This is a genomic window from Pseudomonas sp. 8209 (assembly GCF_028682105.1).
Classification (GTDB): Bacteria; Pseudomonadota; Gammaproteobacteria; order Pseudomonadales; family Pseudomonadaceae; genus Aquipseudomonas; species Aquipseudomonas palmensis.
This window is the reverse complement of sequence record NZ_JANIAH010000003.1, coordinates 398,358-454,568: the sequence shown is the minus strand read 5'-3', so window position 1 is coordinate 454,568 and position 56,211 is coordinate 398,358. Positions and strand designations below refer to the sequence as shown.

Below are 56,211 nucleotides of genomic sequence, written 5' to 3'. Positions count from 1 at the left end.
CCGGGTCGCACAGCAAGCCCAGCGCTGCCAGCCCGGCCAGTGCCAGCTCGGCGTCGGTGGCGGCAAGATTGGGCAGCAGCAGGCTTTGCCAGGGCGTCATGCGCAGGCTGGCGTCGCCCAGGCTGCTGGCCAGGTGCGCGGCGCCACGCAACTGCGCGGCGCTCAGGCGCCCCAGCGGTGCGGCGGCGCCCACCGCGACCCTGCCCGTCTGGCGCTGTGGGTAGACACCCAGATGGCGGGCCTGGTCACGTCGCGGCCGGCGCCAGCCCAGCACCGCGTGGTCGCGGCGCAGCGCCACGCCAAGGCCCTGCACGAACGCCTCGCTGCCGCATTCGGCCAGCAACTGGCGCATGCGCGCCTGCTGCGCAGTGGCCAGGTCGAGAAACCGCTGCAACACCGCCAGCACCAGCGCGTGCCCATCGGCCAGCGGCACCGCGCCCAGCGCACCCTCCTCGGCCGGGCAGCCGGCCAGGCCAAAGGCCAGCCACACCTCGCCGTCCAGGCGCAGTGCCGACAGCCACAGGTCGTGGGGGTGGGTGAGCATGGCCAGGTCTTCGCCAGCGTCCAGTTGTACGGCGAACTTGGCAGACAACTGATGAAAGCGCTCGCAGGTCTGCAGCGATTCGAGGATCTGCCCCGCCAGCGCCCGGCTGTCGAACAGCATGGCCGGGTCGAGACCGGCCGCCGGGCTGAGCATCAGGTTGCGCACATCGTCGCCCGCCGCCTGGCGCGGGCCCAGGCCGGAGTCGAGCAGGCATGCCACCAGCCCGGCGTGGTCGGCACCGATGCCGCGAATCTGCAGGTTGCTGCGGTTGGTTACCTCGATCACGCCGCCGGCAAAGCGCTCGGCGGCGTCGGCCACTGCGTGTGCCTGGGCCGCGCTCAGGGTGCCGGCGTCGAGCTTGATGCGTGAAATGCCGCCGTCCAGCGCCTGCACGATACGCCACAACCCCGGGCAGGCCGAGGGGCGAAGAGCTGGAGTGGGCAGGGGTTGCGGCAAGGGATCACCCGGCAATCGTCAAAAGGCGCTGGTAGCACAAAGGCGCGGTATTATGCCTGCTTTGTCCGTCGGCAGGCTAAGCCAGCCGGTCGGATAGGCAAGCGAAGAGGAACGGCATGGCGCCCTGGTTGACGGTAGTAGGTATTGGCGAAGACGGCTTCACGGGCCTGGGCAAACAGGCTCGGCATGCCCTGCTGCGAGCCACCAAGGTGTTCGGCAGCCCGCGCCAGCTGGCCCTGCTGCCCCACTGCTCGCGCGCCGAACGGGTTGCCTGGCCCAGCCCGTTTTCCCTGGCGCCGCTGCTGGCCGAACGTGGCGAGCCGGTGTGCGTGCTGGCCAGCGGCGACCCGATGCTCTACGGCGTAGGCGCCAGCCTGGCGCGCCAGCTGCCGGCCGAGGCCATGCGGGTGCTGCCTGCACCGTCCTCCTACTCGCTGGCCGCCGCCCGTCTGGGCTGGCCCCTGCAGGATGTGGTCACGCTGTCGGTAGTAGCACGCCCGGTCGCCGCCGTGGCCGCCCACCTGTACAGCGGCCAGCGCCTGCTGGTGCTGAGCAATGACCGCAGCAGCCCCGCCGCCCTGGCCGCCCTGTTGCGCGAGCGCGGCTTCGGCCCCAGCCACCTGAGCGTGCTGGAGCACCTGGGCGGCGCCGACGAACGGCGCATCGATGCCCGTGCCGATGGCTGGCAGGACGCCGACTTCGCCGACCTCAACCTGGTGGCCATCGACTGCCGGGCCGGCGCCGATGCACCGCGCCTGTCGCCGCTGGCCGGCCTGCCCGATTCGGCCTTCGCGCACGACGGGCAGATCACCAAGCGCGACGTGCGCGCCATCACCCTCGCCCGCCTGGCCCCGCAGCCGGGCGAGCTGCTGTGGGACGTGGGCGCCGGCAGCGGCTCGATCGGCATCGAATGGATGCGCGCCCACCCCAGTTGCCGGGCACTGGCCATCGAGGCCGACGCCGGCCGCCAGCAACTGATCGAACACAACCGCGACGCCCTGGGCGTGCCTGGCCTGCAACTGGTGCGCGGGCGCGCCCCGCAGGCGTTGCAGGGCCTGGAGCGGCCCCACGCGATCTTCATCGGTGGCGGCGTGACCCGCGAGGGCGTGCTGGACGAATGCTGGGCGCACCTGCGCCCCGGTGGCCGGCTGGTGGCCAATGCCGTGACCCTGCAGAGCGAGACCCTGCTGATGAGCTGGCGCGAACGTCATGGCGGCGAGCTCACCCGTATCCATGTGGCCCAGGCGCAGCCGCTGGGCGAGTTCGACACCTGGCGCCAGGCGCTGCCGATCACCCTGCTTGATGTGGTAAAGCCCCTCGATGCGTGACGAAACCGCAGAACAGCCGGCGCCGCTGCGCAGCGGCCTGACCACGGGCAGCTGCGCCACTGCCACCAGCCTGGCGGCGGCGCGCCTGCTGTTGAGCGGGCAATGCGACGACGCGGTGCAGATCACCCTGCCCAAGGGCAGACAGGTGCAGATGCGCCTGGAGTTCTGCCGGCTGGCCGGGCCAGGCGCCGAAGCCGGCACCCTCAAGGATGCCGGCGACGACCCCGACGTGACCCATGGCGCGCTGCTCTACAGCCAGGTGCGGCTGCTGGCCGAGCCGGGCGTGCGCTTTGTCGCCGGCATCGGCGTGGGCACCGTGACCCGCCCCGGGCTGGTGCTGGGGGTGGGCGAGCCGGCGATCAACCCGGTGCCGCGGCGCATGATGACCGAGCACCTGCAGCGTCTGGCGCTGGAGTGCGATTACGCGGGGGGCTTCGAGGTCACCGTGAACGTGCAGGACGGCGACAGCCTGGCCCTCAAGACCATGAACCCGCGCCTGGGCATCCTCGGCGGGCTGTCGATTCTGGGCACCAGTGGCATCGTGCGGCCGTTTTCCTGCGCGGCCTACATTGCCTCGATCCACCAGGGCATCGACGTGGCCAAGACCAATGGCTACGAACACATTGCCGCGTGTACCGGCAATGCCAGCGAAGACACCATGCGCCGGGTCTACGGCATTCCCGACATCGCCCTGATCGAGATGGGCGATTTTGTCGGCGCGGTGCTCAAGCACCTGCGCAAGGTGCCGGTTGGCAAGCTGAGCATCTGCGGCGGCTTCGGCAAGATCAGCAAACTGGCGGCCGGGCACATGGACCTGCACAGCCGGCATTCGAGCATCGACCTGCCGCAACTGGCTGGCTGGGCGGCGGCGGTGGGTGCCGACGCCGCGTTGCAGGCGGCGATCATCGGCGCCAACACCAGCCAGCAGGCGTTGGCCCTGGCCAGTGCGGCGGGGGTCGGGCTGGGGGATGCGGTGTGCGAGCACGCGCTGGCTTTCGCCCGCAGCGTGGTGCCGGCGCAGGTACAGGTGGAGGTGTTCGCCATCGACCGCCAGGGCGGCATCGTCGGCCGGGCGGGTGTTCGATGAGCCGGCGCATCCTGTTGCTGGGCGGCGTGACCGAGGCGCTGTTGATAGCCCGTCAGCTGGGCCCGCAGCACGTCTACAGCCTGGCCGGTATCGGCCGGGTGCCCAGCGACCTGGCGTGCCAGGTGCGGGTGGGCGGCTATGGTGGGGCCGAGGGCCTGGCCGCTTACCTGCGGGCCGAAGGCATCGGTCTGGTGATCGACGCGACCCACCCGTATGCGGCGCAGATCAGCCGCAATGCGGCGCAGGCAGCGCGCCTGGCCGGGGTTGAATGCTGGGCGTTGCGGCGCCCGGCGTGGCAGGCGCAGGCCGGTGACGACTGGCGGGAAGTGGCGGACTGGACGCAGTTGATCGAGGCATTGAAACCGTTTCGCCGGCCCCTGTTCACCCTGGGGCGCGAGCCGTTGCAGCACCTGCACGAGATACCCGCGCAGCAGTTCTGGACCTTGCGCGCGCTGGAGGCGTGCGAGGGGAATGCGCGATGCGAAGTGATCGGCGCGCGGGGGCCGTTTCGCCTGGAGGATGAACGGGCGTTGTTCGAGCGTTGCCGGGTGGACGTGCTGATCAGCAAGAACAGTGGCAGCGCCGCGACCGAGCCCAAGCTCGAAGTGGCGCGCGAGCGGGGTGTGCCGGTACTGATCCTGAAGCGGCCGGCGCTGGCGGGGGTGGATCGGGAGTTCGTGGGCGTCGCCGATGTGCTGGCGGCGCTTTGACGGGTGCACACAGCTCCAGAGTCGATCAAAAAAGGCTGACACAAGGTCAGGGGAAGGATAGATGCGCTGTCGACGCAGTTACCCCACCTGCGACACTCCATCACACCCCGGCTTTTTTACATATACTTCGACATCTGGCTAAATAGCCCCACTCGATTCCTGACCGGATCTCCCCATGCCCGCACACCGGCTCGCCTACGCCTGGATCGCCTGCTTCGCAGTGCTGTTCAATCTGCTGGCCATGCCGTTGTCCGCCGCCGCTGCAAAAGCCCAACCCGAACAACTGCTGTGGGGCACCTTCTGCTCCAGCGGCGTGACCAAGATGATCGCCATCTCGCTGAATGCCCCCGACGGCCAACAGCAGAACGACGACCACTCCACCATGCAGCACTGCTGGTGCTGCTCCGGCACTGCCCCGCTGCTGGCCCTGCCCGGCCACCCGCCACGGCTGGTGACGTCCGAGCACACCCTCAACACCCCGTCACCGCTACTCGCCAGCTACCACCCCACGCCACGCCAGCAATGGCCCGCGCTCAATCCCCGCGCCTCCCCCCAGGCCTGAGTTCACTACGCTACCAGTTGCGAACCTGACCCGAACGGAGATTGACCATGCTCAAGAACGCCCTGCTGCTGGCCGCCCTGCTGCTGCCCGCCACCTTTGCCAACGCCCATGAATACACCGTGGGCGACCTGCATATCGCCCACCCGTGGTCGCAGGAGCTGCCGCCCAACGCCCCCAACGTGGCCGCCTATTTCGTCGTGCACAACAACGGCAAGAGCGCCGACCGCCTGCTCGGCGTCGACAGCCCGATCACCGACAACGCCGAACTGCACGAGCATGTGCACAAGGACGGCCTGATGAAGATGCAGCAGGTGCAGGGTGTCGACATCCCCGCCGGTGCCGACCTGGTGTTCGCCCCCGGCGCCTACCACGTGATGCTGATGCAGCCCAAGGACCGCAGCCTGCTCAGCGACGGCAAGCGCTTCCCGCTGACCCTGCATTTCCAGAAGGCCGGCAACATCACGGTCGAAGTGGCCGTGCAGAAACAGGCCCCCGAGGGCACCGCCCACAGCCATTGATTCGCTGACGGCTGCACGCCATGCGCCTGCCCCGTGGCAGGCTCGCCCGCCCCGCTGACCTCCAACGAGCACGCGGCAGCTGGCTGAGCCTGTTCGCCATGTTGATGATCTTCATCGGCCCACTGGTCTCCCAGTCGATGCCGATGGATCACCGTGCCTCCATGCCCGGCATGGACATGGCCATGGACTGCCACTCAGGCAGCCACGCCAGCAGCCCGGCCGACAACCCGGCAGCACTGCACGTCATCTGGGAAAAGTGCGGCTACTGCAGCCTGTTCTTCCACTGCCCGGCGCTGCCGCAGACGCTCAGCCTGCTCGACACCGAGGCCGTCTCGCCCCACACCACCCTGCGCGCCCAGCCGCGCCAGGGCCATGCGCGCCAGGCCATCTTCCCCGGCGCCCGCAGCCGCGCGCCACCTGCCCACATCGTCGTCTGAACCCACTTTGCATGCGCCCCAGGGCCCGGCTTGCTGCCGAGGCTCTTGCGCACCCTCACGACCACACGATGTTGGAAATACTATGTCCGGCTCTACCGTTACCCTGCGCCTGTCGCTGCAAGGCACCATCGCCCTGCTGTGCGGCACCCTGTTCAGCCACGTGGCCCTGGCCGCCGACAGCGGCCACGAAGGCCACGACCACGCCGAACTGAGCCCCACGGTGATCACTGCCGTGGCGCCCAGCTCGCCGCTGACCATCGTCACCAACCCCAAGGACCCACGCCAGCCGGTACCGGCCAGCGACGGCGCCGACTACCTCAAGACCATCCCGGGCTTCTCGGCCATCCGTGCCGGTGGCACCAACGGCGACCCGGTGCTGCGCGGCATGTTCGGCTCGCGCCTGAACATCCTTACCAACGGCGGCGTGATGCTCGGCGCCTGCCCCAACCGCATGGACGCACCCACCTCGTACATCTCGCCGGAAACCTACGACCGCCTCACCGTGATCAAGGGCCCGCAGAGCGTGCAGTGGGGCCCCGGCGCCTCGGCCGGCACCATCCTCTTTGACCGCGAGCCCGAACAGTTCGGCGAGCTCGGCAGCCGCGTCAACGCAAGCCTGCTGGCCGGCTCCAACGGGCGCTTCGACAAGGTGCTGGATGCTGCGGCAGGCAACGCACAGGGCTATGCACGCTTTGTCGGCAACCAGTCGCGCTCCGACGACTACAAGGACGGCAACGGCGACACCGTGCCCTCGCGCTGGGACAAGTGGAACGGTGACGTGGCCCTGGGCTGGACCCCGGATGCCGACACCCTGCTCGAACTCACTGCCGGCAAGGGCGATGGAGAGGCGCGCTATGCCGGGCGCGGCATGGACGGTTCGCAGTTCAAGCGCGAAAGCCTGGGCCTGCGCTTTGAGAAATCCAACCTGGGCGGGGTGCTCGACAAGCTCGAAGCCCAGGTCTACTACAACTACGCCGACCACGTGATGGACAACTACAGCCTGCGCACCTCGCCCACCAGCGGCATGATGGCCGGGCCGATGGTCAGCAACGTCGACCGCCGCACCCTCGGCGGGCGGCTCAAGGCCACCTGGCGCTGGGAGGACGTGACCCTGGTCAGCGGTGTCGATGCGCAGACCAACGAACATCGCCAGCGCGGCGGCATGGGCGTGGATGCGCACAAGGCCGAGCCCTGGACCAAGGACGCGGACTTTCACAACTACGGCGTGTTCGGCGAGCTGACCTGGGAAACCTCCAGCCAGGACCGCCTGGTCAGCGGCGCGCGCCTGGACCGCGCCTCGGCCAAGGATTTTCGTGAAGCCAGCGCCACCCGCGGCAACACCCGCGCCGACACCCTGCCCAGCGGGTTCGTGCGCTACGAGCACGACCTGCTCGACCTCCCGGCCACCACCTATGTGGGCCTGGGCCATGCCCAGCGCTTCCCCGACTACTGGGAGCTGTTCTCGCCCAAGTCGGGCCCGGCCGGCTCGCTCAATGCGTTCGACTCGATCAAGCCGGAGAAGACCACCCAGCTGGACGTGGGCATCCAGTACAAGACCGAGCAGCTCGAAGCCTGGGCCTCGGGCTATGTCGGCCAGGTGCGCGACTACATCCTGTTCGACTATCGTCCCGGCATGATGGGCATGCTCAGCTCCCAGGCGCAGAACATCGATGCCCGTATCATGGGCGGCGAGCTGGGCGCGGCCTATCAGTTCGCGCCCAACTGGAAAGCCGACGCCACCCTGGCCTACGCCTGGGGCAAGAACAGCAGCGATGGCAAGGCGCTGCCGCAGATGCCGCCGCTGGAAAGCCGCCTGGGCCTGACCTACAGCCGCGACGCCTGGAGCGCCGGTGCGCTGTGGCGCCTGGTCTCGGCGCAGAACCGCATCGCCGAGGGTTCCGGCAACGTGGTGGGCAAGGACTACGAGAAAAGCGCAGGCTTCGGCGTGTTCTCGCTCAACGGCGCCTACCGCGTGAGCAAGAACATCAAGCTCAGTGCCGGCGTCGACAACCTGTTCGACAAGGCCTACGCCGAGCACCTGAACCTGGCGGGCAACGCCGGCTTCGGCTACCCGGCCAGTGATCCGCAGGCGATCAGCGAGCCAGGGCGTACCCTCTGGACCAAGGTCGACCTGAGCTTCTGATGCACCACACGGGCGCGGCCACTGGCCGCGCCCTCTGGCAGACCGTCGGCGCCAACCTGAGCCCTGCTCATGCAGCACATGAGCACGCTGCGCTACCGCCAATCGGCAAAATGTTACATTATACGCCCCGAAAAACACCCGCCTCGAACCCGGCGCACCGACGCGCCCGGGCCTTATGGACAAGCGATTCCCCTTCCGATGAACAAGTACCTGATCGGCTCCCTGAGCCTGCTGGCCGCGTGCGATTGCGCCCTGGCCAACACCCTGACCCTGCCAGCCGGCACCATCACCGCCACGGCCGACGCCGAACAGCGGGTCAGCCTCGATACCCCGACCAGCGCCGGTTCGCGCCTGAACCTGAACGCCCTGCAAACCCCGGGCAGCGTCGAGAGCCTGAGCGGCGAGCAGGTACGTGCACGTGGCGATCGCAGCGTGCAGGACGGCGTGTCGCGCAGCACCGGCATCAGCCGCACCGGCACCCCGGGCGATGGCGGCACCTCGCTGCAGGCCCGCGGCTTTACCGGGCAGAGCTCGGTGATGCAGCTGTTCGACGGCAACCGCATGTACACCGGCATGGGCACCGTGACCTTCCCGGTGGACACCTGGTCGGTGGAACGCATCGACGTTCTGCGCGGCCCGGCCTCGGTGCTGTATGGCGAAGGCGCCACCGGTGCGGTGGTCAACGTGGTGCCGAAAAAGCCCTTCGAGGGCGAGATCGTCAACCACCTGCGCCTGGGCTACGGCAGCCACGACAGCCAGCAGACCGCCCTCGACAGCGGCGGCTCGCTCACCGACAGCCTGACCTACCGCCTTAACATCAACCAGCTGCGCAGCAACGGCTGGATCGACCACGGCGACTCCAGCAGCACCGCCATCAGCGCGGCGCTGCGCTGGCAGGCCAATGACGACCTGGCCTTCACCCTGGCGCACGACTATGGCGACCAGAAGCCGATGAACTACTTCGGCACGCCGCTGATCAACGGCCACCTGCGCGAGAGCCTGCGCGACAAGAACTACAACATCAGCAACGACAAGCAGCACTACAACGACCAGTGGACGCGCCTGACCACCGAGTGGCAGATCAGCGACAGCGTCAGCTCCACCAACGAGCTGTACTACCTCAAGGCCAACCGCCGCTGGCAGAACGCCGAGAACTACACCTGGAATGCGGCCAGCCAGCAACTGCTGCGCAGTGGCAACTTCGGCATCAAGCACCAGCAGGAGCAGCTGGGTGATCGCCAGACCTTCACCTTCAGGCACAGCCTGTTCGGCCTCGACAGCCAGACCCTGGTGGGCGCCGACTACAACCGCATCCGCTTCCAGCTCAACAGCAACGCGCCGTTCAACGACAGCATCGTCGGCGGCGAGCCGATCGACCTGCACCACCCGCAGCGCAGCGGCTTTGCCAGCGATTCGGCCTATCGTCCGCAGTTCGACAGCCTGACCCACCAGTTCGCGCTGTTCGCCGAAAACCGCCTGCAGCTCACCGAGCGCCTGTCGCTGGTGACGGGCGTGCGCCGCGACGTGGTGCACCTGGACCGCAACGACCTGCGCAGCGAAGTGACCGGCAACACACGCAGCGACACCAGCCTGGACGGCAACAACTGGAAGGCCGGGCTGGTGTTCGCCCTCACCCCCGAAACGTCGCTGTATGCCCAGCACGCCACCAGCACCGATGGCGTTGGCGGCTTGATCTCGCTGAGCCCCGACCAGCAGCAGTACGGCCTGGCCAAGGCGCGCCAGACCGAGGTCGGGGTCAAGCAGCAGTTCTGGCAGCAGCGTGGCGAATGGACCCTGGCGGCATACCACATCGTCAAGAAGGACCTACTCACCGACGACCCGTCGCAGATCGGCACCGGCCGGCAACTGCAGGTGGGCAAGCAGTCGTCCGACGGCATCGAGGCCAGCCTGGACCTGCAGCTGCCGCACGACTGGCAGGTACAGGCCAACGCCGCGTTCGTGCGTGCACGCTATGACGAATTCGAGCAGGAGGTGAACGGCGTGATGGTATCGCGGGCCGGCAACCGCCCCACCGACGTACCGGGGCGCACCGCCAACCTGTGGCTGAGCAAGGGCCTGACCGACAGCCTGCGCGCCGGCGCCGGGGTGCGCTATGTGGACGGGCGCTATGCCGACATGGGCAACACTACCCGGCTGCCGAGCTACACGGTGGTGGATGCCTCGGTGGCGTGGCAGGTGCTCAGCGATACCACGCTGGGCCTGCAGTTGAACAACCTGTTCGACCGTCGGTACGCGCAAAGTCAGTACAATGACGGCCAGCAATGGATCCTGGGTGAGCCGCGCGCGTTCTTCGTGACGGCCGACTACACCTTCTGACCGCGTCGCCCCATTCGCCGGCAAGGCCGGCTCCTACACACCACACCGGTCCTGCAGGAGCCGGCCTTGCCGGCGAAGAGGCCCGAATAGACGACACATGACCACCCTGAATATCCACAACCTGCACTGGTCCCCCAAAGGCCACGGCCACTGCCACCACCAGTTCCAGCTGCGTGGCGTCGACCTGCAGGTGCGCCCCGGCGAATTCGTCGGCCTCATTGGCCCCAACGGCAGCGGCAAGACCAGCCTGCTGCGGTGCGCCTACCGCTTCAACGCGCCCGAACGCGGGCACATCACCCTCGACGACCACAACCTCTGGCAACAATCGCCGCGCTGGTGTGCCCAGCGCATCGCGGTGGTGCTGCAGGAGTTTCCCGACGCGTTTGGCCTGAGCGTGGCCGAAGTGGTCGCCATGGGGCGCATTCCGCACCAGGGCCTGTTCGACGGCGACAGCCGCCAAGACCGCCAGCGTGTGCAGCAGGCGCTGCTCGATGTCGGCCTGCACGGCTTCGACGACCACGCCTTCGCCACCCTCTCGGGCGGTGAAAAGCAGCGCGTGATCCTGGCCCGCGCCCTGGTGCAGCAACCGCGCGTACTGATCCTCGACGAACCGACCAACCACCTCGACCCGCGTTACCAACTGGCCCTGCTGCACCAGGTGCGCCAGCTGCGCATCGCCACCCTGGCCAGCATCCACGACCTGAACCTGGCCGCCGCCTTCTGCGACCGCCTGTACGTGCTCGACCACGGCCGCATCGTGGCCAGCGGCACACCGCACCAGGTCCTCACCGCCGAGCTGCTGCGCGAGGTGTTCGGCGTTCAGGCGCTGATCGACCGCCACCCGCTGGCCGACCATCCACGCATCACCTGGATAGCCCCCCAATGATTCGATCCGCCCTGCTTGCCGCGCTGCTGCTGGTCGCCGGCCCGGCCCTGGCCGAGGCCACGCGCTACCCGCTCACGGTGCACAGCTGCAACCGCGAGGTGACCTTCGCCAAGGCCCCCGAACGCGCCCTGAGCCACGACATCAACATGACCCAGATGATGCTCGCCCTGGGCCTGCGCACGAAGATGGTCGGCTACAGCGGCGTCAGCGGCTGGAAGGCAGTGACCCCGGCGCTGCGCAAGGAACTCGACGGCCTGCCGGAGCTGGCCAGCAAGTACCCTTCGGTGGAAACCCTGCTCAACGCCAACGTCGACTTCTTCTTCGCCGGCTGGGACTACGGCATGCGCGTGGGCGGCGACCTCACCCCGCAGAGCCTGGCACCGCTGGGCATCGCGGTATACGAGCTGACCGAGTCGTGCGCGTTCGTGATGAAGCGCCCGCCGGCGAGCCTGGACGACACCTACAACGACCTGCGCAACCTGGGCCGGATCTTCGACGTGCAGGCCCGCGCCAGCCAGCTGATCGAGCAGATGCAGCAGCGCGTGGCCAGCGTGCAGCAGCACCTGCCGACGCAGCGCCCGCGGGTGTTCCTGTATGACAGCGGCGAAGACCGCGCCATGACCTCCGGGCGCCTGGGCATGCCCGAAGCGCTGATCAACGCCGCCGGCGGGCGCAACATCCTCGATGACATCGAGGCCAGCTGGACCCGCGTGAACTGGGAAAGCGTGGTCGAACGCAACCCCGAGGTAATCGTGATCGTCGACTACGGCGAGATCACCGCCGCGCAGAAGCAGCAGTTTCTGGAACAGCACCCGGCCCTGCAATCGGTCGACGCGGTGCGTAACCGGCGCTTCGTGGTCATCCCCTATGTGGCCGCCACGCCGAGCCTGGAAAACGTCGAGGCGATCGAGGCCATCGCCAAGGGCCTGCACGGCGCATGAACAATCGCTATCGCCTGATGCTGCTGGCGCTGAGCGGCCTGCTGCTGGTGTCGTGCGTGCTCTCGCTGGGGTTCGGTTCGGCCCCGGTGCCGGTCGAGGTGGTCGCCCGGGTGCTGCTGTTCAAGGTGTTCGGTATTGCCCCCGAGGTGCCCGCCTGGACCGCCGGCCAGGAACATATCGTGTGGCTGATCCGGGTGCCGCGCATGCTCCTGGGCGCGCTGGTGGGCGGCGGCCTGGCGATGATCGGCGCGGTGCTGCAGGCGGTCACGCGCAACCCGCTGGCCGACCCGCACCTGCTCGGCGTGACCTCCGGCGCCACCCTGGGTGCGGTGCTGGTGGTGCTGCATGTGGGTGAACTGATCGGCGTGCTGACCCTGCCGCTGGCAGCCTTTGTCGGCGCGCTGTGCAGCATGCTGCTGGTGCTGGCGATTGCCAGCCGGCATGGCCGCCTGGACAGCGACCGCCTGTTGCTGTGCGGGGTGGCCGTGGCCTTCGTGATGATGGCGCTGGCCAACCCGCTGCTGTTCATGGGCGATCATCGTGCAAGCTCGGCGGTGATGTTCTGGATGCTCGGCGGCCTGGGCCTGGCGCGCTGGGAGCTGCTGGCGGTGCCGGCAGCCAGCGTGCTGCTGGGGCTGGGCCTGCTGCTGGGCATGGCACGCGCGCTCAATGCGCTGATGGCCGGCGAGCAGACCGCCGTGACCCTGGGCCTGAACGCACGCTCGGTGCGCCTGCTGGCGTTTCTGATCTGCTCGCTGCTGACCGGCGTGCTGGTGGCGATCAGCGGTTCCATCGGCTTTGTCGGCCTGATGGTGCCTCACATTGCGCGGCGCCTGGTGGGCGCCGAGCACCGCCGGCTGCTGCCGGTGTCGCTGCTGCTGGGCAGCCTGTTCCTGATCTGGGTGGATGTGGCCGCACGCACCCTGATCGCCCCTGAAGACCTGCCCATCGGCATCGCCACGGCGGCCATCGGCGGGCTGTTCTTCATCGGCATGATGCGCCGGCGCTGAACTGCTGCCTGGCGCTGAGCCCTTGCCTGGCCCGGAAATCCTGCCTTGACCGCGATCAACAAAGCGGTGCGAACGTACCAACTTGAGACGTATTGCCACCTCGCCAGGGCAAAAGCCCGTGATAGCCTAGCGAGCGCTTCACGCACAAGAAGACTGACTCCTCAATGGAATGCCACCCATGACCAACCAGCAACCGCCGGACACCCCGGCCCACGACCTGCAACGCAACCTCACCAACCGCCATATCCAGCTCATCGCGATTGGCGGGGCCATCGGCACCGGCCTGTTCATGGGCTCGGGCAAGACCATCAGCCTGGCTGGCCCGTCGATCATCTTCGTCTACATGATCATCGGTTTCATGCTGTTCTTCGTCATGCGTGCCATGGGCGAACTGCTGCTGTCGAACCTCAACTACAAGTCGTTCATCGATTTCTCCGCCGACCTGCTCGGCCCCTGGGCCGGCTACTTCACCGGCTGGACCTACTGGTTCTGCTGGATCATCACCGGCATTGCCGACGTGATCGCAATCGCCGCCTACTCGCAGTTCTGGTTCCCTGACCTGCCGCAGTGGGCGCCAGCCCTGGCCTGCGTCGGCGTGCTGCTGTCGCTGAACCTGATCACGGTGAAGCTGTTCGGCGAAATCGAGTTCTGGTTCGCCCTGATCAAGATCATCGCGATCATGGCGCTGGTGTGCACCGGCCTGTACATGGTGTTCGTCGGCTTCCAATCACCCACCGGCACCAGTGCACAGCTGAGCAACCTGTGGAATGACGCGGGCATGTTCCCCCATGGCCTGATGGGCTTTTTCGCGGGCTTCCAGATTGCCGTGTTCGCCTTCGTCGGCATCGAACTGGTGGGCACCACCGCCGCCGAGGCGAAGAACCCCGAGCGCACCCTGCCGCGGGCGATCAACTCGATCCCGATCCGCATCATCATGTTCTACGTGCTGGCGCTGATCGCGATCATGGCCGTCACCCCGTGGCGCGACGTGGTGCCGGGCAAGAGCCCGTTCGTCGAGCTGTTCGTGCTGGCCGGGCTGCCGGCGGCGGCGAGCATCATCAACTTCGTGGTGCTGACCTCGGCGGCCTCCTCGGCCAACAGCGGGGTGTTTTCCACCAGCCGCATGCTGTTCGGCCTGGCCCAGCAGGGCGATGCGCCGAAAAGCTTCGAGACCCTGTCCAGCCGCAAGGTGCCGGCCAACGGCCTGTACTTCTCGTGCACCTGCCTGCTGCTGGGCGCGGCCCTGATGTACGTGATCCCCGACCTGATCGAGGCCTTCACCCTGGTGACCACGGTGTCGGCGATCCTGTTCATGTTCGTGTGGACGCTGATCCTGCTGTCGTACCTCACCTACCGCAAGGAGCGTGCGCCGCTGCACCAGGCCTCGAAGTACAAGATGCCGGGCGGGCGCTTCATGTGCTGGGTATGCCTGACGTTCTTCGCCTTCATCCTGGTGTTGCTGTGCCTGGAGAGCGATACCCGCCAGGCCCTGCTGGTGACGCCGCTGTGGTTCGTGCTGCTGGCCGTGACCTACCAGACCGTGCGCCGCAAGCGCCAGGCGCGTGTGCCGGTGCCCGCTACCACGCCGCGTCAGTCATAGTCGTACTCCTGCTGCTGGAGGGCTTGGGCAAGCCCTTCCAGCACGCCATCGGCCTCGGCCCGCTGTTCGGGCGAAGGGCCGCTGGCAAACTGGCTGCGCTGCTGGCCCAGGGTGAGGAACGCATTGTCGCCATCACCCCAGATATACGAATAGACCAGCAGGAAGCTGTCCGACTCCGGCTTGGCGTACTTCGCCATCTGACGCAGAGGGGCCAGCAGCTGGATCATCTCGCCGTAATTGTTGGTGAACTCCACCAACGCGAACTGCCAGACCTGCGACGCCTCGTCGTACTGCATCAGGCTGCCGTACATGCAGTCGACCCAGCCCTGAAGCAACTCGCCCAGCGCCACCGCATTTTCAGGCGCCTTCTGGTCAAGATCACGTACCCCGTGCACCTCCGCGGCGTCCAGCCATTGCTGCCAGTCATCGAACTCGCCAGCGCCCGCCGCAGGTGAGGTCACCGCGGCCTGGTACTGGGCCGGGGTGATGTTGCAGCGAAAGTACAGCGATGACGCTTCCATGGCGAAAATCCTTGAGCCGAGTTGAAGTGAGGGCGCAAGCATAAGGCATCGCCGTGAACTATTGCTGTGCAGTCTTGCGCGTACTGCACCACGACAAGCGCCATCCCGGTGCACCCACCCTGCCCTGCACCTTGTGAACACGCCGCTGGCAAGCCTGTGTGCGACATCGGCACAGCCCTTGCTAAAGCTCTCTGCACAAAGTCGCGGTCTGCCCAGCAGAACCATTCGATCCCATGGAGAGAGCACTATGAAGCGTCGCAGTCTGATCAAGGCATTCACCCTCAGCGCGTCGATTGCCGCGATGGGCCTGAGCTGGACGGTCCAGGCCGCCGAGACCATCAAGGTCGGCATCCTGCATTCGCTGTCGGGCACCATGGCGATCTCCGAGACCTCGCTCAAGGACATGGCCCTGATGACCATCGAGCAGATCAACGCCAAGGGCGGGGTCAACGGCAAGCTGCTGGAGCCGGTGGTGGTCGACCCGGCCTCCAACTGGCCGCTGTTCGCCGAGAAGAGCCGCCAGTTGCTGACCCAGGACAAGGTCGCGGTGGTGTTCGGCTGCTGGACCTCGGTGTCGCGCAAGTCGGTGCTGCCGGTGTTCGAGGAACTCAACGGGCTGCTGTTCTACCCGGTGCAGTACGAAGGTGAAGAGATGTCGCCCAACGTGTTCTACACCGGGGCAGCGCCCAACCAGCAGGCGATACCGGCGGTGGAATACCTGATGAGCGAGGACGGTGGCGCGGCCAAGCGCTTCTTCCTGCTGGGCACCGACTACGTGTACCCACGCACCACCAACAAGATTCTGCGCGCGTTCCTGCACAGCAAGGGCGTGGCCGACAAGGACATCGAGGAGGTGTACACCCCGTTCGGCCACAGCGATTACCAGACCATCGTGGCCAACATCAAGAAGTTCTCGGCCGGGGGCAAGACGGCGGTGATCTCCACCGTCAACGGCGACTCCAACGTGCCGTTCTACAAGGAACTGGCCAACCAGGGCCTGAAGGCCACCGACGTGCCGGTGGTGGCGTTCTCGGTGGGTGAAGAGGAGCTTCGCGGCATCGACACCAAGCCGCTGGTGGGGCACCTGGCGGCATGGAACTACTTCGAGTCGGTGGACAACCCGGTCAACACGCAGTTCGTGGCCGATTGGAAGGCCTATGCCAAGGCGAAGAACCTGCCGGGCGCCGACAAGGCGGTGACCAACGACCCGATGGAGGCCACCTATGTGGGCATCCATATGTGGGCCCAGGCGGTGGAAAAGGCCAAGAGCACCGATGTGGACAAGGTGCGCGAGGCGCTGGCGGGGCAGACGTTCAAGGCGCCATCGGGCTTCACCCTGACCATGGACAAGACCAACCACCACCTGCACAAGCCGGTGATGATCGGCGAGATCCAGGATGACGGGCAGTTCAGCGTGGTGTGGCAGACCGAGCAGCCGCTGCGCGCGCAGCCGTGGAGCCCGTTCATTCCGGGCAACGACAAGCGGCCGGATTATGCCGTGAAAGGCAACTGAGGCAGGGGGCCGCCGTGCGGCCCATTCGCCGGCAAGGCGCTGCCTTGCCGTTGTAGGAGCCGGCCTTGCCGGCGAATGCCGACTCCAGGACACCGATATGCCCAAGGTCCTCCACCGACTGTTGCTCGCCCTGCTCCTGCTGCTGCCTCTGGCAGCCCGGGCCGCTGGCGACGCCGACTACTTCATCGCCGCCAAGCCCAACGAACAGGCCAGCCTGCTGCAGGGCTGGGCGGCGCAACCCGACCCCGCGCGCCTCGAACTGCTGAGTTCGCTGCAGCAAGGCCGCCTGGGCCCGGACGACAGCCGCAAGCTGCGCCTGAACAACCGCCTGCGCGGCCTGGTGGACAACGCCCTGGCCAGCCATCGACTGCTCAGCGATGACGCCAGGGTCCGCCTGGCCGCCGCCCAGCAACTGCAGAAAAGCGCGCAGCCCGCTCAGGTCGCCTTCCTCGACCGGCGCTTTGCCAGCGAGCCCGACGCCGCCGTGCACGCAGCCCTGGGCCTGGCCCTGGCCAACCTGCAACTGGTCGCGACAGACCCCGCCGTACGCCTGGCCGCCGTGCGCCTGCTGGGCGAAACCGGCGACCCGATGGCCCGCACCCGCCTCGAAAGCCTGCTCGACCCCAGTGTGGAAACCGACCCCACGGTGCGCACCGCCGCCGAAACCAGCCTGGCCCAGGTCAAGCGCAAGCTGCTGATCGGCGAGCTGCTCGGCCAGGCCTTCAGCGGGCTGTCGCTGGGTTCGATCCTGCTGCTGGCAGCCCTGGGCCTGGCGATCACCTTCGGCCTGCTGGGGGTGATCAACATGGCCCACGGCGAAATGCTGATGCTCGGCGCCTACAGCACCTACGTGGTGCAAGTGCTGGTGCAGCGCTACGCCCCCGGCGCGCTGGACTTCTACCCGTTGCTGGCACTGCCGGTGGCCTTCGGTGTGAGTGCCGGGGTCGGCATGCTGCTCGAACGCACGGTGATCCGCCACCTGTACGGGCGCCCGCTGGAAACCCTGCTGGCCACCTGGGGCATCAGCCTGATCCTGATCCAGGCCATCCGCCTGCTGTTCGGCGCACAGAACGTCGAGGTGGCCAACCCGGCCTGGCTCTCCGGCGGCCTGCAGGTACTGCCCAACCTGGTGCTGCCCTACAGCCGCCTGGTGATCATCGGTTTCGCCCTGTGCGTGGTGCTGCTCACCTGGCTGCTGCTCAACCGCACCCGCCTGGGCCTGAACGTGCGCGCCGTCACCCAGAACCGCAACATGGCCGCCTGCTGCGGCGTGCCCACCGGGCGCGTGGACATGCTCGCCTTCGGCCTGGGTTCGGGTATCGCCGGCCTTGGCGGCGTGGCCCTGAGCCAGATCGGCAACGTCGGCCCGGACCTGGGCCAGAGCTACATCATCGACTCGTTCCTGGTGGTGGTGCTCGGTGGCGTCGGGCAACTGGCCGGCAGCCTGTGGGCCGCGTTCGGCCTGGGCATAGCCAACAAGTTGCTGGAGCCGCAGATCGGTGCGGTGCTCGGCAAGATCCTCATCCTTGCGCTGATCATTCTGTTCATCCAGAAGCGTCCGCAAGGCCTGTTCGCCCTCAAGGGACGGGTAATCGACTGATGAACCAGCCACTGCTTGTCACTGCTACACAAAAGGCCGGCCCGCGCCTGACCCTGGCCGTCGGCGCCCTGGTGCTGCTGGTGCTGATCGCCCTGCCACTGCTGTCGTTGCTGCCAGCCGGCCACAGCCTGCAGGTGTCGGCCTACACCCTGACCCTGGTGGGCAAGATCCTGTGCTACGCCATCGTTGCCCTGGCGCTGGACCTGGTGTGGGGCTACGCCGGGTTGCTGTCGCTGGGCCATGGCCTGTTCTTCGCCCTGGGCGGCTACGCCATGGGCATGTACCTGATGCGCGAAGCGGCCGGCGACGGCCTGCCGGCGTTCATGACCTTTCTGTCGTGGAGCGAGCTGCCGTGGTACTGGGCCGGCACCCAGCACTTTGCCTGGGCACTGTGCCTGGTGGTGCTGGCGCCGGGGCTTTTGGCGCTGGTGTTCGGCTACTTCGCGTTCCGTTCGCGGATCAAGGGCGTGTACTTCTCGATCATGACCCAGGCCCTGACCTTTGCCGGCATGCTGCTGTTCTTTCGCAACGAGACCGGCTTTGGCGGCAACAACGGCTTCACCAACTTTCGCAGCATCCTGGGTTTCGAGATCACCGCCCAGGGCACCCGCGCGGTGCTGTTCCTGCTCACCGTGGCCTTGCTGGCGGGCAGCCTGTACCTGGGCTGGCGCCTGGCGCGCAGCAAGTTCGGGCGCGTGCTCACGGCGCTGCGCGACGCCGAGAACCGCCTGATGTTCTGCGGCTACGACCCGCGCGGCTTCAAGCTGTTCGTGTGGGTGCTGAGCGCCGTGCTGTGCGGCCTGGCAGGTGCGCTGTACGTGCCGCAGGTGGGCATCATCAACCCCAGCGAGATGTCGCCCACCAACTCCATCGAGGCCGCCGTGTGGGTAGCCCTGGGCGGGCGCGGCACGCTGATCGGGCCGCTGCTGGGCGCCGGCGTGGTCAATGGCATGAAGAGCTGGTTCACCGTGGCGTTCCCCGAGTTCTGGCTGTTCTTTCTCGGTGCGCTGTTCATTCTGGTAACGCTTTACCTGCCCAGGGGCGTGGTCGGCCTGCTGAAGAAAAGGGGTGAACAATGAGAAGCGTACCACTGCCTGCCGTACACCCCGAGTTCATGCTCGAACCGATCATCGACGCCGGCAGCGGTCGCGATGCCATCGGCCTGGGCCAGGCACGCCAGCCGGGGCTGGACGTGCGCCACGGCACGGTGCTGACGCTGGAGGACATCAGCGTGAGCTTCGACGGCTTCAAGGCGCTGAATGCGCTGAACCTGTACATCGGCGTGGGCGAGTTGCGCTGCATCATCGGGCCCAACGGGGCGGGCAAGACCACGCTGATGGACGTGATCACCGGCAAGACCCGCCCCACCACCGGCAAGGCCTGGTTCGGCGAGACCCTGGACCTGACGCGCATGAGCGAGGTGCAGATCGCCCAGGCCGGCATCGGACGCAAGTTCCAGAAGCCGACGGTGTTCGAGGCCTTGAGCGTGTACGAAAACCTGGAACTGGCGCAGAAGGCCGACAAGTCGGTGTGGGCCAGCCTGTGCGCAAGACTCGGCGGCGAACAGCGCGACCGTATCGACCAGGTGCTGCAGACCATTCGCCTGACCGGGTCGGCGCAGCGCCCGGCGGGGTTGCTGTCCCATGGGCAGAAGCAGTTTCTGGAGATCGGCATGCTGCTGATGCAGGACCCGCAGTTGCTGCTGCTGGACGAACCGGTGGCGGGCATGACCGACGCCGAGACCGAATTCACCGCCGAGCTGTTCAAAAGCCTGGCCGGCCGGCATTCGCTGATGGTGGTGGAGCACGACATGGGGTTTGTCGGCAGCATTGCCGACCATGTGACGGTGCTGCACCAGGGCAGCGTGCTGGCAGAGGGTTCGCTGGAACAGGTGCAAGCCGATGATCGGGTGATCGAGGTTTATCTGGGGCGCTGAAAAGCTTCGCCGGCAACGCCGGCTCCTACAGAGACACCGCGGCTCTGGTAGGCGCCGGCCTTGCCGGCGAAGAGGCCGGTACAGACAAAAAAGGACAAGGCACATGCTGAAAATCGACACCCTGCACCAGTACTACGGCGGCAGCCACATCCTGCGCGGCCTGTCGTTCCAGGCCAAGGTCGGAGAGGTCACCTGCCTGCTGGGCCGCAACGGCGTGGGCAAGACCACCCTGCTGCGCTGCCTGATGGGCCTGCTGCCCGCCCGCGAAGGCAGCGTGCACTGGGAGGGCCAGGCCATCACCACGCTCAAGCCGCACCAGCGCGTGCACGCCGGAATCGCCTACGTGCCCCAGGGCCGCGAGATTTTCCCGCGCCTGACGGTGGAGGAGAACCTGCTGATGGGCCTGTCACGCTTCGGCGCCAGCCAGGCGCGGGAGGTGCCGGCCTTCATCTACGAACTGTTCCCGGTACTGCTGCAGATGAAACACCGCCGCGGCGGCGACCTGTCCGGTGGCCAGCAACAGCAACTGGCCATCGGCCGCGCCCTGGCCAGCCGCCCGCGCCTGCTGATCCTCGACGAGCCCACCGAAGGCATCCAGCCATCGGTGATCAAGGAGATCGGTGCGGTGATCCGCCAACTGGCCGCGCGTGGCGACATGGCGATTCTGCTGGTGGAGCAGTTCTACGACTTTGCCGCCGAGCTGGCCGACCAGTACCTGGTGATGTCCCGCGGCGAGATCGTGCAGCAGGGCCGCGGGGAAAACATGGAGGCCGAAGGTGTACGCGGCCTGGTTACGATTTAATCTGTGCGCCTGTCCCGTTTCGAGAGCCTGTCATGAATCACATCCGCGACGCCGTGCACGCCGACCTGCCGGCCATCCGTGATATCTACAACGACGCGGTGCTCAACACCCTGGCGATCTGGAACGAACAGACGGTCGACCTGGGCAATCGCCAGGCGTGGTTCGCGGCGCGCCAGGCGCAGGGTTATCCGATTCTGGTGGCGGTGAATGAGGCAGGGGACGTGCTGGGCTATGCCTCGTTCGGCGACTGGCGCCCGTTCGAGGGGTTTCGCCACACCGTGGAGCATTCGGTGTACATCCGCAGCGACCAGCGCGGCCAGGGCCTGGGGCCGTTGCTGATGCAGGCGCTGATCAAGCGTGCCAGGGGCTGTGGCAAGCATGTGATGGTGGCGGCGATCGAGAGCGGCAATACGGCGTCGATCCGCCTGCACGAGCGGCTGGGCTTCACCCTGAACGGACAGATGCCGCAGGTGGGGGTGAAGTTCGGCAAGTGGCTGGACCTGACCTTCATGCAACTGATGCTGGCACCGGGGGCGCAGCCCCCACAGGGCTGAGGGCCTCATCGCGGGTCAAGCCCGCTCCCACAGGTACAGCGCTGGCTTGGAGGCCAACGGCGTATCGGTGGGAGCGGGCTTGACCCGCGATTGGGCCGGTCAGCCTTGCACAAACCTTCCCAGGCGCTGCTTCAACATCGAATTCTCACTGCGCAACTGCTTCACTTCCTCCAGCAGCTCCAGCGCCAGCGCCACCCCTTCCCACTCCAGTTCCAGCTCCTGGTGCAGCTTGGCCGCGCGCTTGGCCAGCACCGGGGCACGGTCGTCGAACACCCATTCCTCCGGCGTTCGCCCCGAAGGTTCAACGATGCCGTGCTCGACGATCTCGATCACGTAGGCTGCCGGTACATCGGCCTCCTGACAAAGGGTTCGCATGTCCAGTTGAACGATCAGGGTACTGCTCATGGTCACTTACTCCATTGAGTTCGCGGGTTGAACCCGGCCTTCTCCGACAGTTTGGTCCACAGTTCGCGGGCTTCGGCGCTCGATTGCGTCGGCATCACCACCTTCAGCTGCGCATACAGGTCGCCACGCTGGCCCTGCTTGTTGCTCAGGCCCATGCCCTTGATGCGCAGGCGCTGGCCGCTCTGGCTGTCGGGGCGGATGGTCAGGTTGACCTTGCCGGTCAGGGTCGGCATCTCGACCTTGGTGCCCAGCGCAGCCTCCCACGGTGCCAGCGGCACGGTGATGATCAGGTCATGACCTTCGACATCGAACAGCGGGTGGGGTGCCAGGCGAATGATCAGGTACAGGTCGCCATTGGCGCCGCCGCCCACGCCCGGTGCACCCTGGCCCTTGAGGCGGATGCGCTCGCCGTCGGTCACCCCGGCAGGGATCTTGACGTTGAGGGTCTTGGTGGTGTCGCCCGTGCGCTGCCCGGCCGCGTTGTACTGCGGCACCTGGAAGCTGATCTTCTTCGACTCGTTGGCCAGGGTTTCCTCGAGGAAAATCGCCAGTTCCATTTCCACGTCCTGCCCTCGCCGACCGGCACTGCGTTGCTGGCCACGGCCAAAGGGGTTGCCGTTGCCACGTCCGGCCGAGCCGAAAATGGAACTGAAGAAGTCCGAGAAGTCGCCGCCGCCAAAGTCGGCACCGCCACCGCCACCGCCACGGCTTTCCCAGCCCGGCGGGCCCTGGAAGGGCCGGCCGTGCTGGCCGTACTTGCGCAGCTCGTCGTATTCGGCGCGCTTTTCAGGGCTGCTCAGGGCCTCATAGGCCTCGTTCACTTCCTTGAAGTGGTTTTCGGCGTCGCGCTCTTTGCTGACGTCCGGGTGATACTTGCGCGCAAGCTTGCGGTAGGCGGTCTTGATCGCCTTTTCATCCGCCGTGGGCTCTACGCCAAGGATCTTGTAATAGTCTTTGAAGTCCATCTTTACGATTCACCATCGGTTATCGAATGCATCACTGCTGTGAAGATTGGGGTCAAGCATAGCCTTTCAAGTCGGACAAAGGATTGCTGTCGAGCAGATATTCGGTCTTGATTCTGCCGATGGCTGGCATAAACTGCGCGGCCGTTTTTCCCCCGGAAGCACACCCATGAGTCACGCATCCCCGGCCCGCGCCTGCGGTATCGACTTCGGCACCTCCAATTCCACCGTCGGCTGGCACCGTCCCGGCGTGGATTCGCTGATTGCCCTGGAAGACGGCAAGATCACCTTGCCCTCGGTGGTGTTCTTCAATATCGAGGAGCGGCGCCCGGTCTATGGCCGGCTGGCCCTGCACGAGTATCTGGAGGGCTACGAAGGCCGCCTGATGCGCTCGCTCAAGAGCCTGCTGGGCTCCAAGCTGATCAAGCACGACACCAGCGTGCTGGGCACCGCGCTGCCGTTCAAGGACCTGCTGGGCATGTTCATCGGCGAGCTGAAGAAGCGCGCCGAGGCCAATGCCGGGCGCGACTTCGACGAGGTGGTGCTGGGCCGCCCGGTGCATTTCGTCGACGACGACCAGGCCGCCGACCAGGAGGCCGAAGACACCCTGGCCGAGGTGGCGAAGAAGATCGGCTTCAAGGACGTGTCGTTCCAGTACGAACCCATCGCCGCAGCCTTCGACTACGAGTCGAGCATCCAGGGCGAAGAGCTGGTGCTGATCGTCGACATCGGCGGTGGTACCTCGGACTTCTCGCTGGTACGCCTGGCCCCCGAGCGCCACATGCTCGATGACCGCCACGCCGACATCCTGGCCACCGGTGGCGTGCACATCGGCGGTACCGACTTCGACAAGCAGTTGAGCCTGCAGGGCGTGATGCCGCTGTTCGGCTATGGCAGCCGCATGAAAAGCGGTGCCTTCATGCCCACCAGCCACCACATGAACCTGGCCACCTGGCACACCATCAACTCGGTGTACTCGCAGAAATCCCAGCTGGCGCTGGGCAGCATGCGCTACGACATCGAGGACACCGACGGCATCGACCGCCTGTTCAAGCTGATCGAACAGCGCGCCGGGCACTGGCTGGCGATGGAAGTGGAAGCCACCAAGATCGAGCTGACCCACAGCGACAGCCGCCTGGTCGACCTCAAGCGCGTGCAGCCCGAGCTGAGTGTGGAGTTGACCCGTGCGCTGTTCGAGGCGTCCATCGACAGCCTGCTCGAACGTGTGCGTGGCAGCGTCGGCGAGCTGCTGAACAAGGCCGGTGTAGGGGTGGCGCAGGTCGACACGGTATTCTTCACCGGCGGCTCCAGCGGCATCCCTGCCCTGCGCCAGAGCGTGGCGGCCATGCTGCCCAACGCGCGCCACGTCGAGGGCAACATCTTCGGCAGCATCGGTAGCGGCCTGGCGATCGAAGCCCGCAAGCGTTACGGCTAGCCCGCCGCCCCACAAGGACGTGAACAGATGAGTTTCAAACCCCTGGCGCTGATCAGCGCCCTGCTGCTGGCCGGTTGCAACGACGACCTGATGACCCTGCGCTTCGAGGACTCGGCCGGCTCGTCGGGCACCGGCCTGGACGCGCGCAAGCAGCAGATGATCGACGAGGCCCTGGTGCAACGCCAGATCGACCCGAAAAGCCTGCGCTGGCGGGTCGACCTCGAAGACCAACACCTGGTGTACGTGAGGGAACTGCAGCCGCTGAGCGAGGCGCAGCGCAAGGCGTTGCGCGAACCGTTCGACGAGATCCTGCAGGCACGCGCGGCGAACACGCTGCAGATCGAACTCACCCTGGACATCACCCCCGAGCAACGCCAGGCCCTGAGCGCGGCAGAGCGCCAGCGGATCGACGCGCTGCCGCAACCGTTGTTGATCCCGCTGGAGCTCAGCCCGACGGTGCTGACCATGGCGCTGATGCCCAGGGACGACGACAACGTGCCGCGGGACGTGACCGAACGCATCAACTCCAAGGTCACCTGCCAACTGCAGGCGCTGCCGGTAAAGCCGTTGCCGGAAGGCATCACCGGCCTGTGGCAGATGACGCTGGACACGGCCAATCAGGTCAGCGTCGAGCTGGGCGAAGCGCACTACCCGGCGCATTACCGGCTGACCGACGCCGGCCTGCAAGGCAGGATCGACAAAGGCGAACTGTGGCTCGTCGAGCCGAACTACCTGTCGGTGGACCCACTGGTGGTAATGCTGGGCTTTTCGGACCTGGGGCAACAGCGGCTGTACCGCAGTTTTCCGTTGCAACCCAATGCTTCGCAGCTGATCCATTCGTGCGAAAGCGCTGCCAATCACTTGCCACGCCCCCTGAGCTTTCGGGTCGGGGACGGCCTGGACCGGCTCGAATCGGTGACCTACAAGGAAGAAACCCAATGAACCTGGCCAGAACCCTGGCACTGTCGAGCGCGCTGCTGCTGGGCGGCTGCGGCGATGAAACATTCATGAGCGTGCGCTTTCAGACCGACGTCGGCACCGCCCGCTGGGGGCTGGACCCGATCAACCTGCAGATGATCGGCGAGGCCCTCGAACAGCGCCAGGTCGACCCCAAGCGCCTGCGTTTCGACGTGGATGCCGAGGACAAGCGCCTGGTGCATGTGGTGCTGCTGCAACCGCTGGATGAACAGCAGCAGGCCGCCCTGCGCGGGCTGTTCGAGGACATCGTGCAGGCGCGCAACGCTGTCACCTTCGCTATCGAAGTCACCCTGCAACCCACCGCCGCCGAGCGCCAGCGCCTGACCCCAAGCCAGCTGCAGGCCCTGGAGGCGATGCCCGCCTCGTTCACCCTGCCCGCCGAACCGGGCGACGAAGTGAGCACGGTGGCCGCGATGCCGGAGCAATGGCCGGGTACCACGATGGATGTCAACGAACAGGTGCAGGCCGAGGTCAGTTGCCTGCTGTACATCAGCCCGCGCCAGTATTACCCGGGCATGACCGACATCTACGCGGCCAAGGGCGATGACCCGCAGCGGGTGGTGCTGGAGTTTGCCGAAACAGGCGAAGCGGATGCCTTCAGCCTGTGGAAAGTGAGTGCCCGCTACCGCTTCAAGCAGGCCAGCCTGCAGCAGCAGGTCGACAAGGGTGAACTCGCGCTGCTGCCGGCTGACGAGCAGAACCGCAAGAGCCTGAGCATCGCGTTCAAGCTGGCGGACCTGGGCGAGCACGAGCTGATGCGTGCCTACCAGATCGACTATCGGGTCAAGGCCCTGAACAGCCAGTGCTACGCCGAGCAGATGAAGCTCGGGCGGCCGTACACCTTCTTCATGGGTACGGGGCTGGATCGGGTGGAAGCGGTCACTTATCCACAGAAATGAGTTGGCTGCTTCGCCAGCAAGGCTGGCGAAGAGGCCCGTCGGCCTTACACCAGCTCGGCCCGGCGCAACTCGCTCTTCAGGTACGCATAGTAGATCGGCCCCGCGACCACGCCCGGCAAGCCGAACGCTGCCTCGAACACCAGCATCGCCAGCAGCAGCTCCCACGACTTGGCGCGAATCTGCCCGCCCACGATGCGCGCATTGAGAAAGTACTCGACCTTGTGGATCACGATCAGGTAGCCCAGCGCCGCCACAGCCACCCAGATCGACAGCGACAGGCCGACGATGGTGATCAGCGTGTTGGACATCAGGTTGCCGATCACCGGCAGCAGCCCCAGCAGGAAGGTCAGCACGATCAGCGTCTTGGTCAGCGGCAGGTGCACCCCGAACAGCGGCAGCACCACCGCCAGGAATACCCCGGTAAAGGCGGTGTTGAGCAGCGAGATCTTGATCTGCGCGAACACGATGTTGCGAAACGCCTGCACCAGCAGCGACAGGCGCTCGAACAAGGCCGCGGCCAGCGGTTTGCGCTGGGTCAGGTCGGGGATGCGCTGCAAGGCCACGATGGCGCCCAGGATCATGCCGATCAGCAAGGTCACGAACATGTGCGCCGCGCCCTTGCCCACCAGTTGCAGGTCGGCCAGGTGGGTGCGCAACCATTCGCCGATGGCCACCTTGAACTCCGCCGCACTGGCCGGCAGGTAGGCGTCGATGAACGGCGGCAACTGCCCGCGCGCCTGGTCCACCAGCAGCATGAACTTGTCCAGCGACGCGCCGGGATTCTCCGCCTCGTGCAGCAGAAAGCTGATGGCCCCGGCAAACAGCAGGCTCAGCACGCTCACGATCAGCGTGCCCAGCAACGCCACCGCTACCCAGCGCGCACGCTGCCCGGCAATCAGGTGCTGCAGCTTGGGCGTGAGCATGTTGACCAGCTCGAACACCAGCAGGCCGGCCAGCAGGCTGGGCAGCAGCTTGAGCGGCAGCGCCAGCAGCAACCCGGTGAACACGATGAGCCAACTCGCCAGGACGATCTGGCGCTGGGTAAATGTCATACAACCTCGGAGGCAGAAAGACCACAAAGACGGCAGTCTGCCAGCCTTCTACGAGCAGGCATAGGGGCACGCGGGGCGCGGCGCGCTGGCGTTGCCAGGGCAATCTTTCTATGATGCCCGCCCTCACGGAATGACCGCGCGCCCATGCGCAATCGCAGGAGCGTGCATGCGCGAAAAAGATATCCTCGAAATACTGGTGCCGATTCTCTGCGTGCTGATTGTCTGGCGCATCACGCCGATCTTCTGGACGTTCTTCATGACCTGGCTCAACCGCGTCAGGTACCTGCGCCGCGCCACCCCGATACGCCAGCTGAACGACGGCGAACGCGAGGCCCTGGCGTTTCTAGGCGGCCCGGCCTACATGCTGCGCACGCTGGTCGGCACCACCGACCTGCCCTGGAAGAAACTGGCCCACGTCACCGGCAAGCGCGCTGCGGTGTACCGCCTGCAAGGCCCGCTGGACACCTGGGGCTACTCGCTGCAGCACTTCGGCGAAACACACCACCGCATCCAGGGCATCGCGGTGCACATGCCGCTGGAGGACATCGAGGAAAAGACCGACCCGCACAACGAGGTGGAGGTGATGTTCAGCCGGGGCGTGGCCATCATTCTTAGCGTCAATGGTCGGCCCACCCTCATCGAAACCCTGCGCCTGTGGCAGCCTCGCCTGCTGCCGCTGCAGGAACACGCCGACACGGCCAAGGAACCCCATGCGTAAGGTACTGCTGTGCGCGCTCGCGCTGTTGCTCGCAGGCTGTGACAAGGACTTTCTGTTGCTGCACTTCCAGGCGCCGGTGGGCGACCTGTACTACAGCCGGGACGTGCATTACAGCTACCGCGAATCGATCTTCGCGCTGCTGGCCGCGCACCACATCCCCACCGACAGCCTGGTGATGGAGATGGACGAGTACAACGACAAGGTGGCGCACCTGCGCCTGACGGACGACTCACTGAGCCCACAGCAGCTGGACGAGATTCGCGAGGTGTTCGAAGCCATCATCCCGGCACGCAATGCGGTGACCCTGAACATGAAGCTGCGGTTCGACGCCGACCAGGCCCAGGGGCTGACTGGCCAGCGCCAGGGCACCGGCGCGCCGCCGCGTCACTTCGACACCACCGTGCTGACCCCGCAGAACCTGCACATTGCCCTTGGCCAGGACATCGGTACCCCGCCGCACAGCAACCCCTACCTCAAGGTGCTGCCGCAGGCCGATGACCAGATGCTCTGCACCCTGGAGGCCGGCATGACTCCGACACTGCCGTTCTACATGCTCGCCACCGGGCCAGGCGAGCTCGGCTCGGGCCGTCAGGGCCTGCTGCACGTGCGCAACCGCGACTTCCAGGCCGCACAGGTGCCAGTGCACCTGCAGTTCGAAGACGCGGCGCTGCGCCGACTGGTCGATAACGGCACCCTGCAGGTGGCGTTCAGCACCCGCAACTGGCTCGACTACCTGAACCCCGACAACATTCACCTGCACTTCGTGATCGGCCCGCCACTGGTATCGGCGCCGATGGCCGAGATGACCCATGCGCGTGCCCGGGAACTGCACACCGAGTGCAACCAGCGCATGGACGCACTGGGGCGGCCGTTCTCGTTCTTCTTTGGCGAGGGCGTGGACCGGCTGGTGTATGTGGGCCTGCCGGCACGCGACTGAGCCTCAGCGGGGGCTCATTTCTTCTTCAGGCAGGTACTCATGAACGCCTTGCGCTCGTCGCCCTTGAGCGCCTGGGTGGTGGCGTCGGCATTGCAGGTCTTCATCTTCTCCTGCTGGGTCGCGGGCTCGGCCTTTTTCAGGCAGGTGCTCATGAACGCCTTGCGCGCGTCACCCTTGAGCGCCTGGGTGGTGGCGTCGGCATTGCAGGTCTTCATCTTCTCCTGCTGTGCGGTGGCGGCGAACCCCTGCGAACACATCAGGACGCCAAGCAGCAGCAACGGCACACGCAACATTTTCATGGGGCATTCTCCTGGTCGCCACGCCATCCGCGCAGCCTCGACACCAGTGTAGACAAGAATTTTTACAAACCCCTGTCAGCCGCGGCGCGCCTGGCGTCGGTACTGCTCCGGGGTGCACTGGGCCTGGCGCTGGAACATCGCGATAAAAGCCGATGGGCTGCCGTAGCCCAGGTCGAAGGCGATCTGCTGGATGCTCTGCTCGCCCTCCAGGGCCTCGATGGCCCGCAGAAACCGCAGACGCTGGCGCCATTCGCCAAAGCTGATACCCAGCTCGCGGATGAACTGGCGGGCCAGGGTGCGCTCGCTCACGTGCACGCTGGCCGCCCAGTCGCCCAGCGGACGGTTGTCCCCAGGGTTGCGCTGCAGGGCCTGCAGCACGCTGCGCAGGCCCGGGCCCTGGGCATACGGCAGGTAGCCGGTGTGCACCGGCGCGCAGTGCAACTGGTCCACCAGCACCTGGGCCAGGCGCTGGTCGGCATCGGTGCGCGGCACCTTGACGTCACGCCGGGCAAAATCGCCGAGGATGGCCTTGAGGATGTCGCTGATCACCAGGCTGCACGGCTGCGCAGGCAGGCTCTGGCTCAGCTCGCGGGTGATGTACACCGAGCGGTACACCACGGCCTGGGGGTTGTAGCAGCCATGCTCGGTGTCCGGCGGCACCCATACCGCGTAGTTGGGCGGCGAGAAGAAGCGCCGGCCGTCGATCTCCAGCTGCATCACCCCGTGGGCGGTGTAGTTGAGCTGGCCCCAGGCGTGACGGTGCGCGGCGCTGTGGGTGTCGGCGCCGAACTCGTCATAGCGGAAGTACACCGGTGCCGGTAGCGCGTCCAGCTGCGGGATGTCGAGGTATTTGCGTGCCATGCTGTCGGTCGAATGCTGTCTGGATCAATGGGCGGGTTGTCTGGATCGCAGTATAAACATCCAGACAGACAGGCGGATAATGACCGCCGTCATCTTCAAAGAGTCCCTGTTGCATGAATTATGCGTTCCCCCTGCTGGCCATTCTGATCTGGGCCGGCAACACCGTGGTCAACAAGCTGGCCGTCGGCGCCATCTTCCCTGCCGAGATCGGCTTCTACCGCTGGGTGCTCGCCGGCCTGCTGCTCAGCCCGTTCCTGCTGCGGGCAGTGCTGCGCAACCGCGCGGCGATCCGTCCGCACCTGGGCAAGATCGTCATCCTCGGGGTGCTGGGCATGGCGGTTTACCAGAGCCTGGCGTACTTTGCCGCCGCCATCACCAGCGCCACCAACATGGGCATCATCCTGTCGCTGATGCCGCTGATGTCGCTGGCCCTGGCCATCGCCACCCTGGGCCAGCGCCTGAGCGCCGGCGCGCTGCTGGGTGCACTGGTGTCGTTCGCCGGGGTGCTGGTGGTGGTGTCCGGCGGGGACCCGGCCGCGCTGCTGGCCCACGGCCTGAACCTGGGAGACGCGATGATGCTGATCGCCACCCTGGCCTATGCGGTGTACAGCACCCTGCTGAAAAAGTGGCAACTGCGCCTGCCGCCGCTGCAACTGCTGTACCTGCAGGTGCTGGTGGCGATCGTGGTGCTGTTGCCGCTGTACCTGTTCTCGCCCAAGGCCGGGCTGAGCGTGGACAACATCGGCCTGGTGCTCTATGCCTGCGTGCTGGCCTCGATCGTGGCGCCACTGGTGTGGATGCAGGCGGTGGTGCGCCTGGGGCCCAGCCGCACCACGCTGTTCTTCAACCTGCTGCCGGCGCTGACCGCGGTGATTGCGGCACTGGTGCTCGACGAGCGCCTGGCGCCGTATCACCTGGTGGGCGGCGTGCTGACCCTGGCCGGGGTGATTCTGGCCGAACGCTGGACCACCCCGCTGCGCCGCCTCAAAGCCCCGCCGCCTTCAGACGCGCCGCGTGCTCGGTAAACAGCCGTACCGGGTCGGCGCCCTTGCCCACCGCGCCGAGTGACTGGTTGACGATATCCAGGTGATCCAGCGGGTAGTCGTCGCCGATCACCTGGCCCAGGTGCGAGCTGAACCGCCCGACCATGCCGTCGCACTGGCCCGGTTCACGCACGAAGGTGCGCGCGAACAGGCGGCAGAAGCGGTTGCTGCCATCGAAGCGGTTGCGCCCGCTGTCGGTGATGCCCGGCTGCAAGGTGCCCGACCACGAGTAGTAGCGCACCCCGTCGACCTCGGCCGGCCCCTCGCCACCCCAGGTCAGCGGCAGGCCCTGTGGATAACGCTGGTTGAACAGGGCCACGCCCTCGAATGTCAGCGACTGGTGCGAGGCGTGCACGTCGATGGGCAGGCCTGCCCCGCGCCAGCCGGTTTCCAGCCAGCCCATCAGCCGTGCCAGCCCGTGCAGCACCAGTTTGAGAAGGCGCCCGCGGACGGAATCGCCGGGGTAGTGCTTGTCCAGGTAGTCGGCCAGTTCGGAGCCGTGGTTGGGGCCCGCGATGGAGGTGACCGAGGCCACCCATTCCGGGCGCCTGGCCGCCGCATAACGGGCGGTCAGCGCACCCTGGCTGTGGCCCAGCAGGTGAACCTTGTCGGCGCCGGTGCGGCGGCGCAGGTCGTCGATGATGCGCAGCAGCTGTTCACCGCGCACCTCGTTGCCGTGGACCGGCGAGACCTGCACCGGGAACACCGTGGCCCCGCCCCGGCGCAGGGCCGCGACAATGCCGAACCAGTACGGGTACAGCACCAGGCGCACGAAGCCGAGCATGCCCGGCACCAGTACCAGTGGATAACGCGTTGCAAGCGCTTGCGACATGGCGGCCCCTCCCGATCCGTGGCAGTGCGCACCACCCTACAGGCACAACAATGGCAACTGCAATCGAACTCCCGGCGTGCGCTGCGGTTCCAACCCTTATCAGGCCATGACGGCCTTCACAAGGGAGCGAGACCATGTACAAGCACGCCCTGGCAGCCCTGCTGGCAAGCGCCACCCTGGTAGGCTGCGGAAGCAACCGCCCTGAAAACCCTGTGGACTACGTGACCTACCGCGAACAGCCGCTGGTCAAGCAGGTGGGCAACGGCATGACCATGCAGCAGGTGATCGCCATCGGCGGCAGCCCTTCCTCCGTCATCGACCTGCCCCACGGCGGCACATGCAACAACTACGTGCTAAACCATGAAGGCAAGCAACAGGCTTACTACGTGCGTTTCGATGCCACCGGGCATGTGGATGCCAAGGGCTTCAAGACGTGCGAGCAACGCCAGAAGGACGAACAGGCCCTTCCCGGCGCGTAAAACTTTTAGCGCGCCAATCAATCACACACTGTGCACCCGACGCGCCGTCAGAGCGTGAAACCCCGTTTTCAGCTTGGAGAACATGATGAGCAACGTTGAACTGACCGATGTACAAACCCTGCGCCACCGCGCCCGCCAGCACGTGGAAGACGGTGCGGTGACCGAAGGCTACACCGCCGACCGCGAAAAGATCCTGCGCCTGCTGAACGAGTCGCTGGCCACCGAGTGGGTGTGCGTATTGCGCTACAAACGCCACTACTTCATGGCCGAGGGGATCAAGGCCAACGTGGCCGCCGAAGAGTTCCTGGAGCACGCCAACCAGGAGATGGAACACGCCGACAAGCTGGCCGAGCGCATCGTGCAACTGGGCGGCGAACCGGACTTCAACCCCGACAACCTGAGCAAGAACTCCCACGCGCAGTACGTGGCAGGCAAGACCCTCAAGGAAATGGTGCTCGAAGACCTGGTCGCCGAGCGCATCGCCATCGACAGCTACCGCGAGATCATCCAGTACATCGGTGACAGCGACCCGACCACCCGGCGCATCTTCGAAGACATCCTGGCCCAGGAAGAAGAGCACGCGGACGATATGGCGGATCTGCTCAAAGGGCTGTAAACGTAGCGCCCCCTTCGCCGGCAAGGCCGGCTCCTACAGGAGCCGCCTTACCGGCAAAGCTTTTTCAGCCAGCCTTGACGGTCTTGGGCGCCTTGCCCGAACGCATCTGCTCCAGCAACGGCGTGCACTGGTTCTCGTCCCCGCCGCTGGGCGCCACCAGCGCCAGCAACGCCGCCGCCGGCGCTACCGCCACCCCCAACGCCACCATCCCCGCCCCGCGCAACGCCAGCGGAATCGCCTGCACGCCTGCACTCGGCTTGGCGAACGGCCCGCGCACGTACAACGGCGAGCGCAGCGAGAACAGGCGCAGGCCCTTGGACTCGGGGTTGATCTTCAGGTCCAGTTGCTCGGTGGCGAAGTTGGCCGTGCCATCGATGTAGATGATCGCGTTCTCGGTGTCGAACACGAACAGGCGCGTACTGGCCAGGCCGTCCTTGATGCCGAAGTCCGCCGCCGCGCAGTTGATCTTCACCTCGTTGTCGCCAAACAGCTTGCCCACCACGTAGTTGCCCACGTTGAGCCCGGCGATCTCCATCAGGCCACGGCTGATCGCCCCATCGTTGATCAGCAGCCGCAGGTCGCCATTGGAGGTGCCCAGCAAGGCCGCCACCGAGTTGCCGCGGCCACTGATGTCGGCATCGCCATTGAGCGCACCGAAGCTGGTCTTCATCGGTTCGAAGGTGGGGAACAGCTGCTTGAGCTTGAAGTTGCGCGCACTCAGGCGCGCACGCCCCTGCATCGGCACCGCGCGGCCATCCAGGCGGATCTGCGCATCCAGCTTGCCGCCGGCCACGCCGAAACTCAGCGGCTCCAGGCGCAGCACGCCGTCATCGAGCACGAAGTGCGCGGCCAGGTCCTTGAAGGGCAGTTCTTCGCTGTGCACGATGCGCTTGCCGCTGAAGCTCACGTCGGCGTCCATGGTGCGCCAGCGCTCGGTGCGAAACTCCTCCACCGGCAGCACCTTGCCGGCCGGCTGCTTGCTCGCGCCACCACGGGCCTTCTGTTCGGCGTTGGAGTCGGCGCCGATCAGCGGGCCAAGATCCTTGAACAGCAGTTGGTTGGACACCAGCTTGCCGGTGAGCTTTGGCCGCGGCTGGCTGGCGACGAAAGCCATGTCGCCATGGATATCGCTGTCGCCGATCTTGCCGTTGAAGCCCTCGTAGCGGAACACCGCCCCGCCCGGCTCGTGCAGCTTGGCGATCAGGTGGCCGTCGGTGGAATAGGCCGGCGAGTCGGGCAGGGTCACGCCGGTCAGTGGGTACAGATTGCCCAGGCTTGCGCCCGACAGGCGCAGGCGCAGGTCGAGCGCGCCAAGGTTGCGCGGGTCGGTCAGGGTGCCGGCCACCGCGACGCGCGTGTCGGCGATGCGCACGTCAGCCTGCAGCGGAAACGGCTGCGTGGCGTCCTGCAGTGCCAGCAGCCCGCCGATCTTGCCGCTGCCATTCAACGGCTGGCCCTTGTAGCGGCCGTCGACCTTGAAGCCGAAGGCGTAGTCCTGGGGCGCCGAACCCTGGCTCGCCGCCTTGTCGGCGCTGGCCTTGCCGACGATGTCGGTGAACGGAATGGGCTTGCCCAGCGGGTCGACCTGCACCTTCACCACGGTCTTGAGGGTCTGGTCGTCGAAGGCCACCTCGCCTTTGTCGAAGCCGATGGCGCCGATATCCAGCACCCATTTGGACGGCTCGGCGTTCTCGTCCTTGGGCCCGAAATCGAAGGTCCAGTTGGCGCGGCCATCGGCCAGGCGCTTGAGGCTGGCCACCGGCAGGGTCAGGTCGATACGCGGGATCACGATGCGCTGGGCCAGCAGCGGCAGCGGCGAGAGGCGAAACTCCACGCGCTGCAGGCCGACCATCTGCGGCGCCTTGAGCCACTCGGGGTTGCCCAGGGTCAGGTCCTGGGCGATGAAGCGCGGCCATGGCACCCAGGCGCGCCAGCCGCCCTCGTCGCGATCGCGCTGCCAGCGCACGGCCAGGTCGCCATTGATCGCAAAGGGTCGGTGCAAGGCCTCGGAGACCTTTTCGTTGAGGGTGGGCTTGATGCGGTTCCAGTCGAAGGTGGCGATGACGATGATCAGGACCGCCAGCAACAACAGCACAGTGGCGAAGGTCCAGGTGAGAATTTTGGCAGGGCGCGTCATTGCACGAATCTCCTGATGACAGCATGGCGAACAGCCATGCCCGTTGAGGGCACTTAACACTTCCGACTATCAATGCCGTCGATTGTTACCATTATCTTTATGAACTTCTTTATCTGACCCCCAAGCGTAGCATTGGCGCCGTACCCACTTACCAGCCCTCCCAAGGAGCGCCAGATCATGAAACGCCCATTGCTGCTCAGTTTTGCCCTCAGCCTGCTGGCTGCCAACGCCTTCGCCGTACCCGCCACCGAACAGAACCTCTCGGCCGAAGCCCGCGACAGCGCCAGCGTCATTGCACAGCCCCTCAAGACCCTGGCCGAAGGCGGTTCTGACCGCCTGATCGAGCGCAGCAACCGCGTTGCCGAAGGTGGTTCCGACCGCCTTGTCGAACGCAGCACTCGCATCGCCGAAGGCGGCTCGGACCGTCTGATCGAACGCAACAGCCGCGCGAGCTGAGCCCATGCGCCAGTGCCCGCGCCCACAGCCCGGTCCATCGACCGGGCTTTGTTTTTTGCGGCCCAGGCCCTAGAGTGCAGGGCTGTATGACTGTGAACCGATACTCGCCATGCTGCCGCGCGCCGAACAAAAGCTACAGACCCGACAGGCCCTGCTGGATGCCGCCCGCCACCTGATGGAGAGCGGCCGAGGCTTCGGCAGCATCAGCCTGCGCGAGGTAGCCAAGACCGCCGGCATCGTGCCCACCGGCTTCTACCGCCACTTCTGCGACCTGGACCAGCTGGGGCTGGCACTGGTCAACGAGGTGGACGAAACCTTCCGCCAGACCATCCGCCTGGTGCGCCACAACGAATTCGAACTGGGCGGCATCACCGATGCTTCGGTGCGCATCTTTCTCGATGTGGTGGCGGCCAACCGGGCGCAGTTCCTGTTCCTGGCCCGCGAGCAGTACGGTGGCTCGCAGCCGGTGCGCCAGGCCATCGCCAAGCTGCGCGAAGGGATCAGCTCGGACCTGGCGGCGGACCTCAAACGCATGCCGCGCTGGCGGCATCTGGACGACGCGGCACTGGGGGTGATGGCCGACCTGGTGGTCAAGACCGTGTTCGCCACCCTGCCCGAGCTGATCGACTCGCCGGCCGAGCCGGTACCGGGGCAGTTGAGCGCGCAGGCGAAGATCACCCAGCAGTTGCGCTTCATCTTTGTCGGGGCCAAGTACTGGCAAGGGCTCGGCGATCTGCGCTGAGCCCTTGGCTTGCCAGCGAAGGGGTGCTCAAGCCGAACCGCAATTCCTGCTACCATGCGCCACAAACGCCCACCGCGACGACGCCTCTCCATGCCCGACCTTCGTACCGCCCAGCCTGAACTCCCTGCCCTGCTCGACAGCGTCCAGCAGCACTTCGCCCAGCGCATCGTGCCGCTGTGGCAAGGCCCGGGCTGGAACGCGGACATGGCCCTGCCATTCGAAGCCCTCGACCCGCAGCACCGGCCCCTGCCGGTACAGCGCTACCGTGCCATGGCCTGCGCGCGCCAGCTGTACCTGTTCAGCAGCCGCATCGAGCAGCCCGGCGCCGCGGAACGTGCCGCCGCCCTGCTGCGCACCCTGCAACGCCACTTTCACGACGCCGAGCACGGTGGCTGGTTCTACAGCATCGACGCCCAGGGCAACCCGCTGGACCGCACCAAGGACCTCTACACCCACGCCTTCATCGTGTTCGCCTGCGCGCATTACTGGGGCAAGGTGAACGAAGCAATGGCCGAGTCGACCTTGAATGCAGCCCTTGAAGTGGTGCTGGAGCGCTTTGCCACCGAGCACGGCCTGTACGAGGCGAGCCTGGCCGAAGACTGGTCGACGCTGGGCAGCGGGCCGTTGCAGAACCCGCTGATGCACCTGGCCGAAGCCTTTCTCGCCACCCTGTCGGTGCGTCACGACGCGGTGGTACAGGACGCGCTGGTAAACCTCACCGAGGCCATGCAGGCGCACTTCATCGACCCGGCACATGGGGTGATGCTGGAGAAACCGCGCGGGGCTGTGGATAACTGGTTCGAACCCGGGCACCAGTTCGAGTGGTTCTATCTGCTCGAATCCTCACCGCTGCTGCGCGGCGGCGCGCTGCATGGCTCGTTGAGCCGCGCATTCGGCTATGCCGAGCAACAGGGGGTAAAGAACGGTGCGGTGCTGGCGATGCTCAATGTCGACGGCAGCGTGCGTGACGCCACCCAGCGCATCTGGGCCCAGGCCGAATACCTGCGTGCGTTGGCGCTGCGGCCCGACAGCGCGGGCAAGGTGCTGGCGCAACTGCAGGCATTGCAGCAGAACTTTCTGCATGACGGCGGCTGGCATGAATGCCGCGACGCCAGTGGCGCGGTGAGCCGGCACGATATGCCGTCGACCACGCCGTACCACCTGGCGACCTGCCTGGAAGGGTTGCAGCGCGCCCTCTGATGCCTTCGCCAGCAACGCTGGCTCCTACATGAGTTGCAGGAGCCGGCCTTGCCGGCGAAAGTGCACTCAGGCCTTCGAACGATCGATCGAGAACCCCGCCCACGCCTGGCTCACCGGCATCAGCTCGAGGCTGTTGATGTTGATGTGCGCCGGCTGGTTGAGAATCCAGAAGATGGTCTCGGCAATGTCCTGCGGCTGGATCGGCTCGGCACCGGCATAGGTGGCGTCGTAGCGCGCCTTGTCACCCCCGAAGCGCACCAGCGAGAACTCGCTCTCGCACAGCCCCGGCTCGATGTTGCTGACCCGCACGCCCGTGCCCTGCAGGTCGCAGCGCAGGCTCAGCGAGAACTGCCCGACGAACGCCTTGGTACCGCCATACACATGGCTGCCCGGGTATGGATAGTTGCCCGCCACCGACCCGACGTTGAGGATCGTCGCGCCACGCCCGTGGGCGATCAGGCGCGGCAGCAGCAGGCGGGTGCTGTACATCAGGCCCTTGATGTTGGTGTCGACCATGGTCTCCCAGTCGTCCAGGTCGCACTTGGGCGCCGGGTCGGCACCCAGGGCCAGGCCGGCGTTGTTGATCAGCCCGCGCAGCTTGGCAAAGGTCGGCGGCAAGCCTTCGATGGCCGCTTCCATGGCCTTGCGGTCACGCACATCGAGTACCAGGCCATGCACTTCGGTCTGCTTGGACAGCTCCGCACACAGCGCCTCCAGGCGCTCCTGGCGCCGACCGGTCAGCACCAGCGACCAGCCCGCCTCGGCGAAGCGACGTGCGCAGGCTTCGCCAAAACCGGAGGTGGCGCCCGTGATGAATACGGTGGAAGTCATGGAAAATCTCCTCGGGAAAACGTGCCCACGGGCAACTGATCGACAGGGCGTGCAGCATGCCCCGCCACGGCGCTGCGCAGCAAGCCGAAAATCAACTGTACAAAAAACGATCAAAACCCTGAAAGCCTTGCCCCGCAAGGCCCGGCGCGAGCTGTACGCACGTTATCCACAGGCCCTTCCACACAGACTGGGGGCAACTGCACAGGCTGCGGCCCACGGTTTGAGCGGGCTGTGGCCTGGCGTGGGAAGTATTTCGCTTGACCTGGCGGCCGCCCCTTGAACAACGCGACAGTCAGAGATGCAAAAGGATAACTGCAGTGATGGCCCGAGGCCTTTGATCTCGCTGCCTGCGCCAGTCTTTCCAGTGCTTGCCCACAGAGTTATCCACAGGCTGCACAGGTGAAATGAGGGGCAATCGACCTCGCCATAAAAGCCTTGACAAATGCCCGCTGCAGCGTCAGAAAAACCGCTGCTCAAAAAACAACCACACCTCTGTAAGCCTTGTATTACATGGTCCTCAGCCATGTACTACCAAGTTACCCACAGTCGGTTCCACACGAATCGGGGACAACTTCAATGCCTTTGAAAACAAGTGCCTGGAGCGACGTTGTGTCGCGTTACCTGCACACCTTCAAATAACTTTTCCACAATCTGCCGCAAGGCCGATCTGCGGCCCGATCGCGGGTCAAGCCCGCTCCCACAAGGTTCACCGCTGCCCCTGTGGGAGCGGGCTCGACCCGCGATTGGGTCGTAATACGCACAAAAAAAACCCCGGCAAGCCGGGGTCTTCTTTAATGTTCGCCGTCAGTGCCCACCCAGATACGCGTTGCGCACCTCCTCGTTGACCAGCAGTTCCTGGCCGGTGCCGGTCATGCGGATCTGCCCGTTGACCATCACGTAGGCGCGGTCCGACAGCTTGAGCGCATGGTTGGCGTTCTGTTCCACCAGGAAGATGGTCATGCCGGTCTTGGCCAGCTCGCGCAAGGTCGAGAAGATCTGCTTGACCACGATCGGCGCCAGCCCCAGCGACGGTTCATCCAGCAACAGCAACTTGGGCCGGCTCATCAGCGCCCGGGCAATCGCCAGCATCTGCTGCTCACCACCGGACATCGTCATCGCCCGCTGGTTGCGCCGTTCCTTGAGCCGCGGAAAAAGCTCGAACATGCGCTGCATGTCCTCGCCGGCGAACTTGTCGCCAATCGGGATGGTGCCCATCATCAGGTTCTCTTCCACCGACATGTCCGGGAACACCCGGCGCCCCTCCGGCGACTGCGCAATGCCGTTGGAGGCGATGTAGTGGGACGACTTGTGGGTGATATCGGTGCCCCGGTAGAGGATCTGCCCCGACGCCGCGCGCGGCTGGCCGAAGATCGACATCAGCAGCGTGGACTTGCCCGCGCCGTTGGAGCCGATCAGGCTTACCGTCTCGCCTTCGTCGATGTGCATCGAGACCTTTTTCAGCGCCTGGATCGGGCCGTAGAACACGTCCAGGTCCTTCAGTTCGAGGATCGGTACGCTCATGCCAGCTCCTCTTCATCGGCGCCCAGGTAGGCCGCGATCACCGTCGGGTTGTTGCGGATCTCCTGCGGCGCGCCCTCGGCGATCACGTTGCCGTGGTCCAGCACCACGATATGGTCGGAAATGCTCATTACCATGCCCATGTCATGTTCGATCAGTACCACCGTCAGGTCATGCTCGTCGCGCAGCACGCGGATCATGCGGCTGAGCGCTTCGGTTTCCTGCGGGTTGAGGCCGGCGGCGGGTTCGTCCAGGCAGATGATCTGCGGGCGCGTGCACATGGCCCGGGCAATTTCCAGGCGGCGCTGCTGGCCATACGAGAGCTCGCCGGCCAGGCGGTTGGCGCAGTCCACCAGATCGACCACCTCCAGCCAGTAGAAGGCATGGTCCAGGGCGTCGCTCTCGGCCTGACGGTAGGCCTTGGTGTTGAGCACCCCGGCCAGCAGGTTGCGGTTGACCCACATGTGCTGGGCCACCAGCAGGTTCTCCACCACCGACATTTCCTTGAACAGGCGAATGTTCTGGAAGGTACGCGCCAGCCCCGCCCGGTTGACCAGGTGGGTGCCGCCGAACATCTTGTAGTACAGGCGGCTGGCAAAGCTTCTGGGCGACACGAAGTCGGCCGCCTGGAAGCGTTCGCCCAGCAGCTGGATGACATTGGTGCGGGTGCCGCGCAGGTTCAGCTCGATCTTGCCGCCGCTGGCCTTGTAGAACCCGGTAAGGCAGTTGAACACGGTGGTCTTGCCCGCGCCGTTGGGGCCGATAAGCGCGAAGATGGCGTTGCGCCGGACCTTCAGGCTCACGTCGCTGAGCGCCTTGATGCCGCCGAACTGCATCATCAGGTTGTCGACCGAAAGAATCACTTCGTCGCTCATGGCGCCACTCCTTTACGCGGGACCACACCGGTGCGGCTGATGCGGATCAGCCCACGCGGTCGCCAGATCATCATCAACACCATCAGCACGCCGAACAGCAGCACGCGGTACTCGGAGAAGCTGCGCAGCAGCTCCGGCGCCACGGTGAGCACGAAGGCGGCGATCACCACCCCGACCGTCGAGCCCATGCCGCCGAGCACCACGATGGCCAGGATCAGCGCCGACTCGAAGAAGGTGAACGAGGACGGGTTGACGAAGCCCTGGTAGCTGGCGAAGAACACCCCGGCCAGGCCTGCGGTGGACGCACCCAGGGTGAACGCCGAGAGCTTGACCAGCACATGGTTCAGGCCCATCGAGCGGCAGGCGATCTCGTCCTCGCGCAGCGCTTCCCAGGCGCGCCCCACCGGCATGCGGGTGAGCCGGTGCTTGATGTACAGCACCGCCAGCACCACCAGGAACAGCACGATGTAGATGAACAGGAATTTCACGTTGGGGTTGTAGTCGATGCCGAAGAACTCGTGGAACGGTACCCCGCCGTCCTTGGCCCGGCGCCCGAATTCCAGGCCCATGAAGGTCGGCGACGGTACCGGCATGCCGTTGGGCCCGCCGGTGAACGACAGCCAGTTGTTGAGCACCAGGCGGATGATCTCGCCAAAGCCCAGGGTCACGATGGCCAGGTAGTCCCCGTGCATCCTCAGCACCGGAAAGCCCAGTATGCAGCCGGCCAGTGCCGCGGCGATCGCCGCCAGCGGCAGCACTGTCCAGAAGCCCAGCCCCAGGTACTGGTAGCCCAGCGCCAGGCCATAGGCACCGATGGCGTAGAACGCCACGTAGCCCAGGTCGAGCAGCCCGGCCAGGCCCACCACGATGTTCAGCCCCAGGCCCAGCAGCACGTAGATCAGCCCCAGGATGACCACGGTAAGCAGGTACTTGTTGGCGAAGAACGGGAACACGATGGCAATCACGATCAGTGCCGGGATGATCCAGCGCAGGCGCGACTTGTAGTCCGGCGCCAGCACATGCACACCCGAGCCACTGCTCTCGAAGCCCTGCAGGATGGCCTGGCCCTTGCTGGTCTGCAGGAACAGGCTGAGCACGAAGCGCCCCAGCATCACCCCCGCCACCAGCCAGGCGACACGCGCGGGCTGCATGTTGAAGCTGTAGCCGTCGAGCACCACGCCGACGATGGGGCCGAACACGATCAGGGAAATCAGCCCGGCGAGAACCATATCGACCAGGCTGCGCTTGATATCGATGGAAGCGTTTTTGGCAGCAGACATACTTACACCTTGGCCACGAGTGGGCGACCCAGCAGGCCTTGGGGACGGAAGATCAGGATCAGTACCAGCAGCGAGAAGCTGAACACGTCCTTGTAGTCGGAGTTGATCAGCCCGGAGAACAGCGACTCGGAAATCCCCAGGATGATGCCCCCGAGCATCGCGCCCGGCAGCGAGCCGATACCGCCCAGCACCGCCGCGGTGAAGGCCTTGATGCCGATGATGAAGCCGGCATAGAAGTCGAAGGTGCCGTAGTTCATGGTGATCAGCACGCCGGCCAGCGCGGCCATCACCGCACCGATGACGAACACGTAGGAGATCACCCGGTCGGTGTTGATGCCCAGGATCGAGGCCATCTTGCGGTCCTGCTGGGTGGCCCGGCACATGCGCCCCAGCTTGGTGAACTTGATGATGTAGGTGAGCGCGGCCATGCCGACGAAGGCTGCCACCAGGATGAAGATCTTGGTGTAGGTCAGTTGCACGAAGCCGGTGCCCACTTCAAGGCGCCAGGCGCCTTCGAGCAGGGTCGGTACGCCCTGTTGGCGGGCGCCCTGGCTGATCTGCGCGTAGTTCTGCAGGATCAGCGAAATGCCGATGGCACTGATCAGCGGCGCCAGCCGGGTGGAGTTGCGCAGGGGTTTGTAGGCGATGCGTTCGATGGTCCAGCCATACACGCCGGTGACCACCACCGTGAAGATCAGCGTCCCGAGCATCAGCAGGGGAAAGGACTCGATACCGAAATACGCCAGCAATGCCAGGCTGATAGCCGCCAGGTAGGCGGAAATCATGTACACCTCGCCGTGCGCGAAGTTGATCATGCCGATGATGCCATAGACCATTGTGTAGCCGATGGCGATCAGACCATAGACCGACCCCAGGGTCAGACCATTGATCAGTTGCTGCAGGAAAATACCATCCATAACGCAATCTCACGTATTTGAGATTGCACAAGCGCCGACCACGTTGCACCGCCGTTGAGGCGGTACAAGCGGCGCCGGGTTGTGCAGATCTACGAGAAAAGACAGGTACGGCAAAAACCGGGGCGCGCCCCGGGCAGCGAGTGCCCGGGGTGCCGGCCGTTGTTATTTTTGTTTTTCCAGTTGGTGATACTTGCCGTCCTTGTCCCACTGGTAGACCACGTAGTCGGACACGGTCAGGTCACCCTTGGCGTCCCACTTCTTCTCGCCCATCACGGTCTGCACCGGGTTGGCCTTGAGCCACTTGGCAGCGTCTTCACCCTTGTTCGACTTGGAACCGTTGAACGCGGCGGCCAGGGCCTGGATCGAGGCGTAGGCGTACAGGGTGTAGCCTTCGGGCTCGGTACCGGCCTTGCGGAACTCGTCCACCACCGCCTTGCTGTCGGGCAGCAGGCGCGGGTCGGCGCCAAAGGTCATGTACACGCCATCGACGTACTGCTTGCCGCCGGCGGTCGACACCAGTTCGTCGGTGACGATGCCGTCGTCGGACATGAACTTGACGTCCTTGAGCCCCTGCTCGCGCAACTGGCGTACCAGCGGGCCGGCTTCGGGGTGCAGGCCGCCGAAGTAGACCACATCGGCACCGGTGGAGCGGATCTTGGTGACCACGGCGCTGAAGTCCTTCTCGCCACGGGTCAGGCCCTAGTACAGCACCGGGGTGACGCCGCGCTTGGTCAACTGCGCCTTGGTGGCGTCGGCCAGGCCCTGGCCATAGGTGTCCTTGTCGTGCAGCACGGCAACCTTCTTGCCCTTGAGCACATCGACGATGTAGTCGCCGGCCACGATGCCCTGCTGATCGTCGCGCCCGCACATGCGGAACATGGCGCTCAGGCCACGTTCGGTGACCTGCGGGTTGGTCGAGCCGGGGGTGATGGCGATGACCCCGGCCTCGTCGTACACCTCCGACGCCGGGATGGTGTTGGACGAGCAGAAGTGCCCGACCACGCCGATGACCTTGTCCTGGTCGACCAGGCGGTTGGCCACGGCCACCGCCTGCTTGGGCTCGCAGGCATCGTCGCCCTTGACCAGCACGATCTTCTCGCCGTTGATGCCGCCCGCGGCATTGATCTTGTCGGTGGCCGCCTGCGCACCTTTCATGTATTGCTCGCCAAACGCCGCGTTGGCACCGGTCATCGGGCCCGCTACACCGATCTTGACGTCGGCCTGTACATACGAAGACACGCCCATCGCCGTGGCAACGGCGAGGGCCAGAAAGCCTTTCTTGTAAAACGTCTGCGACATGAGGTGGTGCTCCTGAGTTTTTTTGGTTGGCACTACAACGTTCAGCAATTGCGATGAGCAAGGGCCGTGCCATTGGATTTTTATTCTGTAAAAACTCGCGATCAGGTTCGGCAGGCGCCGCTTCCGCGCCTTTTCCACGGGCCGTGCAACCTCCTGCCCTGCACCTGGCGCCACCCACGAACCGCTTGAAGCGCAACCCTTGAGTGCCATCATTGCAACCCTGACCTGTGTTTACGTGCAACCAGCCTGTAACAAGATACGTAACCGAACTGCACATCCTTGGTGCGCATCTGCTACAGCGGGCACCATAAGAGGCTAGCTGGCCAATGCGAAAACCGCCGCTACCCATAGCCTGCTACCGAATAACCCCGTCGGCGCCGGCCTCAGCGGCAAAAAGACTGGCACAATGGGCTGCATTGGCGGCCCCGGATGGGCGCACGCCCGACCTGGAGTCCTTTATGAGCGAAAGTGCCTTCGCCAACCGCATCGTGCAGAGCCTGCTCGATACCGATTTCTACAAGCTGACGATGATGCAGGCGGTGCTGCACAACTACCCCAACGTGGATGTGGAGTGGGAGTTCCGCTGCCGCAACGGCGAAGACCTGCGCCCCTATCTGGCGCAGATCCGCGCACAGATCGAGCGCCTCAGCGAGCTGAGCATCAGTGCCGAGCAGTTGGGCTTCCTGGAGCAGATCAGCTTCATGAAGCCGGACTTCCTGCGCTTTCTGGGGCTGTTTCGCTTCAACCTGCGCTACCTGCACCTGGCCATCGAGCACGACGAACTGGTATTGCGCCTGCACGGTCCGTGGCTGCACGTGATCCTGTTCGAGGTGCCGCTGCTGGCGATCATCAGCGAGGTGCGCAACCAGCACCGTTATCCACAGATCAAGCTGGTGGATGCACGCGACCAGCTGTACCGCAAGTTCGACTGGCTGCGCGCCAATGCCAGCAGCGAGGAGCTGGCCGAACTGCAGGTGGCCGACTTCGGCACCCGCCGACGCTTCTCCTACAAGGTCCAGGAACAGGTGGTGAAGGTGCTGACGGCGGAGTTCCCGGCGCGCTTCGTGGGCACCAGCAACGTGCACCTGGCACGCAAACTGGATATCAAACCGCTGGGCACCATGGCCCACGAGTGGATCATGGCCCACCAGCAGCTCGGCCCGCGGCTGATCGACAGCCAGATCGCCGCCCTGGACTGCTGGGTGCGCGAGTACCGCGGGCTGTTGGGAATAGCACTGACCGACTGCATCACCATGGATGCATTCCTCGGCGACTTCGACCTGTACTTCGCCAAGCTCTTCGACGGCCTGCGCCATGACTCCGGCGATCCGGTGCAATGGGCAGAGAAGGCCATCGCGCATTACCGCAAGCTGGGGATCGACCCGATGACCAAGACGCTGGTGTTCTCGGACGGGCTGAACCTGACCAAGACCCTGGAGATATTCCGCGCCTTGCGCGGGCGCATCAATGTCAGCTTCGGCATCGGCACCAACCTCACCTGTGACATTCCCGGGGTGGCGCCGATGAGCATCGTACTTAAAATGACCGACTGCAACGGCCAGCCCGTGGCGAAGATTTCCGATGAAGCGGCCAAGACCCAATGCCGCGACGCCAACTTCGTCGCCTACCTGCGCCACGTATTCAAAGTGCCCAAGGAGTAACCCATGCAAGCCGTCCAGCGAGAGATTGCGCAGCAGCTCAAGGTTCAGCCGCCGTTCGCCGACGCGGCCGCGCTCGAGGCCGAGAAGGCCCGGCGCGTGGCCTTCATCCAGCAATGCCTGAAGAACGCCGGGCTCAAGACCCTGGTGCTGGGCATCAGCGGTGGTGTCGACTCGCTGACCGGCGCCCTGCTCGCCCAGCGCGCGATCAACGAGCTGCGCGAACAGACGGGCGATGTGCATTACCGCTTCATCGCCGTACGCCTGCCGTATCAGGTGCAGCATGACGAGCATGACGCCCAGGCGTGCATCGATTTCATCCAGCCTGACGAATGCCATACGGTGAACATCGCGCCGGCGGTGCAGGCGCTGGCGGCCGAGGTCGAGGCGCTCAGGGACGGCAAGCCGGCGCTGGTGGATTTCGTGGTGGGCAACACCAAGGCGCGCATGCGCATGGTGGCGCAGTACACCATTGCCGGGGCACGTGGCGGGCTGGTGATCGGCACGGATCACGCGGCCGAGGCGGTGATGGGGTTTTTTACCAAGTTCGGTGACGGGGCCTGCGACCTGGCGCCGTTGAGCGGGCTGGTGAAACATCAGGTGCGCGACATCGCACGCAGCTTTGGCGCGCCGGAATCACTGGTGGAGAAGGTGCCGACCGCCGACCTGGAAGACCTGGCGCCGGGCAAGCCGGACGAGGCATCGCATGGGGTGACCTATGCGCAGATCGATGCGTTTCTGCACGGCGAGGCAGTGAGCGAGGAAGCGTTCGAGATCATCAGGCGCACGTACGAGAAGACGCATCACAAGCGCGAGATGCCATTCGCCCCTTGAAACGACTTCGCCGGCAAGGCCGGCTCCTACGGGTATCCACGAAACCCGGTAGGAGCCGGCCTTGCCGGCGAAGAGGCCAGACCAGGCAAGGTTACTTCAGGGTAACAGTGCCTTTCATCATCGAGATGTGGCCAGGGAACGAGCAGAAGAAGCCGTACTTCTCGTCAGCCTTGAGCTTGGAAACATCGAAGGTCACCGAGTCCTTCTCACCAGCACCGATCACCTTGGTGTGGGCGATCACGCGGTCATCACCTTCCTTCAGGTAATCCTTGTCGATACCGGCGCTCAGGCCGTCGGTGGCGATTGGCTGCATGTCAGCTTCTTTGCTGATCACCAGGTTGTGGCCCATGACGTTCTTCGGCAGGTTGCCCGAGTGGGTCAATTCGACGGTGAAAGTCTTGCAGCTCTTGTCGATCTCAATGGCCTTGGTGTTGAAGGACATCTGGTCGGTGGAATCGACCGTGACCTTGCAATCGGCAGCGAAGACCTGGGCACTGGCGAGGGTCAGCAGGGATACCGCAACAGCTTTGGCAAACATCGTGAATCTCCTTGGCAGGGGTTTTTTATCCGTTTCTATACTGCCCCAGAGCGTCCCCCACCGGCCTGATATGAGTCAAGGGGCAGGTTAGGCGCGCTGGTAGTAAATTTTCGCTATGGATTGTATACACAAAATCCGCGGGACCATCATGCGCCATTCAGGGACGATGAGACAACCTCTCAATTAGGAGTACAGGACATGTCCCTTGGTAGTCTGATGCGCAGCCTGCTGGCTGCCTATGCCTGCGGTGCCACTGGCAGCAACGTCGAATTCGCGCGGCCGGAGTGATGGGCCGTCACGCCGGGCCTTCATCCAGCGGCAACACCGTCACCTGCACCTGCGGGTCATGGCTGCCCCCGCCCAGAATCACCCCACGCAGCGGTGACACATCGGAAAAATCCCGGCCCCAGGCCAGGGTGATGTGCTCCAGCGCCGGCAGCAGGTTGTTGGTGGGGTCGAAATCCACCCAGCCGTTGACCGGGCAATACACCGACACCCACGCATGCGAGGCATCGGCCCCGATCAGCCGGGCCTGCCCGGGCGGCGGGCGCGTCAGCAGGTAGCCGCTGACATAGCGCGCCGCCAGCCCGCGCGAGCGCAGGCACGCGAGCATCAGGTGGGCGAAGTCCTGGCACACGCCGCGGCGACGCTGCAGCACCTCAACCAGCGGGGTAGCCACCTGGGTGGCACCGGCATCGAAGGTGAACTGGCTGAAAATCTGCTGCATCAGGGCCTGCACGCACAGCAGCAACGGCTGGCCCGGGGCGAAACACGGCTCGGCAAACACGACGAAACGCTGCTTCAGCCGCACATACGGCGACTCGAAACGAAAGCGGCACGCCTCCAGCGTGGCCGCAGTCAGCGCCTGCCCCGAATACGCCAGCGCCTGGCACACCTGTTCCCACGGCGGCGAGGCAGCCAGCACCGGCGCGGCGCGCGACAGCACGTTCACCTGCACCCGCGTCACCACGCGCAGTTGATCATGCTGGCGCTCCAGCGCCAGCCGGGTCAGCGGGTTGCCGAAGCCGTCGAGCTCGTCGCGCCGCCGGGTCGGCAGCGGGTCGACCTGCAATTGCCGGTCTTCGCACTGCTGCCAGGCACAGGCCCGTGGCCACAAATGCACCAGTTGCTGGGCCAGGGACACCGGGCTGTCATAGCGGTAATGGGTGTCGTGCAGTACCTGGTAGCGCGCGCTCATCAGGCCGACACCGTCTGCTGGCTGATGTCATCGACATGCACGAAGTGGCGCAGCGCCAGTCGCTCGGAGGCCTGCAGGCTGGCCTTGGCGATCTCGCCCAGCAACTCGGCCAGGCCATCGAGCACCGCGCGCACGCTGGCCTTGCCGAACAGCGCGTGCTCCAGGCTGCCCAGGTCGAAGTGGTACAGGCGCTCGGCGAGCAGGGCCAGGGTCGGGTCTGGCGGGCTGCCGAACTCATCGCTGGATCGCTCCAGGGCACGCACCAGCAGCTTGAGCTGGAACAGCACCGCATGGGGGTTCTGCTGGTCGAGCAGGAGCAGGTCCAGCACCGGGATCAACTGCGCCACCGCCAGGTAGCGCGAGCGGTAGGTGATGCTGCTGTTGCCCAGTTCAAGCAGCCATTCCAGGCCTGCCTGGTCGAAGGCGCCGGGGCCGCGCAGAAAACTGGCCAGGCTCAGGCTCAAGCCCTGCAGGCGCTCGATGCGCCGCCCGATCATCAGAAAGCGCCAGCCTTCATCGCGGGTCATGTCGTCCAGGGCAAAGCCGGACAGCGCCGCCAGCGACATCACCAGGCGGTTGAGAAAATCCAGCAGCTCGCCGAAGTCCGCCGTCTGCCCACCCAGCGCCTGGGCTTCGTGCTGCAACTCCACCAGCGCCTGCCAGTTCTCCCGCGAGAGCTTGCCGCGCACCTGGGCGGCGGTCCATTGCAGGCGCTGCAGGTTGGCGCGCAGGCTGAACGCCCAGTCGGCATCGAGCAAGGCGGCGCGCAGGCGCTCGGCCAGGGTGCCCTCGGGGGGCAGCAGCTCAAGCTCTTCGGCCAGGGCCACCGCCGCCTGCCAGGTGGATGGATGTTCGCCATCCAGGTAGCGGCTGAGCAGGATGCGCAGCAGGCGCGCGCTGGTGTCGCAGCGCTCGCAATAGCGGCCGAACCAGAACAGGTTTTCCACGACCCGCGAGGGCAGGTACGGGTCCTGGCGGATCAGATCGGCCACGCCAAGGGTGCGGCTGGCCTGCCACTGTTCGCCGACCGGGGCCGCCTCACCGAGTACCCAGGTGTCCTTGCTGGCCCCGCCGCGCTGCATCGACACCACCTCGGCATCGGCCAGGGCGGCCACCCGGGTCAAGCCGCCGGGCAGCACCCGGTAGCCATCGGCGGTGGCCACCGCATACACCCGCATGCCGATCGGCCGCGACTGCAGCGTGCCCTGCCATACCGGCGCCTGGGACAACTGCGCCAGTTCCTGTGCCACGTAGGCATACGGGCGTGCACGGATGCGCCCGGCCAAGGCATCGCGCGCCGCGTCGTCCAGGTCGCGCCCGAATAGCGCAGCGAAACTCTGCGAGGGGAACGCCGGCTTGATCAGCAGTTCCGGCAGCCTGGCCAGGGCCTGCTCCAGCGCAGGCGGCTCGCCGCACCACCAGGTGGCGATCGACGGCAGGCTCAGGGCCTCGCCGAACAGGTGCTGGTTGATGGCCGGCAGAAAGCCGAGCAGGCCGGGAGATTCGAGCACCCCGCTGCCCAGCGCATTGGCCACCAGCACGCGGCCCTGGCGTACCGCGTCGAGCAGGCCGGGCACGCCGAGGGCCGAGTCGGTACGCAGTTCCAGCGGGTCGCAGAAATCGTCGTCCAGGCGGCGCATGATCGCGTGCACCCGGCGCAGCCCGCCCAGGGTCTTGAGGTAAACCGTGGCATCGCGCACGGTCAGGTCGCTGCCTTCGACCAGTGGGTAACCCAGCTGGCGGGCGAGGAACAGGTGCTCGAAATAGCTTTCGTTGAAGCGCCCCGGGGTCAGCAGCACCACCAGTGGCGGTTCCTGGCCGCTGGGTGCCAGGCGCAGCAGGCTCTGTTGCAGGTTGCGAAAGAAGCCGGCCAGGTGCTGCACGTGCAGGTCGCGGTACAGGTCCGGCAGGGTGCGCGTGACCAGCGTGCGGTTCTCCAGCGCGAAGCCGGCCCCGGAGGGCGCCTGGGTGCGGTCGGCGGTGACCCACCAGCGCCCATCGGGGCCGCGGGCAAGGTCGGCAGCGTACACATGCAGGAAGGTCGAGCCGGGCGGCGTGATGCCCTGGCACGGCCAGAGAAAATTGTTGTGGCCGAACACCAGCTCGGACGGCAGCAGGCCTTCGCCGATCAGGCGCTGCGGGCCATAGATGTCGGCCAGTACCGCGTTGAGCAGGTGCGCGCGCTGGGCGATGCCCGCCGCCAGCGCCTGCCACTCCTGCGCGGGGATCAGCTGCGGCAGCAGGTCCAGCTCCCACGGGCGATCGGTGCCGTCGGGGTCGGCGTAGATGTTGTAGGTGACGCCGTTTTCCTGCAGATGGCGCGCCAGTTGGGCCTGGCGCTGGGCCAGCTGGGTGGGGCCGCTGCGTTGCAGGTGCTGGTGCAGGCGCTGCCAATGCGGGCGCACGCTGCCATCCGCCGCGAACATCTCGTGGTAGGAGGCAGGGCTTGGTGAGGCCAGCGGGTCAGCCATGGGCGTGCTCGGTGACGGCAGGTGATGCAGGGTAGCGTGTGGCGGGGATGGGGAGAAGGATGGATGTGGCCTTGCGGGCCTCATCGCGGGTCAAGCCCGCTCCCACAGGATAGTCAGTGGCCTATGGATCTGCACTGTACCTGTGGGAGCGGGCTTGACCCGCGATGGCCGCGACGCGTATCAGCGTGGCAACACCGGCTCGCGGGTCTTCTTGCCCTTGCCCTTGCCACCCTTGGCGGCGTCCTTGCGTGCCTTGGCCGCTTCCTGGTTACGCGCAAAGGCGGCCGCCTTGGCCTGCTCGCGCTTGTCCCACGGCTTGGCACCGTCGCTGGCACGCGGCGGCAAGCCGGTGTGCTGGGTCAGGATCTTGGTTTCCTTGGCCACCTTGTGGCTGCCCGCCGGCGTCGAGTTCTTGCGCCGCGCACTCTGATAGCTGTCGGTCGCCGGCTGGTGCAGCGGGATCAACTGGTGCTTGGCCGGCCCGATCAGGTCGGCACGCCCCATGCGCTGCAGGGCCTCGCGCAGCATCGGCCAGCCCTTGGGGTCGTGGTACCGCAGGAACGCCTTGTGCAGGCGGCGCTGCTCCTCGCTCTTGACGATGGTCACCGCGTCGCTCTTGTAGGTAACCTTGCGCAACGGGTTCTTGCCCGAGTGGTACATGGCAGTGGCCGAGGCCATCGGCGACGGGTAGAACGCCTGCACCTGGTCGGCGCGAAAGCCATTGCCCTTGAGCCACAGGGCCAGGTTCATCATGTCTTCGTCGGTAGTGCCCGGGTGCGCCGCGATGAAGTACGGGATCAGGTACTGCTCCTTGCCCGCCTCCTTGGAGTACTTCTCGAACATGCGCTTGAAGCGATCGTAGCTGCCGATACCAGGCTTCATCATCTGGTTCAGCGGGCCTTCCTCGGTATGCTCCGGGGCAATCTTGAGGTAGCCGCCCACGTGGTGGGTGACCAGTTCCTTGACGTACTCCGGCGACTCGACTGCCAGGTCGTAGCGCAGGCCCGAGGCGATCAGGATCTTCTTCACCCCCGGCAGGTCACGCGCACTGCGGTACAGCTGGATCAGCGCCGAGTGGTCGGTGTTCAGGTTGGGGCAGATGCCGGGGAACACGCACGACGGCTTGCGGCACGCAGATTCGATTTCCGGGCTCTTGCAGGCAATGCGGTACATGTTGGCGGTCGGCCCGCCCAGGTCGGAGATGACCCCGGTAAAGCCCGGCACCTTGTCGCGGATTTCTTCGATCTCGCGAATGATCGAGTCGTGGGAACGGTTCTGGATGATGCGGCCTTCGTGCTCGGTGATCGAGCAGAAGGTGCAGCCACCGAAGCAGCCACGCATGATGTTCACCGAGAAGCGGATCATGTCGTAGGCCGGGATCTTCTCCTTGCCATACGCCGGGTGCGGGACGCGCGCATAGGGCATGCCGAACACGTAGTCCATCTCTTCGGTGGTCATCGGGATGGGCGGCGGGTTGAACCACACGTCCACCTCGCCGTGCTTCTGCACCAGCGCACGGGCGTTGCCCGGGTTGGTTTCCAGGTGCAGCACGCGGTTGGCGTGGGCGTACAGCACCGCATCGCTGCGCACCTTCTCGTAGGACGGCAGGCGGATCACGGTCTTGTCGCGGGTCATGCGCGGGCTGGCCAGAATCTGCACCACCTTGGCTTCCTGCGGGTCTTCGACCGGGCCCTTCTCCTGCTCGATGGCGCAGGCCTGGGTGTCCTGGGTGTTCACGTACGGGTTGATGATCTTGTCGACCTTGCCCGGCCGGTCGATACGCGTGGAGTCCACTTCGTACCAGCCCTGCGGGGTGTCGCGGCGCACGAAGGCGGTGCCGCGGATGTCGGTGATGTCTTCGATCTTGTGGCCGTAGGACAGGCGCTGGGCGACTTCGACGATCGCGCGTTCGGCGTTGCCGTACAGCAGGATGTCGGCGCAGGCGTCGATCAGGATCGAGTGCCGCACCTTGTCCTGCCAGTAGTCGTAGTGCGCGATGCGGCGCAGCGAGGCCTCGATGCCACCCAGCACGATCGGCACGTGCTTGTAGGCTTCCTTGCAGCGCTGGCTGTAGACCAGGCTGGCACGGTCGGGGCGCTTGCCGGCCAGGCCGCCCGGGGTGTAAGCGTCGTCCGAGCGGATCTTCTTGTCGGCAGTGTAGCGGTTGATCATCGAGTCCATGTTGCCGGCCGCGACACCGAAGAACAGGTTCGGCTCGCCCAGCTTCATGAAGTCGTCTTTGCTCTGCCAGTTCGGCTGGGCAATGATGCCCACCCGGAAGCCCTGGGCTTCGAGCAGCCGGCCGATGATGGCCATGCCGAACGACGGGTGGTCGACGTAGGCGTCACCGGTGACGATGATGATGTCGCAGGAATCCCAGCCGAGCTGATCCATCTCCTCCCTGCTCATCGGCAGGAATGGCGCTGGCCCGAAGCATTCGGCCCAGTACTTGGGATAGTCGAAAAGTGGTTTGGCTGCTTGCATGTCAGTGACCGGTTCTTGGTATCAGGGAAATCGCGGGCGCGGAATATAGCACAAATTTTGACCAATTCCGACGTCAGAAGTCGGAATTGGCCATCGGCACCTTATTCGTCGTCGTCGAAGTTGTAGCTGCCCGGTGCCAGGTTCTCGAAGCGCGTGTACTTGCCGATGAACGCCAGGCGCACGAAGCCGATGGGGCCGTTACGCTGCTTGCCGATGATGATCTCGGCGATGCCCTTGTGCTCGGTCTCGGGGTGGTACACCTCGTCGCGGTACACGAACATGATCACGTCGGCGTCCTGTTCGATCGCACCCGATTCACGCAAGTCGGAGTTCACCGGGCGCTTGTTGGGGCGCTGCTCGAGGGAGCGGTTGAGCTGCGACAGGGCGATGACCGGGCAGTTGAATTCCTTGGCCAGGGCCTTGAGCGAGCGCGAGATCTCGGAAATCTCGTTGGTACGGTTGTCACCGCTGGAGCCCGGGATCTGCATCAGTTGCAGGTAGTCGATCATGATCATGGCGATCTCGCCATGCTCACGCACCAGGCGCCGGGTACGTGCGCGCATTTCCGACGGGCTGATGCCGGCGGTGTCGTCGATGAACAGCTTGCGGTCATTGAGCAGGTTGACCGCCGAAGTCAGGCGCGGCCAGTCGTCGTCGTCCAGCTGGCCGGAACGCACCTTGGTCTGGTCGATGCGCCCCAGCGAGGAGAGCATACGCATGATCAGCGATTCGCCTGGCATCTCCAGGGAGTACACCAGCACCGCCTTGTCACTGCGCAACACGGCGTTCTCCACCAGGTTCATGGCGAAGGTGGTCTTACCCATCGACGGACGGCCGGCCACGATGATCAGGTCGGCCGGTTGCAGGCCGCTGGTCTTCTCGTCCAGGTCGGTGTAGCCGGTGGAGATACCGGTGATGGCGCTGTCGGAGTTGAACAGCGTGTCGATGCGGTCGATGGCCTTGGTCAGCAGTTCGTTGACCCCTACCGGGCCACCGGTCTTGGGCCGCGCTTCGGCGATCTGGAAGATCTGCCGTTCGGCCTCGTCGAGGATCTCGGCGGCGTTGCGGCCCTGGGGGTTGAACGCGCTGTCGGCGATCTCGCTGCTGATGCTGATCAGCTGGCGCAGTGTGGCGCGCTCGCGAATGATCTGCGCATAGGCCTTGATGTTGGCCACCGACGGGGTGTTCTTGGCCAGCTCGCCCAGGTAACCCAGGCCACCGACCTGGGAGCTCAGGCCTTCCTTGTCGAGCTGCTCGTGCAGCGTCACCACGTCGAACGGGGTGTTGAGGTCGGCGAGCTTGTAGATGGCGCGGAAGATCAGGCGATGGTCATGCCGGTAGAAGTCGCCGTCGGAGACTTGATCGAGCACGCGCTCCCAGGCGTTGTTGTCCAGCATCAGGCCACCGAGTACGGCCTGTTCGGCCTCGATGGAATGCGGCGGCACCTTCAGGGCAGCGGTTTGCAGATCATATTGCTCGGGGGCGGTTATCTCGTTCATGGCCACTTGGGAATCAGGGTGTTGAAAAAGACAAAGGGCACGACCTGCAATGCAGGATCGTGCCCGATGTTAACCGGCTGGCACCCAGGGTGCCAGTCGATTGGTCCAGCTTAGGCTGCGACGACAACCACGCGAACGGTGGCTTCTACGTCGCTGTGCAGGTGCACGGCTACGTCGAATTCGCCAACGTTGCGGATGGTGCCGTTCGGCAGACGCACTTCAGACTTGGCCACTTCAACGCCGGAGGCGGTCAGGGCGTCAGCGATGTCGTGGGTGCCGATCGAACCGAACAGCTTGCCTTCGTCACCGGCGGTGGCAGTGATGGTCACTTCCAGCTCGGCCAGTTGGGCAGCGCGGGTTTCAGCCGAAGCTTTCTTGTCAGCAGCCAGTTTTTCCAGCTCGGCGCGACGCTCTTCGAACGCAGCCAGGTTGGCAGCGGTCGCAGCGGTAGCCTTGCCGAATGGCAGCAGGAAGTTACGACCGTAACCGGCCTTAACATTTACCTTGTCGCCCAGGTTGCCCAGGTTGGCGACTTTTTCCAGCAGGATCAGTTCCATTAGGTATAAACCTCTTAACTTTTAACCTTCACCGTTCGCGTCACCGGCATCTTTCGATGCAGAACGACCGCGAAAATCAATCAGGCTGTCGACAATGGCCAGAACCACGAGCAACGGATAAATCAGCTGCATGAACAGCACCAGCGTCACGTACATCCCCACCAGCCAGAACCTGGCCAGGCGCTTCTGCGCGACCAGCCCGTGAATCAGGGCCAGCCCGGCGAACACCAGCGGTACGCTGCACAACGGTGTCAACATCGCCAGTTCGCTGCCGAAATTCGGCGCTATCAGCATGCACACCAGCAGCAACAGCGCCGGTACCAGCGGGAGCCGTATGGCGCGAAACTCGCTGCCAAAGCCTCCCGGGTTGTACAACGCGGCTTGCCAGTAGCGACCCAACATCAGGGCCAGCAGACTGACTGCCTGCAGCAATGCCGCAATCAGGCCGGTAAGCACCGGTGCGATCACGCTCCCCAGGCGGGCCCGCTCTTCTACCGTCAACTGCTGGTAGAGACCGTCGAGCATCTGCGGCAGGGCTTTTTCAAGCACCTGCGCCAGCGCTTCGATCGGTTCGCGGAACACCGAACCCAGGATGACGCCATACACCAGGCCCCAGGCGATGCTGAACAACAGCACCCGGCTCCAGGACTGTCCGGCGCGTAGCAACGCAGCCAGACCGAAGGTTCCCAGCAACACCATCAAGGTGCGCGGTTCAC

At 65.6% G+C, this 56,211-nt stretch carries 51 protein-coding genes and 2 pseudogenes (2 of these 53 running past the window's edge); 31 read left to right on the top strand and 22 right to left on the bottom strand.

The window, feature by feature from the left end; translation table 11 throughout:
• Positions 1–1,015, bottom strand: the 5' portion of a protein-coding gene (cobG, locus tag NP552_RS08830; RefSeq protein WP_443201032.1) for a precorrin-3B synthase. It extends 329 nt beyond the left edge of the window; 1,015 of the gene's 1,344 nt are visible here — the first part of the coding sequence; its start codon is at positions 1,013–1,015; the stop codon falls past the left edge of the window.
• A gap of 101 nt (positions 1,016–1,116) precedes the next feature.
• On the opposite strand from cobG, the gene NP552_RS08825 reads away from it, so the two are divergent.
• The 12 genes from NP552_RS08825 (at position 1,117) to cycA (ending at position 14,559) form a co-directional block, all read left to right on the top strand.
• Complete coding sequence (locus NP552_RS08825) at positions 1,117–2,328, top strand: bifunctional cobalt-precorrin-7 (C(5))-methyltransferase/cobalt-precorrin-6B (C(15))-methyltransferase (RefSeq protein ID WP_043863474.1); 1,212 nt, start codon at positions 1,117–1,119, stop codon at positions 2,326–2,328.
• Entirely contained in the window at positions 2,321–3,415 is a 1,095-nt protein-coding gene (locus NP552_RS08820) for a cobalt-precorrin-5B (C(1))-methyltransferase (protein WP_043863475.1), read from the top strand. Before NP552_RS08825 ends, NP552_RS08820 begins: the two co-directional genes overlap by 8 nt.
• On the top strand, positions 3,412–4,125 hold the full coding sequence (locus tag NP552_RS08815; RefSeq protein WP_054916152.1) for a cobalt-precorrin-6A reductase: 714 nt from the start codon (positions 3,412–3,414) through the stop codon (positions 4,123–4,125). The genes NP552_RS08820 and NP552_RS08815 overlap by 4 nt, the downstream gene beginning before the upstream one ends.
• Positions 4,126–4,300: 175 nt before the next feature.
• Positions 4,301–4,687 carry a DUF2946 domain-containing protein gene (locus NP552_RS08810; protein WP_054916153.1) on the top strand — a complete coding sequence of 129 codons (387 nt, stop codon included), beginning with the start codon at positions 4,301–4,303 and terminating at the stop codon, positions 4,685–4,687.
• A gap of 47 nt (positions 4,688–4,734) precedes the next feature.
• Entirely contained in the window at positions 4,735–5,205 is a 471-nt protein-coding gene (locus NP552_RS08805) for a copper chaperone PCu(A)C (protein WP_229589702.1), read from the top strand.
• Between the two features lie 20 nt (positions 5,206–5,225).
• The gene (locus tag NP552_RS08800; protein ID WP_054916154.1) at positions 5,226–5,642 is read left to right on the top strand and encodes a DUF2946 domain-containing protein; all 417 of its coding nucleotides are present in this window, start codon (positions 5,226–5,228) and stop codon (positions 5,640–5,642) included.
• Between the two features lie 82 nt (positions 5,643–5,724).
• Positions 5,725–7,785 (top strand): TonB-dependent copper receptor, encoded by a 2,061-nt coding sequence (locus tag NP552_RS08795; protein WP_274096641.1) that lies wholly within the window; start codon positions 5,725–5,727, stop codon positions 7,783–7,785.
• Positions 7,786–7,983: 198 nt separating this feature from the next.
• Positions 7,984–10,122, top strand: coding sequence for a TonB-dependent receptor (locus NP552_RS08790; protein WP_274096640.1), 2,139 nt, complete (start codon positions 7,984–7,986; stop codon positions 10,120–10,122).
• A 97-nt stretch (positions 10,123–10,219) separates the two neighbouring features.
• Positions 10,220–11,008 (top strand): ABC transporter ATP-binding protein, encoded by a 789-nt coding sequence (locus NP552_RS08785; RefSeq protein WP_043863482.1) that lies wholly within the window; start codon positions 10,220–10,222, stop codon positions 11,006–11,008.
• Positions 11,005–11,949: an ABC transporter substrate-binding protein gene (locus NP552_RS08780; protein ID WP_274096639.1), complete on the top strand. Its 945-nt coding sequence runs from the start codon at positions 11,005–11,007 to the stop codon at positions 11,947–11,949. The genes NP552_RS08785 and NP552_RS08780 overlap by 4 nt, the downstream gene beginning before the upstream one ends.
• On the top strand, positions 11,946–12,959 hold the full coding sequence (locus NP552_RS08775) for a FecCD family ABC transporter permease (RefSeq protein WP_274096638.1): 1,014 nt from the start codon (positions 11,946–11,948) through the stop codon (positions 12,957–12,959). The genes NP552_RS08780 and NP552_RS08775 overlap by 4 nt, the downstream gene beginning before the upstream one ends.
• Positions 12,960–13,137: 178 nt before the next feature.
• A complete protein-coding gene (gene cycA, locus NP552_RS08770; protein ID WP_054916158.1) occupies positions 13,138–14,559 on the top strand; it encodes a D-serine/D-alanine/glycine transporter in 1,422 nt (473 codons plus the stop codon).
• Here the strand turns inward: cycA and NP552_RS08765 are convergent.
• Positions 14,550–15,080, bottom strand: a complete 531-nt coding sequence (locus NP552_RS08765; RefSeq protein ID WP_104572980.1) for a hypothetical protein — start codon at positions 15,078–15,080, stop codon at positions 14,550–14,552. The genes cycA and NP552_RS08765 overlap by 10 nt on opposite strands.
• A gap of 247 nt (positions 15,081–15,327) precedes the next feature.
• On the opposite strand from NP552_RS08765, the gene urtA reads away from it, so the two are divergent.
• The 6 genes from urtA to NP552_RS08735 all read left to right on the top strand — a co-directional run bounded on the left by urtA (position 15,328) and on the right by NP552_RS08735 (position 21,485).
• Positions 15,328–16,593 carry an urea ABC transporter substrate-binding protein gene (gene urtA / locus NP552_RS08760; protein ID WP_043863487.1) on the top strand — a complete coding sequence of 422 codons (1,266 nt, stop codon included), beginning with the start codon at positions 15,328–15,330 and terminating at the stop codon, positions 16,591–16,593.
• A 97-nt stretch (positions 16,594–16,690) separates the two neighbouring features.
• Complete coding sequence (gene urtB / locus NP552_RS08755) at positions 16,691–18,193, top strand: urea ABC transporter permease subunit UrtB (RefSeq protein WP_104572981.1); 1,503 nt, start codon at positions 16,691–16,693, stop codon at positions 18,191–18,193.
• Positions 18,193–19,272, top strand: a complete 1,080-nt coding sequence (urtC, locus tag NP552_RS08750; RefSeq protein WP_043863489.1) for an urea ABC transporter permease subunit UrtC — start codon at positions 18,193–18,195, stop codon at positions 19,270–19,272. Before urtB ends, urtC begins: the two co-directional genes overlap by 1 nt.
• Positions 19,269–20,129, top strand: coding sequence for an urea ABC transporter ATP-binding protein UrtD (gene urtD, locus NP552_RS08745; RefSeq protein WP_167400197.1), 861 nt, complete (start codon positions 19,269–19,271; stop codon positions 20,127–20,129). The genes urtC and urtD overlap by 4 nt, the downstream gene beginning before the upstream one ends.
• Before the next feature lie 103 nt (positions 20,130–20,232).
• The gene (gene urtE, locus NP552_RS08740) at positions 20,233–20,931 is read left to right on the top strand and encodes an urea ABC transporter ATP-binding subunit UrtE (protein WP_043863491.1); all 699 of its coding nucleotides are present in this window, start codon (positions 20,233–20,235) and stop codon (positions 20,929–20,931) included.
• A gap of 32 nt (positions 20,932–20,963) precedes the next feature.
• The gene (locus NP552_RS08735) at positions 20,964–21,485 is read left to right on the top strand and encodes a GNAT family N-acetyltransferase (protein ID WP_104572982.1); all 522 of its coding nucleotides are present in this window, start codon (positions 20,964–20,966) and stop codon (positions 21,483–21,485) included.
• 99 nt (positions 21,486–21,584) lie between these two features.
• Here NP552_RS08735 and NP552_RS08730 read toward each other — a convergent pair whose 3' ends face one another.
• Both NP552_RS08730 and cbpA read right to left on the bottom strand, forming a co-directional pair.
• On the bottom strand, positions 21,585–21,890 hold the full coding sequence (locus NP552_RS08730) for a chaperone modulator CbpM (RefSeq protein WP_043863493.1): 306 nt from the start codon (positions 21,888–21,890) through the stop codon (positions 21,585–21,587).
• A 2-nt stretch (positions 21,891–21,892) separates the two neighbouring features.
• A complete protein-coding gene (cbpA, locus tag NP552_RS08725) occupies positions 21,893–22,855 on the bottom strand; it encodes a curved DNA-binding protein (RefSeq protein WP_043863494.1) in 963 nt (320 codons plus the stop codon).
• Positions 22,856–23,021: 166 nt separating this feature from the next.
• On the opposite strand from cbpA, the gene NP552_RS08720 reads away from it, so the two are divergent.
• The 3 genes from NP552_RS08720 to NP552_RS08710 are packed head-to-tail and all read left to right on the top strand — an operon-like array spanning position 23,022 to position 26,164.
• Positions 23,022–24,287 (top strand): Hsp70 family protein, encoded by a 1,266-nt coding sequence (locus NP552_RS08720; RefSeq protein WP_043863495.1) that lies wholly within the window; start codon positions 23,022–23,024, stop codon positions 24,285–24,287.
• A gap of 27 nt (positions 24,288–24,314) precedes the next feature.
• A complete protein-coding gene (locus NP552_RS08715) occupies positions 24,315–25,229 on the top strand; it encodes a hypothetical protein (protein ID WP_043863496.1) in 915 nt (304 codons plus the stop codon).
• On the top strand, positions 25,226–26,164 hold the full coding sequence (locus tag NP552_RS08710) for a hypothetical protein (RefSeq protein ID WP_104572983.1): 939 nt from the start codon (positions 25,226–25,228) through the stop codon (positions 26,162–26,164). Before NP552_RS08715 ends, NP552_RS08710 begins: the two co-directional genes overlap by 4 nt.
• Before the next feature lie 44 nt (positions 26,165–26,208).
• On the opposite strand, the gene NP552_RS08705 is transcribed toward NP552_RS08710, so the two are convergent.
• Positions 26,209–27,216, bottom strand: coding sequence for an AI-2E family transporter (locus tag NP552_RS08705; protein ID WP_054916161.1), 1,008 nt, complete (start codon positions 27,214–27,216; stop codon positions 26,209–26,211).
• 166 nt (positions 27,217–27,382) lie between these two features.
• Here NP552_RS08705 and NP552_RS08700 point away from each other — a divergent pair, with 166 nt between their 5' ends.
• Together NP552_RS08700 and NP552_RS08695 are read left to right on the top strand one after the other, a co-directional pair.
• Positions 27,383–27,934 (top strand): hypothetical protein, encoded by a 552-nt coding sequence (locus tag NP552_RS08700; RefSeq protein ID WP_104572984.1) that lies wholly within the window; start codon positions 27,383–27,385, stop codon positions 27,932–27,934.
• Positions 27,927–28,871 (top strand): hypothetical protein, encoded by a 945-nt coding sequence (locus NP552_RS08695; RefSeq protein WP_274096637.1) that lies wholly within the window; start codon positions 27,927–27,929, stop codon positions 28,869–28,871. The genes NP552_RS08700 and NP552_RS08695 overlap by 8 nt, the downstream gene beginning before the upstream one ends.
• Before the next feature lie 14 nt (positions 28,872–28,885).
• On the opposite strand, the gene NP552_RS08690 is transcribed toward NP552_RS08695, so the two are convergent.
• Positions 28,886–29,170 carry a PsiF family protein gene (locus NP552_RS08690; RefSeq protein WP_104572986.1) on the bottom strand — a complete coding sequence of 95 codons (285 nt, stop codon included), beginning with the start codon at positions 29,168–29,170 and terminating at the stop codon, positions 28,886–28,888.
• 75 nt (positions 29,171–29,245) lie between these two features.
• Positions 29,246–30,031, bottom strand: a complete 786-nt coding sequence (locus NP552_RS08685) for an AraC family transcriptional regulator (RefSeq protein ID WP_043863502.1) — start codon at positions 30,029–30,031, stop codon at positions 29,246–29,248.
• A gap of 113 nt (positions 30,032–30,144) precedes the next feature.
• Here NP552_RS08685 and NP552_RS08680 point away from each other — a divergent pair, with 113 nt between their 5' ends.
• Complete coding sequence (locus tag NP552_RS08680) at positions 30,145–31,056, top strand: DMT family transporter (protein ID WP_043863503.1); 912 nt, start codon at positions 30,145–30,147, stop codon at positions 31,054–31,056.
• Here NP552_RS08680 and NP552_RS08675 read toward each other — a convergent pair.
• The gene (locus NP552_RS08675) at positions 31,016–31,906 is read right to left on the bottom strand and encodes an esterase/lipase family protein (RefSeq protein WP_274096636.1); all 891 of its coding nucleotides are present in this window, start codon (positions 31,904–31,906) and stop codon (positions 31,016–31,018) included. The genes NP552_RS08680 and NP552_RS08675 overlap by 41 nt on opposite strands.
• Before the next feature lie 134 nt (positions 31,907–32,040).
• On the opposite strand from NP552_RS08675, the gene osmE reads away from it, so the two are divergent.
• Complete coding sequence (gene osmE, locus NP552_RS08670; RefSeq protein WP_043863505.1) at positions 32,041–32,385, top strand: osmotically-inducible lipoprotein OsmE; 345 nt, start codon at positions 32,041–32,043, stop codon at positions 32,383–32,385.
• 85 nt (positions 32,386–32,470) lie between these two features.
• Complete coding sequence (locus NP552_RS08665; protein ID WP_043863506.1) at positions 32,471–33,001, top strand: ferritin-like domain-containing protein; 531 nt, start codon at positions 32,471–32,473, stop codon at positions 32,999–33,001.
• A 64-nt stretch (positions 33,002–33,065) separates the two neighbouring features.
• Here the strand turns inward: NP552_RS08665 and NP552_RS08660 are convergent, their stop codons facing one another.
• Positions 33,066–35,138: an AsmA family protein gene (locus tag NP552_RS08660; RefSeq protein ID WP_058541582.1), complete on the bottom strand. Its 2,073-nt coding sequence runs from the start codon at positions 35,136–35,138 to the stop codon at positions 33,066–33,068.
• A 177-nt stretch (positions 35,139–35,315) separates the two neighbouring features.
• On the opposite strand from NP552_RS08660, the pseudogene NP552_RS08655 reads away from it, so the two are divergent.
• The 3 genes and pseudogenes from NP552_RS08655 to NP552_RS08645 all read left to right on the top strand — a co-directional run.
• Positions 35,316–35,591 (top strand): annotated as a pseudogene (locus NP552_RS08655) (phage infection protein); the annotation flags it as partial.
• A 112-nt stretch (positions 35,592–35,703) separates the two neighbouring features.
• A complete protein-coding gene (locus NP552_RS08650) occupies positions 35,704–36,336 on the top strand; it encodes a TetR family transcriptional regulator (protein ID WP_043863508.1) in 633 nt (210 codons plus the stop codon).
• 90 nt (positions 36,337–36,426) lie between these two features.
• The gene (locus NP552_RS08645) at positions 36,427–37,536 is read left to right on the top strand and encodes an AGE family epimerase/isomerase (RefSeq protein ID WP_054916168.1); all 1,110 of its coding nucleotides are present in this window, start codon (positions 36,427–36,429) and stop codon (positions 37,534–37,536) included.
• A gap of 66 nt (positions 37,537–37,602) precedes the next feature.
• On the opposite strand, the gene NP552_RS08640 is transcribed toward NP552_RS08645, so the two are convergent.
• The 6 genes and pseudogenes from NP552_RS08640 to NP552_RS08615 form a co-directional block, all read right to left on the bottom strand.
• Positions 37,603–38,367 (bottom strand): SDR family oxidoreductase, encoded by a 765-nt coding sequence (locus NP552_RS08640; RefSeq protein ID WP_043863510.1) that lies wholly within the window; start codon positions 38,365–38,367, stop codon positions 37,603–37,605.
• Positions 38,368–39,171: 804 nt separating this feature from the next.
• Positions 39,172–39,888 carry an ABC transporter ATP-binding protein gene (locus NP552_RS08635; protein WP_043863511.1) on the bottom strand — a complete coding sequence of 239 codons (717 nt, stop codon included), beginning with the start codon at positions 39,886–39,888 and terminating at the stop codon, positions 39,172–39,174.
• The gene (locus NP552_RS08630) at positions 39,885–40,760 is read right to left on the bottom strand and encodes an ATP-binding cassette domain-containing protein (protein ID WP_054916169.1); all 876 of its coding nucleotides are present in this window, start codon (positions 40,758–40,760) and stop codon (positions 39,885–39,887) included. The genes NP552_RS08635 and NP552_RS08630 overlap by 4 nt, the downstream gene beginning before the upstream one ends.
• Entirely contained in the window at positions 40,757–42,040 is a 1,284-nt protein-coding gene (gene livM / locus NP552_RS08625) for a high-affinity branched-chain amino acid ABC transporter permease LivM (RefSeq protein WP_043863512.1), read from the bottom strand. Before livM ends, NP552_RS08630 begins: the two co-directional genes overlap by 4 nt.
• Positions 42,041–42,042: 2 nt before the next feature.
• On the bottom strand, positions 42,043–42,957 hold the full coding sequence (locus tag NP552_RS08620; RefSeq protein WP_043863513.1) for an ABC transporter permease subunit: 915 nt from the start codon (positions 42,955–42,957) through the stop codon (positions 42,043–42,045).
• A 162-nt stretch (positions 42,958–43,119) separates the two neighbouring features.
• Positions 43,120–44,256: pseudogene (locus NP552_RS08615) on the bottom strand (branched-chain amino acid ABC transporter substrate-binding protein).
• A 458-nt stretch (positions 44,257–44,714) separates the two neighbouring features.
• On the opposite strand from NP552_RS08615, the gene pncB reads away from it, so the two are divergent.
• Complete coding sequence (pncB, locus tag NP552_RS08610) at positions 44,715–45,917, top strand: nicotinate phosphoribosyltransferase (RefSeq protein WP_043863515.1); 1,203 nt, start codon at positions 44,715–44,717, stop codon at positions 45,915–45,917.
• 3 nt (positions 45,918–45,920) lie between these two features.
• Entirely contained in the window at positions 45,921–46,748 is an 828-nt protein-coding gene (nadE, locus tag NP552_RS08605; RefSeq protein ID WP_043863516.1) for an ammonia-dependent NAD(+) synthetase, read from the top strand.
• A 91-nt stretch (positions 46,749–46,839) separates the two neighbouring features.
• Here the strand turns inward: nadE and azu are convergent, their stop codons facing one another.
• From azu to NP552_RS08570, 7 genes are all read right to left on the bottom strand, one after another.
• Positions 46,840–47,286: an azurin gene (gene azu, locus NP552_RS08600; protein WP_043863517.1), complete on the bottom strand. Its 447-nt coding sequence runs from the start codon at positions 47,284–47,286 to the stop codon at positions 46,840–46,842.
• A 295-nt stretch (positions 47,287–47,581) separates the two neighbouring features.
• On the bottom strand, positions 47,582–48,484 hold the full coding sequence (locus NP552_RS08595; RefSeq protein ID WP_058541585.1) for a transglutaminase family protein: 903 nt from the start codon (positions 48,482–48,484) through the stop codon (positions 47,582–47,584).
• Positions 48,484–50,955 (bottom strand): circularly permuted type 2 ATP-grasp protein, encoded by a 2,472-nt coding sequence (locus NP552_RS08590; RefSeq protein WP_274096635.1) that lies wholly within the window; start codon positions 50,953–50,955, stop codon positions 48,484–48,486. Before NP552_RS08590 ends, NP552_RS08595 begins: the two co-directional genes overlap by 1 nt.
• 180 nt (positions 50,956–51,135) lie before the next feature.
• A complete protein-coding gene (locus tag NP552_RS08585; protein WP_043863520.1) occupies positions 51,136–53,439 on the bottom strand; it encodes a YgiQ family radical SAM protein in 2,304 nt (767 codons plus the stop codon).
• A gap of 101 nt (positions 53,440–53,540) precedes the next feature.
• Positions 53,541–54,938, bottom strand: a complete 1,398-nt coding sequence (gene dnaB, locus NP552_RS08580) for a replicative DNA helicase (protein ID WP_043863521.1) — start codon at positions 54,936–54,938, stop codon at positions 53,541–53,543.
• Between the two features lie 110 nt (positions 54,939–55,048).
• Positions 55,049–55,495 (bottom strand): 50S ribosomal protein L9, encoded by a 447-nt coding sequence (gene rplI, locus NP552_RS08575; protein ID WP_043863522.1) that lies wholly within the window; start codon positions 55,493–55,495, stop codon positions 55,049–55,051.
• Positions 55,496–55,516: 21 nt separating this feature from the next.
• A protein-coding gene (locus NP552_RS08570; RefSeq protein WP_043863523.1) for a hypothetical protein crosses the window boundary here: on the bottom strand, positions 55,517–56,211 show its 3' portion. It continues 196 nt past the right edge of the window; the window shows 695 of its 891 coding nt (coding positions 197–891); the start codon falls outside the window, past its right edge; the stop codon is at positions 55,517–55,519.

Excerpts from the sequence above, each read along its gene's own strand:
- urtB (WP_104572981.1), top strand. The coding sequence starts at position 16,691 with ATGCCCAAGGTCCTCCACCGACTGTTGCTCGCCCTGCTCCTGCTGCTG.
- cycA (WP_054916158.1), top strand. The coding sequence starts at position 13,138 with ATGACCAACCAGCAACCGCCGGACACCCCGGCCCACGACCTGCAACGC.
- NP552_RS08645 (WP_054916168.1), top strand. The coding sequence starts at position 36,427 with ATGCCCGACCTTCGTACCGCCCAGCCTGAACTCCCTGCCCTGCTCGAC.
- nadE (WP_043863516.1), top strand. The coding sequence starts at position 45,921 with ATGCAAGCCGTCCAGCGAGAGATTGCGCAGCAGCTCAAGGTTCAGCCG.
- urtC (WP_043863489.1), top strand. The coding sequence starts at position 18,193 with ATGAACCAGCCACTGCTTGTCACTGCTACACAAAAGGCCGGCCCGCGC.
- livM (WP_043863512.1), bottom strand. The coding sequence starts at position 42,040 with ATGTCTGCTGCCAAAAACGCTTCCATCGATATCAAGCGCAGCCTGGTC.
- NP552_RS08815 (WP_054916152.1), top strand. The coding sequence starts at position 3,412 with ATGAGCCGGCGCATCCTGTTGCTGGGCGGCGTGACCGAGGCGCTGTTG.
- NP552_RS08660 (WP_058541582.1), bottom strand. The coding sequence starts at position 35,138 with ATGACGCGCCCTGCCAAAATTCTCACCTGGACCTTCGCCACTGTGCTG.
- dnaB (WP_043863521.1), bottom strand. The coding sequence starts at position 54,938 with ATGAACGAGATAACCGCCCCCGAGCAATATGATCTGCAAACCGCTGCC.
- NP552_RS08735 (WP_104572982.1), top strand. The coding sequence starts at position 20,964 with ATGAATCACATCCGCGACGCCGTGCACGCCGACCTGCCGGCCATCCGT.
- NP552_RS08705 (WP_054916161.1), bottom strand. The coding sequence starts at position 27,216 with ATGACATTTACCCAGCGCCAGATCGTCCTGGCGAGTTGGCTCATCGTG.
- NP552_RS08710 (WP_104572983.1), top strand. The coding sequence starts at position 25,226 with ATGAACCTGGCCAGAACCCTGGCACTGTCGAGCGCGCTGCTGCTGGGC.
- NP552_RS08820 (WP_043863475.1), top strand. The coding sequence starts at position 2,321 with ATGCGTGACGAAACCGCAGAACAGCCGGCGCCGCTGCGCAGCGGCCTG.
- NP552_RS08650 (WP_043863508.1), top strand. The coding sequence starts at position 35,704 with ATGCTGCCGCGCGCCGAACAAAAGCTACAGACCCGACAGGCCCTGCTG.
- NP552_RS08800 (WP_054916154.1), top strand. The coding sequence starts at position 5,226 with ATGCGCCTGCCCCGTGGCAGGCTCGCCCGCCCCGCTGACCTCCAACGA.
- NP552_RS08765 (WP_104572980.1), bottom strand. The coding sequence starts at position 15,080 with ATGGAAGCGTCATCGCTGTACTTTCGCTGCAACATCACCCCGGCCCAG.
- NP552_RS08665 (WP_043863506.1), top strand. The coding sequence starts at position 32,471 with ATGAGCAACGTTGAACTGACCGATGTACAAACCCTGCGCCACCGCGCC.
- NP552_RS08780 (WP_274096639.1), top strand. The coding sequence starts at position 11,005 with ATGATTCGATCCGCCCTGCTTGCCGCGCTGCTGCTGGTCGCCGGCCCG.
- NP552_RS08700 (WP_104572984.1), top strand. The coding sequence starts at position 27,383 with ATGCGCGAAAAAGATATCCTCGAAATACTGGTGCCGATTCTCTGCGTG.
- cbpA (WP_043863494.1), bottom strand. The coding sequence starts at position 22,855 with ATGGACTTCAAAGACTATTACAAGATCCTTGGCGTAGAGCCCACGGCG.
- NP552_RS08675 (WP_274096636.1), bottom strand. The coding sequence starts at position 31,906 with ATGTCGCAAGCGCTTGCAACGCGTTATCCACTGGTACTGGTGCCGGGC.
- urtD (WP_167400197.1), top strand. The coding sequence starts at position 19,269 with ATGAGAAGCGTACCACTGCCTGCCGTACACCCCGAGTTCATGCTCGAA.
- NP552_RS08720 (WP_043863495.1), top strand. The coding sequence starts at position 23,022 with ATGAGTCACGCATCCCCGGCCCGCGCCTGCGGTATCGACTTCGGCACC.
- NP552_RS08630 (WP_054916169.1), bottom strand. The coding sequence starts at position 40,760 with ATGAGCGACGAAGTGATTCTTTCGGTCGACAACCTGATGATGCAGTTC.
- NP552_RS08685 (WP_043863502.1), bottom strand. The coding sequence starts at position 30,031 with ATGGCACGCAAATACCTCGACATCCCGCAGCTGGACGCGCTACCGGCA.
- osmE (WP_043863505.1), top strand. The coding sequence starts at position 32,041 with ATGTACAAGCACGCCCTGGCAGCCCTGCTGGCAAGCGCCACCCTGGTA.
- NP552_RS08585 (WP_043863520.1), bottom strand. The coding sequence starts at position 53,439 with ATGCAAGCAGCCAAACCACTTTTCGACTATCCCAAGTACTGGGCCGAA.
- urtE (WP_043863491.1), top strand. The coding sequence starts at position 20,233 with ATGCTGAAAATCGACACCCTGCACCAGTACTACGGCGGCAGCCACATC.
- NP552_RS08790 (WP_274096640.1), top strand. The coding sequence starts at position 7,984 with ATGAACAAGTACCTGATCGGCTCCCTGAGCCTGCTGGCCGCGTGCGAT.
- NP552_RS08785 (WP_043863482.1), top strand. The coding sequence starts at position 10,220 with ATGACCACCCTGAATATCCACAACCTGCACTGGTCCCCCAAAGGCCAC.
- NP552_RS08620 (WP_043863513.1), bottom strand. The coding sequence starts at position 42,957 with ATGGATGGTATTTTCCTGCAGCAACTGATCAATGGTCTGACCCTGGGG.
- NP552_RS08825 (WP_043863474.1), top strand. The coding sequence starts at position 1,117 with ATGGCGCCCTGGTTGACGGTAGTAGGTATTGGCGAAGACGGCTTCACG.
- NP552_RS08640 (WP_043863510.1), bottom strand. The coding sequence starts at position 38,367 with ATGACTTCCACCGTATTCATCACGGGCGCCACCTCCGGTTTTGGCGAA.
- NP552_RS08775 (WP_274096638.1), top strand. The coding sequence starts at position 11,946 with ATGAACAATCGCTATCGCCTGATGCTGCTGGCGCTGAGCGGCCTGCTG.
- NP552_RS08680 (WP_043863503.1), top strand. The coding sequence starts at position 30,145 with ATGAATTATGCGTTCCCCCTGCTGGCCATTCTGATCTGGGCCGGCAAC.
- NP552_RS08635 (WP_043863511.1), bottom strand. The coding sequence starts at position 39,888 with ATGAGCGTACCGATCCTCGAACTGAAGGACCTGGACGTGTTCTACGGC.
- rplI (WP_043863522.1), bottom strand. The coding sequence starts at position 55,495 with ATGGAACTGATCCTGCTGGAAAAAGTCGCCAACCTGGGCAACCTGGGC.
- NP552_RS08695 (WP_274096637.1), top strand. The coding sequence starts at position 27,927 with ATGCGTAAGGTACTGCTGTGCGCGCTCGCGCTGTTGCTCGCAGGCTGT.
- NP552_RS08715 (WP_043863496.1), top strand. The coding sequence starts at position 24,315 with ATGAGTTTCAAACCCCTGGCGCTGATCAGCGCCCTGCTGCTGGCCGGT.
- NP552_RS08810 (WP_054916153.1), top strand. The coding sequence starts at position 4,301 with ATGCCCGCACACCGGCTCGCCTACGCCTGGATCGCCTGCTTCGCAGTG.
- azu (WP_043863517.1), bottom strand. The coding sequence starts at position 47,286 with ATGTTTGCCAAAGCTGTTGCGGTATCCCTGCTGACCCTCGCCAGTGCC.
- NP552_RS08690 (WP_104572986.1), bottom strand. The coding sequence starts at position 29,170 with ATGAAAATGTTGCGTGTGCCGTTGCTGCTGCTTGGCGTCCTGATGTGT.
- NP552_RS08805 (WP_229589702.1), top strand. The coding sequence starts at position 4,735 with ATGCTCAAGAACGCCCTGCTGCTGGCCGCCCTGCTGCTGCCCGCCACC.
- NP552_RS08595 (WP_058541585.1), bottom strand. The coding sequence starts at position 48,484 with ATGAGCGCGCGCTACCAGGTACTGCACGACACCCATTACCGCTATGAC.
- NP552_RS08730 (WP_043863493.1), bottom strand. The coding sequence starts at position 21,890 with ATGAGCAGTACCCTGATCGTTCAACTGGACATGCGAACCCTTTGTCAG.
- pncB (WP_043863515.1), top strand. The coding sequence starts at position 44,715 with ATGAGCGAAAGTGCCTTCGCCAACCGCATCGTGCAGAGCCTGCTCGAT.
- NP552_RS08590 (WP_274096635.1), bottom strand. The coding sequence starts at position 50,955 with ATGGCTGACCCGCTGGCCTCACCAAGCCCTGCCTCCTACCACGAGATG.
- NP552_RS08795 (WP_274096641.1), top strand. The coding sequence starts at position 5,725 with ATGTCCGGCTCTACCGTTACCCTGCGCCTGTCGCTGCAAGGCACCATC.
- urtA (WP_043863487.1), top strand. The coding sequence starts at position 15,328 with ATGAAGCGTCGCAGTCTGATCAAGGCATTCACCCTCAGCGCGTCGATT.